The organism is Allolucifera butyrica (genome assembly GCF_900476375.1).
GTDB lineage: Bacteria > Bacillota > Negativicutes > Sporomusales > UPPP01 > Lucifera > Lucifera butyrica.
The window spans coordinates 1-46,431 of sequence record NZ_UPPP01000082.1 but is presented as its reverse complement, the minus strand read 5'-3'; the positions used below and the strand labels follow the sequence as shown (position 1 = coordinate 46,431).

At 46.2% G+C, this 46,431-nt stretch carries 59 protein-coding genes and 1 rRNA gene; 8 read left to right on the top strand and 52 right to left on the bottom strand.

Translation table 11 applies throughout. The features are described 5' to 3' along the window. The 3 genes from LUCIF_RS15615 to LUCIF_RS15600 all read right to left on the bottom strand — a co-directional run. Positions 1-326: ribosomal RNA gene (locus LUCIF_RS15615) — 16S ribosomal RNA — on the bottom strand; the annotation flags it as partial. A 541-nt stretch (positions 327-867) separates the two neighbouring features. Beyond that, on the bottom strand, positions 868-1,527 hold the full coding sequence (locus tag LUCIF_RS15610) for a phage tail protein (protein ID WP_207857825.1): 660 nt from the start codon (positions 1,525-1,527) through the stop codon (positions 868-870). A gap of 202 nt (positions 1,528-1,729) precedes the next feature. After that, a complete protein-coding gene (locus tag LUCIF_RS15600) occupies positions 1,730-2,749 on the bottom strand; it encodes a gp53-like domain-containing protein (RefSeq protein ID WP_122628817.1) in 1,020 nt (339 codons plus the stop codon). 617 nt (positions 2,750-3,366) lie between these two features. Here LUCIF_RS15600 and LUCIF_RS27335 point away from each other — a divergent pair. Further along, on the top strand, positions 3,367-3,591 hold the full coding sequence (locus tag LUCIF_RS27335; RefSeq protein WP_122628816.1) for a DUF3795 domain-containing protein: 225 nt from the start codon (positions 3,367-3,369) through the stop codon (positions 3,589-3,591). Between the two features lie 67 nt (positions 3,592-3,658). On the opposite strand, the gene LUCIF_RS15590 is transcribed toward LUCIF_RS27335, so the two are convergent. Next, entirely contained in the window at positions 3,659-4,024 is a 366-nt protein-coding gene (locus LUCIF_RS15590) for a hypothetical protein (RefSeq protein ID WP_122628815.1), read from the bottom strand. A 118-nt stretch (positions 4,025-4,142) separates the two neighbouring features. Between LUCIF_RS15590 and LUCIF_RS15585 the strand changes: the two genes are divergently transcribed. The 5 genes from LUCIF_RS15585 to LUCIF_RS26145 all read left to right on the top strand — a co-directional run bounded on the left by LUCIF_RS15585 (position 4,143) and on the right by LUCIF_RS26145 (position 5,794). Next, positions 4,143-4,436 (top strand): YciI family protein, encoded by a 294-nt coding sequence (locus tag LUCIF_RS15585; RefSeq protein WP_122628814.1) that lies wholly within the window; start codon positions 4,143-4,145, stop codon positions 4,434-4,436. A gap of 241 nt (positions 4,437-4,677) precedes the next feature. Then, positions 4,678-4,965, top strand: a complete 288-nt coding sequence (locus tag LUCIF_RS15580) for a hypothetical protein (RefSeq protein WP_122628813.1) — start codon at positions 4,678-4,680, stop codon at positions 4,963-4,965. Positions 4,966-4,969: 4 nt separating this feature from the next. After that, entirely contained in the window at positions 4,970-5,317 is a 348-nt protein-coding gene (locus tag LUCIF_RS15575; RefSeq protein WP_122628812.1) for a hypothetical protein, read from the top strand. 28 nt (positions 5,318-5,345) lie between these two features. Further along, a complete protein-coding gene (locus LUCIF_RS15570; protein WP_122628811.1) occupies positions 5,346-5,648 on the top strand; it encodes a hypothetical protein in 303 nt (100 codons plus the stop codon). 8 nt (positions 5,649-5,656) lie between these two features. Then, positions 5,657-5,794, top strand: a complete 138-nt coding sequence (locus LUCIF_RS26145; protein WP_165866022.1) for a hypothetical protein — start codon at positions 5,657-5,659, stop codon at positions 5,792-5,794. A gap of 99 nt (positions 5,795-5,893) precedes the next feature. Here the strand turns inward: LUCIF_RS26145 and sigK are convergent, their stop codons facing one another. The 44 genes from sigK to mmdA form a co-directional block, all read right to left on the bottom strand. Further along, positions 5,894-6,595, bottom strand: coding sequence for an RNA polymerase sporulation sigma factor SigK (sigK, locus tag LUCIF_RS15565; protein WP_122628810.1), 702 nt, complete (start codon positions 6,593-6,595; stop codon positions 5,894-5,896). Between the two features lie 294 nt (positions 6,596-6,889). After that, complete coding sequence (gene yyaC / locus LUCIF_RS15560; RefSeq protein WP_122628809.1) at positions 6,890-7,474, bottom strand: spore protease YyaC; 585 nt, start codon at positions 7,472-7,474, stop codon at positions 6,890-6,892. A 142-nt stretch (positions 7,475-7,616) separates the two neighbouring features. Then, positions 7,617-8,606, bottom strand: coding sequence for an LCP family protein (locus LUCIF_RS15555; protein WP_122628808.1), 990 nt, complete (start codon positions 8,604-8,606; stop codon positions 7,617-7,619). A gap of 36 nt (positions 8,607-8,642) precedes the next feature. After that, the gene (gene yqeK / locus LUCIF_RS15550; protein WP_122628807.1) at positions 8,643-9,200 is read right to left on the bottom strand and encodes a bis(5'-nucleosyl)-tetraphosphatase (symmetrical) YqeK; all 558 of its coding nucleotides are present in this window, start codon (positions 9,198-9,200) and stop codon (positions 8,643-8,645) included. An 89-nt stretch (positions 9,201-9,289) separates the two neighbouring features. Then, complete coding sequence (rbp, locus tag LUCIF_RS15545) at positions 9,290-9,565, bottom strand: RNA-binding regulator (RefSeq protein ID WP_207857816.1); 276 nt, start codon at positions 9,563-9,565, stop codon at positions 9,290-9,292. An 85-nt stretch (positions 9,566-9,650) separates the two neighbouring features. Then, positions 9,651-10,268, bottom strand: a complete 618-nt coding sequence (gene nadD / locus LUCIF_RS15540) for a nicotinate-nucleotide adenylyltransferase (RefSeq protein WP_122628806.1) — start codon at positions 10,266-10,268, stop codon at positions 9,651-9,653. 44 nt (positions 10,269-10,312) lie between these two features. Further along, positions 10,313-10,471 carry a hypothetical protein gene (locus LUCIF_RS26140; RefSeq protein WP_165866021.1) on the bottom strand — a complete coding sequence of 53 codons (159 nt, stop codon included), beginning with the start codon at positions 10,469-10,471 and terminating at the stop codon, positions 10,313-10,315. 180 nt (positions 10,472-10,651) lie between these two features. Then, the gene (locus LUCIF_RS15535) at positions 10,652-11,905 is read right to left on the bottom strand and encodes a glutamate-5-semialdehyde dehydrogenase (RefSeq protein ID WP_122628805.1); all 1,254 of its coding nucleotides are present in this window, start codon (positions 11,903-11,905) and stop codon (positions 10,652-10,654) included. Between the two features lie 12 nt (positions 11,906-11,917). Next, positions 11,918-13,045 (bottom strand): glutamate 5-kinase, encoded by a 1,128-nt coding sequence (gene proB / locus LUCIF_RS15530; protein ID WP_122628804.1) that lies wholly within the window; start codon positions 13,043-13,045, stop codon positions 11,918-11,920. Positions 13,046-13,062: 17 nt separating this feature from the next. Beyond that, on the bottom strand, positions 13,063-13,350 hold the full coding sequence (locus LUCIF_RS15525; RefSeq protein ID WP_207857829.1) for a YhbY family RNA-binding protein: 288 nt from the start codon (positions 13,348-13,350) through the stop codon (positions 13,063-13,065). Positions 13,351-13,373: 23 nt separating this feature from the next. Next, complete coding sequence (gene obgE / locus LUCIF_RS15520; RefSeq protein ID WP_122628802.1) at positions 13,374-14,645, bottom strand: GTPase ObgE; 1,272 nt, start codon at positions 14,643-14,645, stop codon at positions 13,374-13,376. A 121-nt stretch (positions 14,646-14,766) separates the two neighbouring features. Further along, positions 14,767-14,985, bottom strand: a complete 219-nt coding sequence (locus LUCIF_RS15515) for a Spo0B domain-containing protein (protein ID WP_122628801.1) — start codon at positions 14,983-14,985, stop codon at positions 14,767-14,769. Positions 14,986-15,104: 119 nt separating this feature from the next. After that, entirely contained in the window at positions 15,105-15,398 is a 294-nt protein-coding gene (gene rpmA / locus LUCIF_RS15510) for a 50S ribosomal protein L27 (RefSeq protein ID WP_122628800.1), read from the bottom strand. Between the two features lie 5 nt (positions 15,399-15,403). Beyond that, positions 15,404-15,724: a ribosomal-processing cysteine protease Prp gene (locus LUCIF_RS15505; RefSeq protein WP_122628799.1), complete on the bottom strand. Its 321-nt coding sequence runs from the start codon at positions 15,722-15,724 to the stop codon at positions 15,404-15,406. Beyond that, complete coding sequence (gene rplU, locus LUCIF_RS15500; RefSeq protein WP_122628798.1) at positions 15,724-16,035, bottom strand: 50S ribosomal protein L21; 312 nt, start codon at positions 16,033-16,035, stop codon at positions 15,724-15,726. The genes LUCIF_RS15505 and rplU overlap by 1 nt, the downstream gene beginning before the upstream one ends. Positions 16,036-16,221: 186 nt before the next feature. After that, entirely contained in the window at positions 16,222-17,664 is a 1,443-nt protein-coding gene (locus LUCIF_RS15495; RefSeq protein ID WP_122628797.1) for an Rne/Rng family ribonuclease, read from the bottom strand. A gap of 46 nt (positions 17,665-17,710) precedes the next feature. Further along, on the bottom strand, positions 17,711-18,409 hold the full coding sequence (locus LUCIF_RS15490; protein WP_122628796.1) for a TIGR03936 family radical SAM-associated protein: 699 nt from the start codon (positions 18,407-18,409) through the stop codon (positions 17,711-17,713). Then, on the bottom strand, positions 18,406-20,262 hold the full coding sequence (locus LUCIF_RS15485; protein WP_122628795.1) for a TIGR03960 family B12-binding radical SAM protein: 1,857 nt from the start codon (positions 20,260-20,262) through the stop codon (positions 18,406-18,408). The genes LUCIF_RS15490 and LUCIF_RS15485 overlap by 4 nt, the downstream gene beginning before the upstream one ends. Positions 20,263-20,373: 111 nt before the next feature. Next, a complete protein-coding gene (locus LUCIF_RS15480; RefSeq protein WP_122628794.1) occupies positions 20,374-21,246 on the bottom strand; it encodes a M50 family metallopeptidase in 873 nt (290 codons plus the stop codon). Between the two features lie 4 nt (positions 21,247-21,250). Beyond that, a complete protein-coding gene (locus LUCIF_RS15475; RefSeq protein WP_122628793.1) occupies positions 21,251-21,976 on the bottom strand; it encodes a murein hydrolase activator EnvC family protein in 726 nt (241 codons plus the stop codon). Positions 21,977-22,089: 113 nt separating this feature from the next. Beyond that, a complete protein-coding gene (rodA, locus tag LUCIF_RS15470) occupies positions 22,090-23,196 on the bottom strand; it encodes a rod shape-determining protein RodA (RefSeq protein ID WP_122628792.1) in 1,107 nt (368 codons plus the stop codon). 88 nt (positions 23,197-23,284) lie between these two features. Then, the gene (minE, locus tag LUCIF_RS15465) at positions 23,285-23,563 is read right to left on the bottom strand and encodes a cell division topological specificity factor MinE (RefSeq protein WP_122628791.1); all 279 of its coding nucleotides are present in this window, start codon (positions 23,561-23,563) and stop codon (positions 23,285-23,287) included. A 12-nt stretch (positions 23,564-23,575) separates the two neighbouring features. Further along, positions 23,576-24,367: a septum site-determining protein MinD gene (minD, locus tag LUCIF_RS15460; RefSeq protein ID WP_122628790.1), complete on the bottom strand. Its 792-nt coding sequence runs from the start codon at positions 24,365-24,367 to the stop codon at positions 23,576-23,578. Positions 24,368-24,380: 13 nt separating this feature from the next. Next, positions 24,381-25,016 carry a septum site-determining protein MinC gene (minC, locus tag LUCIF_RS15455; protein ID WP_122628789.1) on the bottom strand — a complete coding sequence of 212 codons (636 nt, stop codon included), beginning with the start codon at positions 25,014-25,016 and terminating at the stop codon, positions 24,381-24,383. Between the two features lie 152 nt (positions 25,017-25,168). Then, entirely contained in the window at positions 25,169-27,001 is a 1,833-nt protein-coding gene (gene mrdA / locus LUCIF_RS15450) for a penicillin-binding protein 2 (RefSeq protein ID WP_122628788.1), read from the bottom strand. Positions 27,002-27,095: 94 nt separating this feature from the next. Further along, complete coding sequence (gene mreD, locus LUCIF_RS15445) at positions 27,096-27,590, bottom strand: rod shape-determining protein MreD (protein ID WP_207857814.1); 495 nt, start codon at positions 27,588-27,590, stop codon at positions 27,096-27,098. After that, positions 27,587-28,477: a rod shape-determining protein MreC gene (mreC, locus tag LUCIF_RS15440; RefSeq protein WP_122628787.1), complete on the bottom strand. Its 891-nt coding sequence runs from the start codon at positions 28,475-28,477 to the stop codon at positions 27,587-27,589. Before mreC ends, mreD begins: the two co-directional genes overlap by 4 nt. Before the next feature lie 15 nt (positions 28,478-28,492). Next, positions 28,493-29,524, bottom strand: a complete 1,032-nt coding sequence (locus LUCIF_RS15435) for a rod shape-determining protein (RefSeq protein WP_122628786.1) — start codon at positions 29,522-29,524, stop codon at positions 28,493-28,495. Positions 29,525-29,578: 54 nt separating this feature from the next. Next, positions 29,579-30,277: a RadC family protein gene (gene radC, locus LUCIF_RS15430; RefSeq protein WP_122628785.1), complete on the bottom strand. Its 699-nt coding sequence runs from the start codon at positions 30,275-30,277 to the stop codon at positions 29,579-29,581. Then, positions 30,274-30,843, bottom strand: coding sequence for a Maf family protein (locus LUCIF_RS15425; RefSeq protein ID WP_122628784.1), 570 nt, complete (start codon positions 30,841-30,843; stop codon positions 30,274-30,276). The genes radC and LUCIF_RS15425 overlap by 4 nt, the downstream gene beginning before the upstream one ends. Before the next feature lie 14 nt (positions 30,844-30,857). Continuing rightward, positions 30,858-31,130: a DUF4321 domain-containing protein gene (locus LUCIF_RS15420; RefSeq protein WP_122628783.1), complete on the bottom strand. Its 273-nt coding sequence runs from the start codon at positions 31,128-31,130 to the stop codon at positions 30,858-30,860. Positions 31,131-31,250: 120 nt separating this feature from the next. Beyond that, positions 31,251-31,757: a Gx transporter family protein gene (locus tag LUCIF_RS15415; protein WP_122628782.1), complete on the bottom strand. Its 507-nt coding sequence runs from the start codon at positions 31,755-31,757 to the stop codon at positions 31,251-31,253. Positions 31,758-31,764: 7 nt separating this feature from the next. Beyond that, positions 31,765-32,145, bottom strand: coding sequence for a NusG domain II-containing protein (locus LUCIF_RS15410; protein ID WP_122628781.1), 381 nt, complete (start codon positions 32,143-32,145; stop codon positions 31,765-31,767). Positions 32,146-32,292: 147 nt separating this feature from the next. Further along, positions 32,293-33,183, bottom strand: coding sequence for an RnfABCDGE type electron transport complex subunit B (rnfB, locus tag LUCIF_RS15405; protein ID WP_122628780.1), 891 nt, complete (start codon positions 33,181-33,183; stop codon positions 32,293-32,295). A 13-nt stretch (positions 33,184-33,196) separates the two neighbouring features. Then, the gene (locus LUCIF_RS15400; protein ID WP_122628779.1) at positions 33,197-33,778 is read right to left on the bottom strand and encodes an electron transport complex protein RnfA; all 582 of its coding nucleotides are present in this window, start codon (positions 33,776-33,778) and stop codon (positions 33,197-33,199) included. Then, positions 33,778-34,443, bottom strand: coding sequence for an electron transport complex subunit RsxE (gene rsxE, locus LUCIF_RS15395; protein ID WP_122628778.1), 666 nt, complete (start codon positions 34,441-34,443; stop codon positions 33,778-33,780). Before rsxE ends, LUCIF_RS15400 begins: the two co-directional genes overlap by 1 nt. 10 nt (positions 34,444-34,453) lie before the next feature. Then, a complete protein-coding gene (locus LUCIF_RS15390) occupies positions 34,454-35,023 on the bottom strand; it encodes an RnfABCDGE type electron transport complex subunit G (protein ID WP_122628777.1) in 570 nt (189 codons plus the stop codon). Positions 35,024-35,028: 5 nt separating this feature from the next. Continuing rightward, complete coding sequence (locus LUCIF_RS15385; RefSeq protein ID WP_122628776.1) at positions 35,029-36,024, bottom strand: RnfABCDGE type electron transport complex subunit D; 996 nt, start codon at positions 36,022-36,024, stop codon at positions 35,029-35,031. 11 nt (positions 36,025-36,035) lie between these two features. Next, positions 36,036-37,355: an electron transport complex subunit RsxC gene (rsxC, locus tag LUCIF_RS15380; protein ID WP_122628775.1), complete on the bottom strand. Its 1,320-nt coding sequence runs from the start codon at positions 37,353-37,355 to the stop codon at positions 36,036-36,038. Positions 37,356-37,410: 55 nt separating this feature from the next. Continuing rightward, on the bottom strand, positions 37,411-37,827 hold the full coding sequence (locus tag LUCIF_RS15375; RefSeq protein WP_122628774.1) for a SoxR reducing system RseC family protein: 417 nt from the start codon (positions 37,825-37,827) through the stop codon (positions 37,411-37,413). 261 nt (positions 37,828-38,088) lie between these two features. Beyond that, on the bottom strand, positions 38,089-39,363 hold the full coding sequence (locus LUCIF_RS15370) for an ArsB/NhaD family transporter (protein WP_122628773.1): 1,275 nt from the start codon (positions 39,361-39,363) through the stop codon (positions 38,089-38,091). A 116-nt stretch (positions 39,364-39,479) separates the two neighbouring features. Further along, a complete protein-coding gene (locus LUCIF_RS15365; protein WP_122628772.1) occupies positions 39,480-39,863 on the bottom strand; it encodes a biotin/lipoyl-containing protein in 384 nt (127 codons plus the stop codon). A 23-nt stretch (positions 39,864-39,886) separates the two neighbouring features. Then, on the bottom strand, positions 39,887-40,084 hold the full coding sequence (locus LUCIF_RS15360; protein WP_122628771.1) for a hypothetical protein: 198 nt from the start codon (positions 40,082-40,084) through the stop codon (positions 39,887-39,889). A gap of 36 nt (positions 40,085-40,120) precedes the next feature. Further along, a complete protein-coding gene (gene mmdA / locus LUCIF_RS15355; RefSeq protein WP_122628770.1) occupies positions 40,121-41,650 on the bottom strand; it encodes a methylmalonyl-CoA decarboxylase subunit alpha in 1,530 nt (509 codons plus the stop codon). Positions 41,651-41,942: 292 nt separating this feature from the next. On the opposite strand from mmdA, the gene LUCIF_RS15350 reads away from it, so the two are divergent. Both LUCIF_RS15350 and LUCIF_RS15345 read left to right on the top strand, forming a co-directional pair. Next, on the top strand, positions 41,943-42,413 hold the full coding sequence (locus LUCIF_RS15350; protein WP_122628769.1) for a thioesterase family protein: 471 nt from the start codon (positions 41,943-41,945) through the stop codon (positions 42,411-42,413). Positions 42,414-42,585: 172 nt separating this feature from the next. After that, positions 42,586-42,864 (top strand): hypothetical protein, encoded by a 279-nt coding sequence (locus LUCIF_RS15345; RefSeq protein WP_122628768.1) that lies wholly within the window; start codon positions 42,586-42,588, stop codon positions 42,862-42,864. Between the two features lie 97 nt (positions 42,865-42,961). On the opposite strand, the gene LUCIF_RS15340 is transcribed toward LUCIF_RS15345, so the two are convergent. The 4 genes from LUCIF_RS15340 to LUCIF_RS15325 all read right to left on the bottom strand — a co-directional run. Next, a complete protein-coding gene (locus LUCIF_RS15340; protein ID WP_122628767.1) occupies positions 42,962-44,377 on the bottom strand; it encodes a GntP family permease in 1,416 nt (471 codons plus the stop codon). A 672-nt stretch (positions 44,378-45,049) separates the two neighbouring features. Further along, complete coding sequence (locus tag LUCIF_RS15335) at positions 45,050-45,448, bottom strand: biotin/lipoyl-containing protein (RefSeq protein WP_122628766.1); 399 nt, start codon at positions 45,446-45,448, stop codon at positions 45,050-45,052. Positions 45,449-45,485: 37 nt separating this feature from the next. Continuing rightward, positions 45,486-45,779: an OadG family protein gene (locus LUCIF_RS15330; RefSeq protein ID WP_122628765.1), complete on the bottom strand. Its 294-nt coding sequence runs from the start codon at positions 45,777-45,779 to the stop codon at positions 45,486-45,488. Between the two features lie 247 nt (positions 45,780-46,026). Beyond that, the coding region (locus tag LUCIF_RS15325; protein ID WP_165866020.1) for a sodium ion-translocating decarboxylase subunit beta at positions 46,027-46,431 on the bottom strand (405 nt) is incomplete at its 5' end.

Genomic DNA, 46,431 nt, shown 5'->3' with positions numbered 1-46,431 from the left:
CCAGTGTGGCCGTTCATCCTCTCAGACCGGCTACTGATCGTCGCCTTGGTGAGCTCTTACCTCACCAACCAGCTAATCAGACGCAGACCCTTCTTTTAGCGACAGCATGTTCAGAGGCCGTCTTTCCTGTCCTTGCCATGCGGCACGGACTGCTCATTCGGTATTAGCACCCCTTTCGAGGTGTTGTCCCCAACTAAAAGGCAGGTTATCTACGCGTTACTCACCCGTTCGCCACTAAGGTTCCATTGCTGAAACCTCCGTTCGACTTGCATGTGTTAGGCACGCCGCCAGCGTTCGTCCTGAGCCAGGATCAAACTCTCCAATAATGTTTTATTGAAGAACCTTGATGGCTCTTTATGAATTAAAGAATTCTTGGTTGTTTTTTTGACGGTATTACTTCCGTAATACCTGTCCGCACATCTGGCTTTTCACCTTACATTGTTTAGTTTTCAAAGAACAGCCTTTACAGTTTATCACGTTTCTTTCACCGTGTCAACTTTTTTTTCGTCGCCGTCGTTCTTGGCTGACGACCGACAAGTTCATATCTTACCAAAGCCGTGGCTGTTTGTCAACTGCTTTCGCTTTGGTATTTTTTGTCGCTGTTTTTGGCGACTTTTATATAGTACCATGATATGATTAACATGTCAAATCTAATTTAAAATGTTTATTGCTGAAATGTCGATCAGGGTGATTTCATTAACACTTTATTGTTATATGTATTTTAGGGAATATTAATAAGTCACCTTTATAGTATATATTATAACAAAAAGACCCCGCCTTTCGACGGGGTCAAATCTGCTTTATATAGGAAAAGACATAACTTCAAAGTCCTGTTCTTATCAAAGGCTTAGGAATGGACCAATTATCCTAATATTTAATGCAGACTAGTAAGGCGACATTGCGGGGACGGGTTTCCGATCCGCCACTAGCGCTGGTATCCAGGCTAGTTTTCTGTCGATGAGTTCCAGTACTGTTGCCTGGTACACCATAATCACCATCAGAAGGAATTTCTGGCGTCATGTAATAATACGGGTGCGTATGAGATGCAAAGGCATCACTCTGATTACTACCCAACACACGACTGCTATCTACACCGCGCCCATCATCAAAACCGCGGATGAACTCCCCACGTAAATCAGGTAAATTAAACGTCGTACTACCGTCACCGGTTCCGAATGCCGTCCCAACTACAGCAAAAAGATCCGCATAATCAGTTCTGGCTATAGCTGATCCATCCGCCTTTAACCAACCTTTAGGCGGTGTTGCCGCCGCAAAATGCATTACTACCCCCGCAGGAATACTTGGTTGTATTTCCGGAATAACACTTGGATCAAACTTACCGCCATAGCCAAGCATCGCAAGCTTTCCTGTATCTTCTGCACCTTTTGATACTACGATAATTTCTTCGTTACAAGTAAATGTTCTCGCCATTGTTGCACAACCTTTCAATTTTTTATTAAAACCGATATAGCAATGAACTTTTAATTGATGTGTGTTTCCCGCATATCGGCTTTCACTTATATACATTCATTCCATTATCTTATTTAAACGGCTAAATCCGCCTTTTTGCAAAAAAATTAGAATCCCGGTAGCCGAAGCCACCGGGATTTTCAAAATTTTAATATTTGATGCAATAGTTAAGCACGATATAAGGCGGCATGTTACCATGCCCATAATGCTGGTTATGCAGGCGAACACCGCCTGCATTATTATTTGGACTTGAAATCCCTTAATATCCTTTTGCTGTCCAGTAGCAAGGGTAGCCTGAGATACCATTACCACTGACGGCAGACTGCTTGGTAGCCAGGAAAAATTTAGAATTGCTTACTGGATACCCGAAAGCATTGTCTACACAAGCGCCTTGAGAATCTGCATTACTAGCTATAAAATTTAGACAAGCATTCGGAAATGCCATTGGAAAAGAAAACTGATTGTTAGTAGATGCTTGATAGCCCCACTGCTCAATCATCCCATCTGACCATTTCCGATAACCATTCGTCCCCAAGGATTCGGCAACAATATATACACCAGAAGAACCACTGCTGGCCGCCGTTACTCTCCCTTTTGCGTCTATAGTTATACTTGCATTGGTATAGTTTCCTGCTGTTACGCCTGAATCGGCAAGAGTTAACGCGGCGCTTTCATCAGCACTGCCATCGAAGGACAAAGAACCGGCGGCATCACCCGTTAAACTAATCGTCCTCGCTGTTGCTAACTGAGTCGCCGTTGCCGCATTACCGGTACAAGCTGCAGCCGTATCCGCTGACGCTGCACTCGCAACCTTGCCGTCAACTGCAATCACGACTTTCTTGTTCGCAGCATCTGCAGTTAGCGCAATATTAGTCCCTGCTGCCAACTCGATAGTATCTGTCGCACTGGCTGCTGCAATGGTTGTCCCATTTACCAGCACATTCGAAAAGGCGTTTTCTCCTTTTAATATATCAATCTGCGTCTGCAAGTCTTTGTCGGCAGCCGCCCTGGCGCTAACCTCTGCATCAATATTTGCTTGCAGCTTGGCATCGGCATTAGTCCGCGCCGTGGCTTCTGCGTCAATATTCGCTTGTAGTTGTTCGTCTGCTTCTTTCCGCGCGGCAACTTCCGCTGTAATCTGAGTTTGCAAATCATCAATTACGGGAATCACACTTGTGTCAAATTTCCCGCCATCGCCCAGCGCAACCAGTCTTCCGGTATCCTCCTTTCCCTTTGAAACAACGATAACTTCCTCCGGACAGCATACTGTTCTAGCCATAAAAAACACAACCTTCCTTCAAACAATATCTAAACCGATATCACCAAGGACCTGGTACTCTATTTTTCTCCCGTATATCGGTCTTCACTTATATACATTCATACAAGCTTCTTTTTTTAACGGCCAAATCCACATAAATTTAAAGCCCCCACCTTACGGCAGGGGCAACCTTACTTTATACAGAGAAAGACATAACTTCAAAGTCCTGGATCTTATCAAATGCCAGATAATCTTCCCGGCTCTGGAACGGCCCAAGATTTAACACCTCCTATTTAATAAATGCGTTTTTAAAGTGTTATTTACTTGTCGGATTTTGATTTTGGCCTTAGTTATTTATGTTTTACATCATTACAACATAGTTTGTTATCAATAGCTTTTAACAAAATTTAGTTGTAAAATATAATGAGATGATTATTTTCGTTTCAATAGGGATCAGTTTAAACGCCAGCAAATGTATTAACGGAGCGACTCATAAGGCCGTTAATATTTTTTGTCCCTTTCACCGAACATATATCCTGGTTGTACACATATTGCATTAGAGCAAAATGGAGGTAACGGCATGGAAGAACCAAAATTACAGAATAGCATAGCATTTTGCGGATTGGTCTGCGGCCTCTGTGACCATATTCGTGATTGTTCGTGTAAGGCTCCGATTAAATTTAGAAGATAAATGTGATAAAGAACGCTGTTACCACCGAACTTGCTGCTTAAAAAATGGGTATAACGGCTGCTGGGAGTGTCCCTCTTTCCCGTGTGATCAGGGACGTTTTGTTGATGAAAACAGAGGTCAGGCATTAGGATTCTTGCAGTATATTAAAGATTTCGGCAAGACAGTTTTATAAACAGGCTTTTGGCAAACCAGAAAAAGGGAATAAAGTATGGAATGAACGGAGCTTACAGGCTGAAAACTCAGGAAGAAATAAATCGACTTCTTCGGAATGAGAGATTCCGGTTTAACGGTAAAAAAAATAGCCCGGATTTACCGGGTATCGGCGGAGGTGGAAACGGGAACCACCTAGCATAATAGATGAGAAGCAATACTATCATAGCAACCAAGCAAGATTGGCCCGCAGCATCTACACCAATTGGATAAAACAAAGGAATAATAATTACACCGACACGTCCCATATCTTCAAGAATAGTTAGAGTAATCGGTTCTTTTCTCTCTTCTGCCGCAGGCATATTGATTAGCGGAAATAAAAGCCATAATAAATTCGGGGCAAATACAACCGCCGGAATAATTAGGCTTATCCAATAGAGCTTGATATTCTCCATGTTCTATCTTTCCTTTCACAATTCAATATCTATATTTTACCATACAGTTAACGTCCGAAAAAATTTCATTGTGTAAAACAACAAAACGTCCAATCATTCATAAATGGAGGTTATTTTCATGTTTATTGTGCTATTAAAGTATGTAAAACCCTTGGAGGAAATTGATGCTTTACTGCCGGGTCATATTAAATTCTTGGAACATCAATATAAGAAATCAAAATTTATTTTTTCTGGCCGGAGAAATCCGAGAATTGGCGGTGTAATATTGGTTAATGTTGACTCGGAGAGGGAATTACATTCTATATTAAAAGAAGATCCTTTTTATATTCATAAAGTTGCAGAGTATGAGACGATTGAATTTATTCCAACTAAATATGACCCTAATTTTAAGTGTTTTATAGATAAACATTAAAAACATTAAAAATAAATGTCCAATCCATATCGTAATTATAGAAAGAAATTTTATGGTTTGATATAATAGAATAAACTTTCATTAATGGAACGAGTATAAGGTCAGGAACTTATCTGACTATGGTCTTTTTGTGTCTTAAATTACACGAAACTACACGAATCAAATATCAATCGAACTGGTATAACAGGGAACACATATTCTAATAATTAAATATTAAATATAAATGTTAGGTTGTAATATCATGAGTGAAGAAAGATTTGACCGTCTCGAAAAAATGCTGGAACAGTTGATTCAGATGGTTGGCCATAACAATGCCGTTCGAATGGACAAACTAGAAACACGGATGGATAACCTTGAAAGCAAAGTTGACAGCGGTTTTCAGCAGTTAACCAGCATGGTCACCCTGTTAAGCGATAAAGTTGATAATATCAAAAAAACATTATCCCGTCACGCAAATATGCTTGATGTACTGGCCACCCGTACTACTCACCAAGAGGCTGAAATACAGGGGCTTAAAAGAGGAGCGTGATATTATGACCAATGAAGAATTTCAAAGACAGGTATTGGAAAAGTTTGAACAGAACGATAAGTTTCAAAAATCCGCTATGGAGCAATTATCTGCCCTGGCTCAACAACTCGTAGCGTTCCAGCAGTTTACGCTTGAACAATTTGATAAGCTTGATAAGAAGATAACCGCCGTTGACAAAAAAGTAGAATTAGTTGACCAAAAAGCTACTAAGTCATTACTCAATATTGAAAATGAACTCCGCCCCGCTATTAAGGCTTTAGCCGAAGGACAAGCCGCACAGCAAGCCCAGCTTGACCGTATCGAAGCCAAAGTCACCATTTATGATGAAATCATCTTTAAGCGGGTAAAATAGCACGACTTGGAAGTGAGAAGACCAATGAGTGAAGAAAGATGACCCTCTCGAAAAAATGATGGAGCAATTGATTCAGCTGGTTGGCCATAATAATGCCGTTACGGAAGAATTGAGCCAGCGAATGGACAACCTTGAAAACAAGGTTAATGGTGGTTTTCAGCAGCTAACCAGTATGATTACATTATCTAACGAAAAAGCGGAATCAGAAATAAATGCCTTGAAAATAAATACGGCCAGTAAAGAATTTGCCAAACGGACTGAAAAAATGATCACACTTTTAATGCCAAAGCAGCAACCAAAGAAGACTTGGCCGAAGTTCGCACTCATTTAATTGATGAAATGGATGCCATGCGTACTGAAATAAGAGAAAATATTTCTGAGTCAGAAGCAAAAATAAAAGAAGATTTGAAATCAGTATATGAAATCGCCGGTGAACATGAGGTAAAATTAAGAACTTTAATGCGTAAACCGGTATAAGCTTAAAAGCCGCAGCAAGCTGTGGCTTTATTTATGCCCATCCGGGGCGTTTACCATTATAAGTTAATAGGCGGGATTGCACCCGCCCAATTTTGTAGACTATTTAAAATCTTCCGAGGTAAAGTTTTTGCAAAGCTTGCCGATTGCCCGTTTCTCGATACGTGACACATAAGAGCGGGAGATCCCAAGCATGCGGGCGATATCCCGCTGCGTTTTGCGTCCGCCGCCCGGCATCCCGAACCGCATCTCCAATACCCACTTTTCCCGGTTATTCAGTCGATTAATTTGTTTATTCAGCCGGTCTTTTTCGCATTGATTCTCCACCGCTTCAGCCACCACATCCGGAGCCGTTCCCAAAACATCGATCAGGGTGATTTCATTTCCCTCCTTGTCAACTCCAATCGGATCATATAAACTGACCTCAGCCCGTGTGCGGCGGGTACTCCTTAAATGCATTAAGATCTCGTTTTCAATACAGCGGGCGGCATAGGTTGCTAACCGGATTTTTTTAGCCAAATCAAACGTATTGATTGCCTTAATAAGGCCGATCGTACCGATCGAAATTAAATCATCAACATCTTCACCGGTATTATCAAATTTTTTCACAATGTGTGCTACTAAACGTAGATTGCGCTCAATTAAAATATTTTTTGCGTTTTCATCACCGTTTTTTAATTTGTCTAAATACAATTGTTCTTCCTTTTCGGAAAGCGGCAATGGGAAGGTATTATTGGCTATATAGGAAACGAGCAGGGTAATTCCTTTAACTACCGACACTAACAATGTGATAAAAAAAGACACCTAGCGCTTCACCCCCCGACTAATCTGTCGCTTCATTGTATGGGGTTTAGCGTCGAAATGTGCCTGTTCAATTTTTTTACTTTTTACCCTTTGCGGTGGTAAACCTGGCGGCCATCGTTTATAATCTTTTTATAAAGAGGATCATCGCATAATAATGTTAACGAATCCATAAAACCTACAAATAAGGAGGATGATTAATTATGGGCAACTATATTGGCGACCTGGGAATTATCTTCGTTTCAGCACTGGTCCTGTTATACATGATGTGGGACCGGCTGTTCGGGGAATAACAGCCTAACCTGAACTGGTTCTTATTTCCGTTTTTCTTCGGATTATTTTTATGGCCTCAATTAATACATTCCCTATAATTTTACTAAGTTTAATCACAATAGAAAGCGGCGTGCTCTGTAAATCCAAGTATCCCAGTTGACCGCCGGCATTAACTACACCGATAACCGATATGCTGCCCACACACGGCAGCCTGTTGCCTACTGCAATTCCGGCTTCAATACCACCCTCCCACATCTCAATATTGCCAACCTCATTGGTTCTGCCCAAACACGCATCAATCGCCACAACAATGGGGTGATGATACTGATATTGAATTAAGTTGACTGTTTCCACCAAATTACCGGCATGAACGGGGCTCTCTAATGTTCCATATACAATACAATCAATATGTTCTTCCAAATAAGAGCCGATAAGAGGGCCCAGAGCGTCACCGGTATAACGGTCCGAGCCGATACATAGGATTACCATAGGTCGAATGTTGAAACCTTCCTGCCGATTCAGCAAGTATATCAAATAATCGCATAGCTTGGCCTGAATGGCTGTTTCACTAAAATGAACAGTCAGTTTTTGGTCGTTTTGTTTGCCCATTCCCTTTCTCCTCACGAATATGGTTACTTATTTTTATGCCCCTATTGTTTCCTTTATACGACCAAAAAAATTAGGCAGACAATAAATTGTTCTGCCGTTATCGATGACTGTTCTCATTTTTTATCCCATTCTCAATCTTCGTTTAATTGTTTTTTGTATGACCATGCGATATTTCACTTACTTTGGTATCTGTAATCATAAACATACTTTCCAGTAACTGTTTGGTCTCTTCTTTATTTACGACCCAATAGCTTGAGCCATTAATTGTAGCGAAATCGCCCGGTAACATTTCGGTATACAGACCGCCGCCTTTAAGGCTTTTTAAGGCAACTGCCATCTTAACCCAGGCGACAGCCGGAATGTCGGTATGTATATACTGTCTATAAGCGGAAATAAATGCAGGTACTTTGAAGAGGGTTTTCCACTGGAACAATTCGCTGCTAAATGTTTTTAAAAAACGCTGTTGACGTTGAACACGGCCAATATCTCCCAGTTCATCATGACGGAAACGGACATACTCTCCGGCTTTTAGGCCGTCGAGGTGCTGATAACCTTTTAAAAGATGGATTCTTAAGTTATCATAAGGATCTTCATAGTTCATATCGTGTTCCACATATAAATCTACGCCGCCAAGAATATTGACAATCTTAACAAAGGCTTGCCAGTCAAGCACTGCATAATAATTAATCGGAATATGAAATGACTCTTCAACCGTCCGCGCGAGCAAATCGGGGCCACCATAGGCGAAAGCATTCGCGATTTTATCAAAACCCTTTTGTCCGGGAATATCCACTTTTGTATCCCGTGGTATTGATAAAAGACGAATCGAACCATCCGCTGTGTTTATACCTGCTACAATGACCGTATCGGAATGCCGCGACGTCCCCGGGTGTTCCTTGTCGCCATTGTCGACCCCTAATAATAAGATATTAATCCGCTTATCATGTCCATTCAGATTATCGGTAAACGGCATCGCGAAAGAACCCGTAGAAGCATGAAAAATAGTAGCATAAGCATACATCCCCATGCCGGCGATACCGGCAATCAACAAAAAGAAAATAACCAAAACCAGAAACACTCTGGACCAAAGGATTCGTCGCCGACGGACTATCACTTTTTCATTTTCCGACATACTACTCCTCTCTCTCTAAACCAACCCATATTACATTCACACCAGTAAGGCATTGCGGCCTTCTACCGTTGCCGGATGGATCAAGCCGCGCCGTGCTACCAGATAATTTAATGTTTGATCATAGCCGGCCAATACGGCCTCTCTTAAATTTTTTCCGGCTAACAACCGCAATTGGTCCACTCCCGGAAACACACGGCCCGGTTCAATAAAATCGGCTAAATAAACAATCTGGTCAAGTACAGTCATCACCGGTCCGCCAACCGTATGTAGCGTAATAGCCTGCAAAATTGCAATATCATGAATTCCGTACTGCTCTTGGGCCAGTCTTGCTCCCACCGGAGCATGTAATAGCGATGGGCTATGTGACTCGACATCATTCACCACAATACCAAATTTTTCTGCCATTTGCAATAACGTTTCGCCGGGTAGCTCCCGGGCACAATCGTGCAAAATTCCGGCAACCCGTGCTTTATTGATATCTGCGCCAAATCGCTCAGCCAGTTCCACTGCACTCCGGCTAACTCCGAGAGAATGTCTGAAGCGGGACGGCGAAAGAATACGCGATAGTTTGTCAACCATTTCATCATAATTCATATTTTCTCACCTTTGGCAAATATTCGTCAAAATTTTATGATATCCTCTATAAAAAAACAAAAGCCTCCTATTTTTAGGAGGCATCTCACCTAACCCTGACGTGGTTTGGCTTCATTCACTACAATCTGGCGCCCGGCAAAATCAGTACCGTTCATAGCAGAAATCATTTTTTCGGCATCATCATCTTCAACCTCAACAAAACCAAAACCTCTGGACCGGCCGGTTTCTTTATCTGTAATAATCCTGCTTGATATCACCGCGCCATATGGACGAAACGCATCCGCGAGAGCAGTGTCTGACGTGGACCATGGCAAATTACCGACATAGAGAGTTTTTGCCATTCTGGGAATCACCTCTCTTTCCATGAATTCAAAAAAATATCTCAATCTCATTATCTGCGAATTCATGATATTTATGCCTGCCTTTATTTGGCACGGCCGCGTTAAAAAATTAATTCCGGTATAAATTTTCTTTAAGGATATAGTTTTCAACATTTTCCGGAACAATATATTTAATGGAACGTCCACTTTTGATTCTTTCCCGTATATCCGTAGATGAGATCTCCAATTCCGGCGTTGCCAAACGATGAATGCGCCGCTGTCCCGCAGCGCCAAAATATTTAATGATATCGTCTATTGTACCGACGCCTCCCGGACGGGCGGCGGCAACAAAATGGCAAAGTTCCAGCAATTTATCAATCTTGTTCCAGGTTGGCAGATCCCGTACCGTGTCAACTCCCGTAATAAAATAAAAGTCCGTATCCGTACCATATTGCTTGACTAAGGTCATTACGGTATCAATCGTGTAAGATGGACCGTCCCGTTCGATTTCAAGCGGGGAAACATGAAAATGGGGATTGGAACAGGTCGCCATTACCGTCATAATATACCGATGCCTGGCAGGAGTTACCGATAAGTTTTGTTTATGAGGCGGATTTCCTGCCGGAATAAACAAAACCTTTTCCAGTAAATATTCCAGCCGTACAGCCTCGGCAACTACAAGATGTCCAATATGTATCGGGTCAAAGGTGCCTCCCATAATCCCGATTTTGCATTTTTTTTCCGGCATTCCGTTTCTCTCCATCGCAAAAATTTAATCTACCGTGAATTGCTTCAGTGGACAAAAAAGAGTAACAATCGCCAGACTACCAGCATAACAACTCCCATAATTACCAAAGCGCGGCAATAATCTGCCAGATCATGTCTGGTCTTTTCCGTCTTTAGATAATTGTGCAGCGCATAAAGATAGCCTAGCACTTGTTTTCTGGACATATTCGCCTCAATCAAAAAAAGTTTTATTTTCGCCATAAGTTCAGGGTGAGAAATATGAGATTTATAGCGAAATACCAACCGTTTCCGTTCTTATTGTACGTGTTTCCAACCGAATAATCAAATAAAAACCAAAAACATAGCAACGGCCCCTGCATCCGCCAGGAAGCCGTTGCTTGCTTATTATCTGATTTGTCCGTTTCCGGCTACCATATATTTTATACTCGTTAATTCCCTAAGCCCCATTGGCCCCCGGGCGTGGAGTTTTTGGGTACTGATCCCGATCTCCGCGCCAAAGCCAAATTCATAACCGTCGGTAAAACGGGTGGATGCATTGACGTATACAGCTGCAGCATCCACTTCCTGTTGAAAACGGCGGGCGTTATGATAATCATTGGTAACAATTGCCTCGGAGTGCTTCGTTCCGTAACAGTCGATGTGCTCAAGGGCCTCATCTAAACTATCGACCACTTTGACCGCTAAAATAAGATCCAGATATTCACAGCTCCAATCTTCTTCCGCAGCCATTTTTACAGCCGGATGAAAGCTTCTGGTTTCCGGACAACCCCTTAGTTCGACTCCTGCGTGATGATATTTTTCCAGCATGGCCGGGAGAAAACGGCCGGCTATCGCCCTGTGCACCAGCAAGGTTTCCATAGCATTGCATACCCCCGGACGGGAAACTTTAGCATTAAAAGCAATGTTCTCCGCCATAACCAAGTCCGCCGTTTCATCCACAAAGATATGGCATACGCCGGTTCCCGTTTCAATGACTGGTACAGAACTGTTGGCCACAACGGTTTTGATCAGTCCGGCACCACCCCGGGGAATAATTACGTCGAAAAACTCGTTTAAGGAAAGCATTGCATTTACCGCTTGCCGGTCCGTAGTCTCAATAAGCTGGATTGAGCCTTGCGGTATACCCGCGGCAACCGCCGCCTCTGCAATAATTTTAGCAATAGCCCGATTGGAATGAATTGCCTCGGATCCTCCCCGTAAAACGACGGCATTTCCGGATTTAAGACACAAGCCGGCAGCGTCCACGGTGACATTCGGCCGGGCTTCGTAAATCATACCGATAACTCCCAACGGCACTCTGACCTTGCTGATCTCAAGACCATTCGGCCGGCGTATGATTTCGAGTCCTTCGCCGATGGGATCGGCAAGCGAAACAATCTGCCTCAATCCTTCCGCCATATTATGAATCCTGGTTTCGTCTAAAAGCAAACGGTCCAGTAAAGCCTTGGAAAGACCATTCGCCTTTCCGTTCTCCATATCCTGGCGATTTCCGTCCAGAATCGTTGCCCGTTCCTGTTCCAACGCGTCCGCCATGTGCAAAAGCGCCTGATTTTTAACCTGGGCAGATGCAGTTGCCAATTTGCGGGCCGCCTGCTTGGCCCGCAGTCCCTTTTCCTTTACCTCGCTTACGCAGTCCATCCAATTCCCCCCCTATATCAACAAGACCATGTTATCCCGGTGAATCACCTCATCATAAGGCTTGGAACCGAGAATATAAGTAATTTCACTGGTATGACGGCCCATAACTTTTTTCGTATCCTCGGCACTGTAATTTGCTAAGCCGCGGGCGATTTCCCGTCCTGCCAAAGTTTTAATCCGGATCGTGTTGCCTTGTTTAAAACACCCCTCCACCGCCGTAATACCGGCAGCCAGCAGACTGGAACCGTCTTCTAAGAGCGCCCGCTCGCAGCCTTTATCAATGGTAACGGCACCATAAATGCGTGATCCGAAAGCCAGCCATCGCTTGCGAAAGTGCAGACGATTTTCCTTGGGTAAAAAAATCGTACCAACTTGAGCTCCCTGCAAAATATCCCGTATGAGACCGTCTTTGGCACCGGAGGCAATCACCATAACCGTGCCGGAATTAATGGCAATTTTTCCTGCCTGAATTTTGGTATACATTCCACCGGTTCCCCGCAGGGAACCCGGCTCACCGGATAATGATTCGATTTCCGGCGTAATATCGCGTATTTCCGTAATAAGCTGCGCCTGGAAATTCTTCTGTGGATTTTCCGTATAAACCCCGTCCACATCCGACAAAATGATGAGTAAATCCGCATCAATAATACTGGCAACTATTGCCGATAAGGTATCATTGTCGCCAATTTTGAGTTCATCAACCGCAACCGCATCATTTTCGTTAATCACAGGGATAACACCCATGCGCAATAAGGTAAGCAGAGTATTGCGGGAATTGGCATACCGTTTTCGATTGACCGAATCCTCCCGCGTTAGCAATACCTGCGCAACAATCTGGCCATATTCAGCAAAAAATTTTTCGTACGTATGCATCAATATTCCCTGTCCAACCGCAGCAGCAGCCTGCTTTTCCGGTATGGTCCTCGGCTTCTCCGTCAAACCCAGCCGGTCCATTCCGGCTCCTACCGCCCCCGAGGAAACCAGTACGATCTCTTTACCCTGGTTCACCAGGTCGGACAAATCCCGGACCAGCTTTTCAATGCGCAAATAATTCAGTTTTCCTGTTCCATGGGTCAGTGTACTGGTTCCTACTTTGACTACAATCCGTTGCGCAGTTCCCAGCGTTTCTCTTGTCAGCATTCTCTCTCCCCCACCCGCTAAGGCAGTTCAAGTTTCGGCTTTTCCTGATTCCGTTTATATAGCAAGCCGTTGCGTCCAATGACTTGAACTAGTTCCGCCCCCGTACTTTCCGCCAGAAAGGCAATGGCAATTGGGGGTTCCTCAGGGCTGTTTTGTAATACTCGAACTTTAATTAATTCCCGGGCCAGCAATGCATCCTTTGCACTTTCAATGACCGGCTGGGCCACGCCGCCCTTACCGATTTGCACAATCGGTTCGATCGTGCTGCCGATAGAACGCAAATAGCGTTTTTGTTTTCCTGTCAACATATCAAACTACCTTGTCCCCTCTATAACCTGAATTCGAACTCCATATCCCGGATTCTTACCGTATCGCCTTCTTGAATGCCGCGCTCTTTTAACGCCTCATCAATTCCCAGCCGACGCCAAATCAATTGAAAGCGGCGTACACCCTCGTCATTTTCAAAGTTAATCATAGCAACCAGCTTCTCGATATCTTTTCCCTCCACCACGTAAGCACCGTCATCATCACGGCGAATGGTAAATCCGGCTTCCGGTTTGGCCTCATAGACCTTTACTTCGTCCACTGCCTCCGGCTCCTCTACATACTCCTGCAAAAGCTTAAATGCCCGCCGCATCAATTCAGGCAAGCCTTCACCAGTAGCAGCCGACACCGGATAGATCTCATGCCCCTCCTGCTTCATATAAGCGGCAATCCTGGAAAAATTGGCCTGGGAGTCAGGCAAATCCATTTTGTTGGCGGCGATAAGTTGCGGTCTCTGGGCCAGCCTTTCGTTATACAATTTTAGCTCTGCATTGATTTTATGATAATCCTCAATTGGATCACGGCCTTCAATACCGGAAATATCCAATACATGAATGATCACTCTGGTACGCTCAATATGGCGGAGAAAATCATGTCCCAACCCTACCCCTTCATGAGCGCCTTCGATCAAGCCTGGAATATCGGCTAAAACAAAATTAGAGCCTTCCTCCAAACTAACCACACCCAGAACCGGGGTTAAGGTAGTAAAGTGATAAGCGGCAATTTCCGGTTTTGCCGCCGATACGCGCGACAAAATACTGGATTTGCCCACACTGGGATAACCGACTAGTCCCACATCCGCCAGCAGTTTTAATTCCAGTAATAAGGACCGTTCACTCCCGGGCTCCCCCTTTTCGGCAAAGGTCGGTGCCCGGTGAACACTGGTTACAAAACGCGCATTACCGCGGCCTCCCCTGCCGCCGTTGCCTACAATTAATTGCTGATTCTCCCGCGTCAAGTCCCCAACGATCTCGCCGGTAAGCTCATCTTTCACCAGCGTGCCGGGAGGAACCTTAACCAAAAGATCCTCGGCCCCTTTCCCATGCATGTTGCTGCTCTGCCCATTGGCTCCGGAATCAGCAACAAACTTACGCTTGTAGCGAAAATCCATTAATGTGTTCACATTGGGATCCACAATCAAAACGACATTGCCGCCCCGTCCCCCGTCACCGCCGCTCGGTCCCCCCTTGGGGACAAATTTCTCCCGGCGAAAACTGGACATGCCGTTTCCTCCGCTGCCGCCTTTAACAAAAATCTTTGCTCTGTCAATAAACATATTTTATCCCCTTCGGTTCCATTGCTCAATTTGTAGTAATATGCTCGTTTGGGCCAAAATTTATAAGGCATAGCCGCTATATCATCCCCGGCACGTACTCCAAGAGCTGTATGACTATGTATCAAGACCCGACTTTCCGGCAGTGTTCCTGTATGGTATGCTTATCAATCACATCGGACATCAAGTCCGGGTCACGGGCTAATTCTTCGATATATTTCATGGCTCGGTCCGTTTTTCCCAGTTGAATCATGGCATGGATAACCTGCATGTGGTTAATAAAATCATGCCGCTGAATCCGGAGCAACCGAACTAATTCATCACATACATCAGTGTTTGCCATGTTTATCAATCCTTCCGAGACACCATAACATATTTATTGAGGATTTTCTGCATCGCCGTCGGTAAATCCTGTTTATTCATCAAAAAATAATGCCTGCGGCAACATACCGCAGGCACCCATTACATGGCTTCTTCCGCTACAGGGTATACACTAATCTGCCGGTCCTCACGGCCTTTACGCTCAAAAGCAACTTGCCCGGCGATCTTAGCATACAATGTATCATCTTTACCAATGCCCACATTGTGACCAGGGTAAAAATGGGTTCCTCTCTGGCGGACCAGAATACTGCCGGCTGTTACGACCTGCCCGGCGTGACGCTTTACACCAAGACGCTGGGCTGCACTGTCGCGGCCGTTACGGGTACTTCCTACTCCTTTTTTATGGGCAAACAATTGCAAATCAAAAGTAAACATCCTACTCACCTCCTGTGTTCCTTGATTTGAACACGTTTTGGGTCTATGTTAGCAATTTCCTTTAATCCTAGCAACATGGTTTCCAAGATCGCATTGGACAGATGATCCGGACTGTTTATAAGCCGCATAGCCAGATTGCCGCTCGCTACTTCCAGTTCCATATCGCGGCCTAAATATCGTTCCAGTCCCATTACTGCAGTTTGGGTAAGTGCAGCAACTCCGGCACAAATAATATCCTTCCCATGCTCGGCGGCATTGGCATGGCCATTTGCCCGGAATTCTGTAATGCCTTGGTTTTCGTTGCGAAAAATTTCTATTGTAATCACTAGGCATCAATCTTTTCAATCACAACTTTAGTAAACGGCTGACGATGACCCTGACGTTTCCGATAATTCGATTTCGCTTTATATTTAAAAACCAAAATCTTTTTATCTTTGCCATGAGTCAGGACTTTGCCGCTAACTTTGGCCCCGGTTACAACCGGTTTGCCGATTTTAACCTCACCGTCTTTAACCACAGTCAATACACGGTCAAACTCAACCGCTTCGCCTTCTGTGATTTCCAATTTTTCAATCGTAACTACATCACCTTCGGCAACGCGATATTGCTTTCCGCCTGTTTCAATAATAGCATACACTGGACATTACACCTCCCTGCACGTAGACTCGCCAGATTCGGTATGCTCCACACTGCCTTACGGCACCATGCAGTTCAATTTAGAACCTCTCTGAGCGGTTGAAGTGTACAGCCTAAAGCACGCACACCTACAGATTGAAATTTTACCATAATTGAAGCTGTTTGTCAATTAAACTGTTTACAAGCTCTAGTCCTGCTGATAGAGTACGGAAAAGGCTTCGGTATGCATAGTTGGAACCGCTTCCACGACCAGCCTCCGTGCCAGTTCCTGCTCCAAACGGGGAATTTCATCCTGACGCGAAAAAATTTCCGCCACCCGCGGATGCACCTGAATAAGTATATGTCCCCCGCCCTTGCACTCACCATTGATTTTTCGCAAATGTCTGCGGACATGAATCGCTACCGTTTCCGGTGATTGAATCCGGCCCCGGCCGGAGCAGCAGGGGCATTCGCTATATAGCAGGGAATCCAGGTTCTGCCGCGATTTCTTCCGGGTCATTTCGACCAGTCCCAGACCTGTCAGGCCAAGTACATTGGTTTTGGTACGGTCCTTTTTTAAATGATCTCCCAAAGCGGTTAAAACAGCCTCTTTATGCACGTCTTTTTCCATATCAATGAAATCAATAATAATAATGCCGCCAATGTCCCGCAACCGGATCTGTCTGGCAATTTCAGCCACAGCCTGGAGATTGGTCTGGAACACCGTATCGGCCAGATTGGTCTGTCCGACAAACTTACCCGTATTTACATCAATCACCGTTAGAGCTTCGGTATGGTCAATAACGAGATAACCGCCGCACTTCAGCCACACCTGCCGCTGGTGTAACTTTTCCATTTCCCCGTCTATGCCATAATGCACAAAGAGGTCGTCCGTTCCCTGGTAAAAGCGCACCCGGGGTACAAAATCAGGGGACGTAAAGCGCAATAAATCACATACCCGCCCATACGCTTCCCGGTTATCAATCACCATTTCGGACACATCCGCCGTCAAATAGTCTCTAACGATACGAATTACGAGATCCACATCCCGGTATAAGAGAGTAGGGGCGTGAGAGCGCTTGCTCCGGGCAGTCAGAGCATTCCATAAATTATGAAGATACGAAACATCCCGCTGTAAATCATCTTCCGTTTTTCCTTCCGCTATGGTGCGAACAATCATTCCCATTCCCGCCGGGCGTACCTTTTCCGCTACTGCTTTTAACCGCTCTCTTTCCTTATCGCACTCAATTCGCCGGGATATGCCAATATAGTCAACGGTCGGCATCAAAACCACATAGCGGCCCGGCAGGGTCAAATGAGTTGTCGCGCGGGGCCCTTTGGTGCCAATGGCATCTTTTACAATCTGAATTATAATATCCTGCCCGGCGGTTAAAACTTCATCCCCTGCGGCCAGTCGCGAGACCCTTGGAAACAGATCGCCAACATATAAAAATGAATTTTTATCACGGCCGATATCAATAAAAGCGGCCTGCATACCAGGCAAAACATTTTTTATTCTGCCCTTATAAATATTGCCGACAATATGGCCTGTTTCCGCCCGCTCAACCGCTACTTCCACCAAATCACTATTTTCCAGTAAAGCCATGCGGGTTTCTTCCGGAGTGACATTAATCAGAATTGTTTTACCCATGTCCCTCCTCCCTTCATTGAGTCTGCCTAAAGCAAACTCCTATTCGTTATAAGTCCATCGGACTTTGCCGTAAAGTACCGTCCGCAATGAATAAGCCCGTACGATGAATGGCGGCCCCATCCTGACGCACCGGCAACTTAAAGAAAGTAACCAGCGCATCCAAAACCTCTCCCGGTTTAATACTGCCGGTAGGAGTGATCCGGATGTCGAAGCTCAATTCAATTGTCTGGTCCGCTACGACAGCAGTCATGTCGCCGCCAAGAAACTGTTTTATGTTGATTTCTCTTTTTCCCTTGGGAGATATCCGGGTATAAGGAATCTCAGCCGCCGTTTTAAACTGCTCCATACTCCGTTCGATATCAGCCGGGGAAGTATTCTCTGCCACCGGAACAATAATCCGGTAATGGGCCAAATTGACAATCGCCATCAAGGCCGGAGCATGAATGTCTACATATTTTACCTGCTTAATAGCTATACCGGGTGGCATTTGTCCGGCAAGGCATTCTTGAATCGCAGCAAGATCCATTTTATCCACCAATTCGACGTCCATGTACTCTGCATCACTCGTCACTCCAACTGCCAGCGCCGAAGCAAAGGCCACTTTCATGTGGGGGTTAAAGCCTTCCGAATAGGCAACAGGAAGTTTGGCCCGGCGAAAGGCCCTTTCCAGAGCCCGTGAATAATCCAAATGGGAAATATATCTCACCGCAAGCCCCTTCGTAAGCTCCAAACGTATTCTCGTCATAATTCCTGGTTCCTCCAGTCAATAACCTCAACACCCAATCCCTGGCAAACACCGCAGCCGCTGCAGGTATCCCGCCGGCAATCCGGCGTAGCCGCTCCCTGCAGAGCCTGCTCATACTCCTGCTGCAAAAAGGATTTATCAACCCCGGAATGCAGATGATCCCAGGGGAGGCATTCATTACCCAGTCTTGTCCGGTTGGCATAGAAGGCCGGATCCATTCCCGTTTGCCGGAAAGCTTCCAGCCAGGCATCATAGTTAAAATGTTCCGACCAGCCGTCAAACTTAGCGCCCAGTTCCCAAGCCTTCAGCAACACGGCGGCAAGCCGGCGGTCGCCGCGGGCAAAAATTCCCTCTAAAAAGCTGGTTGGGGAATCGTGCCAGTGAAAAGAAATATCCCGTTCTTTTAACAGGGACTTTAAAATTTGCTGTTTGCGCTCCAATTCGGCAACCGGATTTTGACCAAACCATTGGAAGGCTGTTTGCGGTTTCGGTACGAAAGAGGAAACACTAACCGTAACCTTGCAGCCACGGCGCCCCCGCAAATTTTTATATAAACGGATCACTTTATGAGCCATTTCAGCAATACCGGCTACATCTTCATCGGTTTCGGTCGGCAACCCAATCATAAAATATAACTTGATTGTTGACCATCCGGCCCGGAAAGCGGCGGTGACCGCATCTTCCAAATCCTGCTCCGTAACCCCTTTGTTAATAACATCCCTTAGCCGCTGCGTACCGGCTTCCGGAGCAAACGTCAATCCGCTCTTCCGCACTTTTTGGACTTCCTGCGCCAATTGAATGGAAAAACTGTCAATCCGCAAGGAAGGCAACGATATACTGACGCCTTGATCCTGAAACTTTTCAAGGCATGTTTTCACCAGTTCGTGCAAACAGGAATAATCGGCCGAACTTAAAGAAACAAGTGATATCTCATTATATCCCGTGTTATCAATTAATTGCCGGGCCAATTCCACCAGTTTTTCCGGCCGCCGTTCCCGTACAGGACGGTATAAAATACCGGCCTGGCAGAACCGGCAGCCCCGGGTACAGCCGCGGAAGAGTTCCAGCATAATCCGGTCATGGACAATTTCAATATAAGGGACAACCGGTTTCGTGGGAAAATCCACCAGGTTCAAATCCCTGACAATGCGTTTTTGAATAACCGGTTTAGCCTCCGGTGAATTGGGCATAACAGCAGCCACCGTACCGTCCGGATTGTAAGTTACGTCATATAAGGAGGGTATATAAATTCCGTCCAGTAAAGCCAGCCTCTTTAACAAACCCGGCCGCCCGCCGGGTTTCCCGCTTCGTTTCCATTCAATAAAACAATCCATCACTTCCAGAATGGATTCTTCCCCTTCGCCGAGTAGAAAAAAATCAAAAAAGTCGGCTAATGGCTCCGCGTTATAAGCACAAGGTCCCCCGCCAATAATCAAAGGATCCTCTTCGGCCCTGTCTCTGGCCAGTTTCGGAATTTGGGCCAGGTCCAGCATATTGATTATATTGGTATATGTCATCTCATATTGGAGAGTAAAACCAACCATATCAAACTCGGCAAGGGGTGTAAAACTTTCTAAAGAATATAACGGAGTTTGTCTTTGCCGCATTTCGCCTTCCATGTCCACCCATGGGGCATACACCCGCTCGGCCGCGATATCGTCGCGCTGATTTAAAATATGATATAAAATTTTGAATCCCAAATAGGACATACCAACCTCATAAACATCCGGAAAAGCCAGTGCAATACTGGCCTCTACCCGGGTATGATCCTTACGGATGCTGTTCCATTCATGCCCGGTATAGCGTCCGGGCTTGTTCACCTTATTCAATATAGCAGGATCAAGTTCGATCATTCCTTACCTCCGCTGCGTAGTATAAAAACTATTATGGATAAATTACTGGTAATATATCCTAACATATATTTTTTGAAATTTCTAGTATAAGTAAAAAAAGTCCTGCCAACCTTACAAAAAATCTCCTAATCTGGCATAAACGCCGCGTAAAGGCAAACCCTCCCAAACCTCCGTCTCGGTTAATGTCCCGCATACATGAAATTTTTCATCCAATACTTCAACAATGTAATATTGCTCCGGGCTAAAAAACCGGATCACATCCCGTACCGGCGCATCCTTTAGTGCCGTAAGATGAAAAGCTGTCATAACTCCGCGCCGGGATAATTCCGCTTTCTTTTTCGCCAATACCCTCATTGTACGAAAGCCGGCAAGATCCAGCTCCGCCCGGGCCGCAACATAAAGAAACAGGGCAGCCATAATAAAAGTGATATTAATATTATTAAAGATGACAAATTCAATGCAGACTACGGCAAGTAAACCTAAGCTTACTAATTTACTGATGTTAGCAACAAATATCGTAGCCCGGACATACCCAATATGCCTGGATAGCCAACCACGGACGATGCGCCCGCCGTCAAGCGGCACCGCCGGAATCAAATTAAATAAAAAAAGCATTATATTAACATTTAAATAATAGTTCAAGGTTGCATTCCAATCAGGATACCACACCATCCCTACATATACAAAAGCCGCCAAACCCAGACTGGCCAGTGGTCCGGCGACTGCTATCATCATTTCGTGGACAGACCCCGCTTCACTCAGTCCCTCAATGCGGGCTACGCCGCCAAAGGGTAATAGTTCAATCTCCTTTACTTTATACCCCAACAGAGAAGCTATCCCTGCATGGGTTAGTTCATGCCACAAGATACAAGCAAATATGCCGGCCACTTTGCCACCGAGTCCAGCCATGGTAAATAGCAGTATTAGCAAGATAAACCAGTTATTTAGTAGTATTTGTACACCTGCTACTTTTCCGGCCCGCAAAATGTCACTTCCTTTCGGGAAGGGTAAACTCCCCTTTAATGCGGGTTAGCGGATCAATTGGCTTGCCGTTTTCCCGTACTTCGAAATACAATAGCGGACTTTTCGCCGTCCCTGCCGGTCCGACTCTGGCAATCACCTGTCCCTGACTGACCATTTCGCCTTGAGTAACCAGCACTTCGCCTAAATACCCATATATTGTCTCGATATTCTGTCCATGATCGATAACAACCGTTCTTCCCCACTGGTCACTTTCCGTAATCAGCTTTATCTTTCCCGGAGCAACGGCATGTACGCTGCTGCCGGTTTGAGCCGCTATATTAATACCTTCGAGGATACTCTGCTGTTTTTGCCCGGAACCAGCCGTCCAGCCAAACTTGCCTACTAGTTGACCGTCTACCGGTTTACTCATATAAAGTAAAGGATCCGCCGGCCGGGAAACCGCTGATTGAACCCGTTTTAACGCGGAAATATCCAAATTCGGCGGCAACCTTTTCTCAATCAATTGCGTGATATAGCCGAAATCAGTCTCATAGGTAAGTATGTATCTTACGGCCCGGTCCGTCATGTCTCCGAGAGCGGTATCGGATATATGGGACGCGTAAATCACAATAAAAATAAAAATTGCCCATCCCGTCCGCAGTAGCCAACCATAGTGACTCCTCTCCTGGCGGTATTGCCATGGATCCTTTGTCTCCCATTGGTTCCTCCAGCTATTCCAGGATTTTGCCATTCTGATTCCCCCCCTGCCAAGAGCGCTGCTTTCACTGCATGTATATGCCGGGAAGGAATAAATATAACAAAAAAAGTGCACAAGCAGTCTGTGCACTCTAGCCATAGTCCTCTTCAAAACATAATTTTTTGTCGACGCATATAGATATTTAGTAATATACCTATACTCACCATATTCGTCGTTAATGAACTGACGCCATAGCTCATAAGAGGCAGCGGAATACCCGTTACCGGCATAATTCCCGCCGTCATACCCACATTAACCAGAACATGGAATGTAAGCATCGAAGTAATTCCCACTGCCAGCAGCGTACCAAAATTGTCCCGCGCCGCTCCGGCAATTTTTATGGCCCGGTATAATAAAATAAAGTAAAGTAACAGAATAATCGCCGCGCCAATAAATCCCAGTTCTTCACCGATTACCGCAAAAATAAAGTCTGTATGATTTTCCGGTAAAAAATTCAACTGGCTTTGGGTCCCGCCAAACAAGCCCTTGCCGAACAGCATACCGGACCCAATGGCGATCTTGGATTGAATAATATGATAGCCCGATCCTAACGGGTCTACATTAGGATCTAGAAACACCGTAAGCCGTTTTTTCTGATAATCTTTCAAAAAATGCCAGAATACAGGCATAAAAGCCAGCCCGACACCAAAGATTCCCATCAGATGCTTTACCGGAATTCCCGCAATAAAAATCATACCGAAAAAAATAGCCAAAAATACCAGGGAAGTACCGAGGTCAGGCTGTTTTAGAACCAATAAAAACGGCACACCGAGATAAATAAAAATGGGAACAATATCCTTAAATGAATTCAATTTTCCATATTTCTTATCTAGCAAATTCGCTAACGAAATAATCATGATCAATTTAGAAAACTCCGACGGCTGCAAACTAATCGGACCAATCTGGATCCAGCGCTGGGCCCCCAGCGCAGAATGTCCCATAACCATAACCGCTAACAGCATAACTAAATTGATACCATAAAGTATATTGGCAACCTTGCTTAAAGATTTATAGTCAAAATGAAGCATAACAAAAATAATAAATACATTAGCCAGCGCAAACAATCCCTGGCGCTGCACATACCAGTAACGTTCCTCACTGGGTGTATTTATATGCGTCGCACTGCCGATAATCATCAAGCTAATTAGAATAATCACCGCCGTAACGACGATCGTTACACCATCCAGATTTCTCAATAGGCGCCGGTTAAGCATCCTTTACCCTGACCTTTCTCCCAAACATCATATCATATAGTATAATAATTTGTCCGCACCTCCATCCATCCCCTTTTATGACGCCAAATCACTCTGCCGGCAAAGTCCCCCGCTTCATGCGGTTAACCGGGATGTTAGCAATTAATGCCACAGAAGAATTGGTGGTGGTAAGATTTACTTCCATCTCTTTCTCATTAATTTCCATGTAATTGGAAATTACTTTAATCATATCCTCTTTTAAAATTTCCATAAACTGCGGAGAAACATTCACCCGGTCATGCACCAGAACTAACCGCAGGCGTTCTTTGGCAATATCCTTGGAACCAGTTGCTTCTTTGCCAAACATTTTCTGAATCAAATCGAACACCCTTCATCCCTCCTAAAATCCCAAAACCTTTTTAAGGCGGCTGAGAAATCCTTCATTGACGTCCATGCTCATAAGGGGCACATTTTCGCCCATTAGCCGGCGCACAATATTCTTATACGCTGTACTGGCGGAAGAAGCGGGATTGACAATCGCCGGTTCACCACGGTTCGTTGAAATTACGATATATTCGTCTTCCGGAATAATCCCCAGGAGGTCGACGGCCAGAATCTCTATAATATCGTCAATATTCATCATATCGCCCTTTTTAACCATTTGCGGCCGAATCCGGTTTACAACCAGCTTTGGATTATGTTTGCCCTCAGACTCCAGTAAACCGATAATCCGGTCGGCGTCCCGTACGGCAGATACCTCCGGCGTAGTTACAATGACCGCCCGGTCGGCGCCGGCAATTGCATTTTTAAATCCTTGTTCAATTCCTGCCGGACAATCAATGATTACATAATCGAAATCCTGGGCCAGGTCGTGGCATAACTGTTTCATTTGGTCCGGACTGACCGCATTTTTGTCCCGTGTTTGGGCTGCCGGTAAAAGATATAATTTTTCATACCGTTTATCGCGAATTAACGCTTGTTTGAGACGGCAATTGCCTTCCGTAACATCGACCAAATCATAAACAATCCGATTCTCCAGCCCCATAACCACATCCAAGTTTCTTAAGCCAATATCAGCATCTACCAATACCACTTTTTTGTCCATTAATGCAAAGCCGGTTCCCAAATTCGCCGTTGTTGTCGTTTTTCCTACGCCCCCTTTTCCGGACGTAATAACAATAACTTCACCCATTTTGCCGTACCTCCTATCGATTAGCTGGTTCAATCATAACCGTGCCGTCTATAATTCGTGCAGTTTCTACATAAGCCGGCTTATCCAGAATATCGGGCGCCCTGGCAATCAGACCGGCAATGCGGATTTGACCGGCAAGCAGCTTATTGGCGGTAATCGTTGCCTGCCGGTTGCCATACGCACCGGCATGAGCCCTGCCACGGCAGGCGCCCAAAACAATGATATCCCTGCCCGCGGTTATTTCCGCCCCGGGATTGACATCACCAATCACCACAACCGTCCCTTCGTAAATTACCTTCTGCCCGCCCCGCAATGTTTTCGTAATAATCAATGCCTGCGTTTCGCATCCCGGAACCGGCTTGGCAATTTCATCGTCCGGTGTATCCTCATATTCTTCACTGTCGTCTAACACACTTTCCTGCCAGCGCAGCCCATAATTCTCCAGCATATTTGTCAGTTTTCCCTGCTGCTCCGGAGTAAAAAAACGGGAAGCATCCGGCACATGAATCATCGTACCGGCGGTAAAAAATTCCGTGGCAGAATTGAGTTTTGCTCTTAGTTGTTCTAAGATCAAATCAAAATCCATCGATGTACTAAATGTAAGCTGTAAACCATCTCGAATCCCTTTTAGTGCAATCACTTCATTCATCTTATCTCCCATTTTTTACCATGTAATAAATGATTCCGCAACTAAAATTCGCTCTTTTTAGCAATATTCCTGCCATTTGAAAAAAAAAGAGGGCCGGAGGGACTTCCGACCTATTTTTGTGGGAGCCGAAAAACCGCTGCGCGGTTTTCCTGTTATATAGCAGCTCTTTCTTTATGTACTTTTGGCCCTTCGACCTGGGTTTGATTTATATTAAATGCGGCTTCCAATATTTTTTTGGCAATAGGCACCGCCGATGCCGCTCCATACCCGCCATGTTCCACCAGAACAACAACAGCAATCCGGGGGGCATTAAACGGTCCGTAGGCAACAAACCAACTATGGTCATCACCCTGCGAATTTTCCACCGTTCCTGTCTTACCGGCAATAGGAACCGGAAAATCACTAAATACGGAACCGGCCGTGCCGCCTTCCTGGGCGACTTCCTTCAAAGCATCGCGGATCAAATTCAACGTGCCTTCGGAAGTATTGACCATGCCAAGTTCCTCCGGAGCAAATTCTTTTACGATTTCTCCATTCGGCGCCGTAATTTTACTTACAATATAAGGCCGGTACCGGTGTCCACCGTTGGCTACTTCACTGATAAGCATGGCTAACTGAATAGGAGTTGTCAATTGAAATCCCTGTCCAATTGCTGCGTCGAAGGTCTCCGACAAATACCAGTCCTCTTTGTATACTTTTTTCTTATAGGCCCGATTGGCGACAAGACCGTCGGACTCACCCGGCAGGTTTATCCCCGTAGCAGTTCCCAAACCAAACATACGGGCATACTTTTCCAGATTATCAATTCCCACCCGGTTGCCCATTTCATAAAAATAAACATTATCCGATTTGGCTAAAGCTTGCTTAAAATCAATCCAGCCCAATGCTTCCCCATCGGCATTTCCCTTGGGAATCAGCCAATGCTTCCCGGTGTCCAGGATCTTTTCCTCCGGAGTTACTTTTCCCAGTTCCAGCGCAGCCGTACCGGTGACAATCTTAAAAGTCGACCCCGGTGGATATTCGCCGGAAATTGCCCGGTTTTCCATAGGATGAAAGGGATTGTCATTAATGGTTTTCCAGTCTTTAATGGAAATACCGCCGGCAAATAAATTCGGATTAAAAGCCGGCCGGCTAACCATAGCCAGGATTTCACCCGTTTGCGGATTCATTACCACGGCTGCTGCGGCTTTGGCCTGCACGTATCTCGTTTTTGTTTGCAAGTATTTCAGCTGCTGGTCAATCGCTTCTTCTGCCGCCTTTTGAATCCGGTAATCAATCGTAAGGCTAAGATTGTCACCGGGAACCGGTTCTTTTTTACCCAATACCTGCACCGGGCGGCCGCTGACATCCACTTCAACCTGGCCGCCGCCGTCCAGACCTCTCAATTGCAAATCATAGACTTCTTCCAAACCAAATTTGCCGACAATATCACCCGGTTTGTATCCTTCCGCCTTGCGTTTTTTCAACTCATCATCATTGATTTCACTTACATAGCCGAAAACATGAGCGGCCAGGTCATTATAAATATAATTGCGAATTGGCTGGACTTCAATAACCACCCCGGGCAATTCACTCCGCCGTTCCTCAATTTTCGTCACAATATCCGGTCCAACGTTATGTTTTATCCGTAACGGTTCAAAAGAGCCGTTATGCTGGACAATCTTTGCCCGAATATCTGCCTCAGAAATTCCCAGAATTGCCGCCAGCTTATCAATGACGTCCTGGGAAACAGGAGCCGCCAAAGTGACCAGCGAAACGGTAAATCCCGGACGGTTATTGACCAACGCAACTCCATTGCGGTCATAAAAAATACCTCTGGGCGCCATACTGGGGATTAACCGGATGCGATTGCCATCCGCCAGCCGTTCATAGTATTCTCCCTGCATTACCTGCAGATATCCCAACCGGCTAACCAGGGCAAAAAAAACCAAAAGAACAACAATCGCTAATACGTCAATCCGATGTCCGTATTGTTTAACCGGCATTCACACCCCTCCTTCTCAAAGCTGACCGTCTGCACTATGCGGGAAAGGCAGACTGTAGCAGTCTGCCTAATTGAAGCTGATGAAATAGTTAAGCCTAGTCCCGTCTTGCCAAAAACCGACTCACCCGGAAAACAAGCCGGTGTACAGGAATCGCCAATACCAGGTTGTAGCCGGCAGCCAATAACATGTTTCTGAACAAAACATTTGTTATGTCAACTTTCAATCGCAAAATAAACAAAAGCAAAATCATAAGTAAATTGTTAACAATCGTGGCTGCAAACACTCCCAGTACCGGCAACAAAATGTTTTCCTTAAAGACTTTCCGTTCCGCCATGCCGAAAAGATAACCCGTCGCCATCTTAGACAGAATATTTAACCCGAAAATATTTCCTGATGCCAAGTCCTGCAGCAACCCGGAAAAAAAACCAATTCCTACACCGTACTCTTTTCCGGACAGCAGTCCGCACGAAACCACCAAAATAAGTAGAATATCCGGCCGGACCCCCTGAATATCGAGAAGTGGAATAATAGTTGCCTGCAATATAAGAATCGCTAAAATCAGCAACAACCACACCACGATCACTATCATGGCACCGCTCCTTTCGGTTTCCCAGGGGCGGAAGAAACGGCCGGCGGTATTGTCGGAACCGGTTCCCGGGAGCGGATAATAACCATAACCTCTTCCAGTCTGTCAAAATCCACACTAGGCTTCAAAACAGCATATTTTAATAAGCCGCCTGCTTCATTAACCACATCCACAACTTCACCGATTAACAATCCTTTCGGATAAATACCACCGAAACCGGACGTGATAATTTTATCTCCTTTTAAGATATCGGCATCACGAGCGAGATTAATCATTCTGGGGGACATGGGGACGGTCCCGTTTCCTTCCACAATACCGGCCACACGCGACTCCGGGCGCTGCACCAGAGCTCCCACTGCACTGCGGGGGTCCAAAAGCAGTTGTACCTTAGCGGTATGCGCATAGACTTCCGTCACATTTCCCGCCAATCCCTGCGGCGTCACAACCGGCATATCCTTAGCAAGGCCATCGGCACTTCCCCGGTTAATTACGATTATATTTGTCCAGGTTCCCGGGTCCCGGGCGATTACGGCAGCGACAACAAAATCAAACTGCGGCGCCGCCTTTTTATAATCAAGTATGGCCCGCAGTCGTGCATTTTCCGCCATAATTTCGGTCAAATTAATATCATTCTGACGCAGCTGCTCAATTTCTGCACGAAGATTTTGATTATCCTGATAAACGGTAAATAACTGACCCGCCGAAGTCGAAAATTGCCGCAACGTATAACCGATTTTAGCAGCTATGGATTCTACCGGCGCCAAAGTAGTGGTAACAATTTGCTCCGTTATTGTAAACCGGTACTGTCCATGCGATGTAAAAATGGCCATCAAAAAGACGGTGAATACAGCGACCAACAAGATGACCGCCTTTTTGTAGAAAAAACGCACTCTTCCGGCCCCTTTCTATCCCAGTTTCTTCGGTGACATTAATACACGCTTTAACAAGTCAATACTTTCCAGAGCCCGTCCGGTGCCAATCGCAACACAGGAAAGCGCATCTTCCGCAATATGCACCGGCATTCCCGTCTCCTTGTTAAGCAAGGAATCCAGCCCGCGCAGCAAGGAACCGCCACCGGTCATGACAATGCCACGGTCCATAATGTCGGAGGCCAATTCGGGCGGAGTCTTTTCCAGCGTAACTTTGACCGCATCCATAATACCATATACAGGTTCACTCAAAGCTCTTTGAACCTCGTGGGCTTTGATTGTTAAAGTCTTCGGCAACCCGGTTACTAAATCACGGCCGCGAATATCCATTGACTCTTCCACTTTTAGACTCAGAGCGGCGCCAATGTTAATTTTTACTTCTTCCGCCGTACGTTCACCAATCATTAAATTATATGTTCTTTTAATATATTGGACAATTGCCTCGTCCATTTCGTCACCACCGATACGAATCGAACGGCTGGTTACAATTCCCCCTAAAGAGATCACTGCCACTTCGGTCGTACCGCCACCAATATCCACCACCATATTTCCGGTCGGCTCATGAACAGGCAAGCCGGCACCAATCGCTGCCGCCATGGGTTCTTCAATTAAATAGGCTTCCCGGGCTCCAGCCTGGATTGTTGCATCAATTACCGCTCGTTTTTCTACTTCCGTCACACCGGACGGTACCCCTACAACAACCCTCGGACGAATAAACGATTTACTATCCATCGCTTTACGGATAAAATATTTCAGCATGGCCTGGGTTACATCGAAATCCGCAATTACACCATCTTTCAGCGGACGGATCGCAACAATATTACCCGGTGTCCGCCCAATCATCTGCTTGGCTTCCTCGCCTACAGCCAGCACTTCCCCCGTATCCCGTTGAATCGCCACAACCGAAGGCTCCCTAAGTACAATACCTTTTCCTTTAACATGCACCAGTGTATTTGCTGTTCCCAAGTCTATACCCATATCACGCGACAATGATCCGAATAAATTCATACCCCTACTCTACCCCTTTCACATGTCTAAAACCCGAAAACTATTACAATTCCATTATAGTATTCCCTTTTCTTTAAAACTAACATACTTGCCATCGCCAATTATTACGTGATCCAGTACGGAAATACCTAACAATTCCCCGGCGTCCGCCAGTTTATGCGTCAAAGCAATATCTTCCTGGCTGGGGGTCGGATCACCACTAGGATGATTATGAATCAAAATTACCGAGGCGGCCGCATAATTGACTGCCTCCCGGAATAATTCCCGTGGATGAACGACCGAAGCATTTAAGCTGCCAATGGATATGGTAGGCGCAGCAATGATATGATTTTTGGTTGACAACAAGAGCACGATAAAATGCTCCTTCGCCTCATAGCGCAGTCTTCCCATCATAAAATGGGCGGCATCCTGCGGGGAACGAACCACAACCTTTTCACCCGGCCCCAGACTGCTTAGCCGCTTGCCAAGTTCAATTCCGGCCAGCACCGTAACTGCCTTAGCAACGCCAATTCCCGGCACCTTGCTCAGTTCCTGCGTCGTAAGACCGCCCAGCCCGTTTATACCATATTGAGCTAATAGTTCTTCTGCCAGCATTTTTACAGATACCTTTTTGGTTCCCGTACGCAATAAAATAGCTAAAAGATCCGCTTCACTCAAAGCTTGCGAGCCTTTTTGCATCATTTTCTCTCGCGGACGTTCGCTTTCCGGCAACTCCTTAATCATTAAGGAACGAACCGGATTCTTTGTAATCATAATAATTTGATTCCTGCCTTTTTGAGCAGTTCAGCCAAAGTAACCAGCGGCAAACCAACCACATTGGAATAAGACCCGCTGATATTCGCCACCAGCAAGGCACCGATTCCTTGAATGCCGTACGCTCCGGCTTTATCCATAGGCTCACCTGTAGCCAAATAATGTTCAATCTCCTCATCAGTAAGGTCACGAAGCGTAACCTTAGTACAAGCAAAATCACTCCAGGTCTGACTGTTCCCAACAACAGCCACTCCGGTAATGACACAATGTTCATGGCCGGACAATTCCGTCAGCATTCTGCGTGCGTCCGTCCGGTCAGCCGGTTTGCCGTATATCTGCCCGTTATATACTACAATGGTATCCGCGCCGATAACCACATCATTACGGCCTGCTCTTGCCGCAACATCCCTTGCCTTAGCTACGGCCTGAATTACAGCCAGTTTCTCCGGCGGCACAGCCTGTGTATTATCCTCGATTACATTACTGGTTACCACAGTAAAGTTACAACGGATTTGCGTCAGCAATTCCTGCCGCCGAGGCGAAGCAGACGCTAGAATGATGGCCATAGAAACCTCCTCAATTAAAAACGGCGGAATAGAAAAACTGCCACCAATATCCCAAAAATGCTAATCAAGTTTGGATTGAGAGCAAATCCGACTACCAATTTTACAACATATAAGTTAATTACTACAGGGGGAAGATCAAAAATCGAAAAAGTTTTCACCAAATAAGGAGCTACGCCCGACAACAATGCCGACCCGGCTATCATTTCTCCCAGTATACCGCCAAGAACTGCGCCGGTTATCATAAATAAAAGTAACATGCCGAAACCTTTATTCGTCCCGCCTTTCAATCGTACAACCTCCCACGTCTAGCGCAATGATTTCCGTATTCTTTTATTCTTCTACAATAAACAAAAGAATCCTTGCGATAACAAGGACAATGCGGGCATTTTGCAATCTTTTTCCGCACATTACGACCATTTTGGAATCCGGGTCATAAAGTGCCTGGCTGTCAGACCGGTTATTACCCCCGTCGGGACAGCAAATAAAATCAGATACGGCAAATACCACAACAAGCCTGCACTAGATATAACTACACACGCCACCAAAATTTGTGTCAAATTATGAAAAACTGCCCCGATCACACTCACGCCAACCAGTGAAAAAGTGGGATACAGGAAACGATAAGTAAGCACCATTGCCGTCGTGCTAATTAGAGCAGCGCTCAAACTCATGGCAAATGTCAGTCCTAAAAAGGTCCCGTTTAACAAAGACCCCAGCAAAACCCTTAATAGGGCGACACTAAGCGTCTCCCGCCAGCCATAAGCAACGATCACAAATAAAGATATAAAATTGGCCAGTCCCAGTTTAATGCCCGGTACCGGCAATGGCAGCGGCAGCCAGGACTCAACGACATGCAACATGATAGCCATTGTTAGAAGAAAGGCCAGTACAATCATCCGTTTGGTTGATTTCATCTTCGCCTCACCGCGCTATATCATCAATATCCGAAGGTTCCGCGGATATAATTCGTACAGCAACCCGGTTGGGAAGACAAACAATCTGTTGCGAGACCAGACTCGCCCAGCCTGTACGCACACAGATTTGGTCAGGACAATCGGCTTCCCGTATTCGTATACGGTCGCCCCGGACTTCAATCACATTATAATGTCCCTGGTTTTCGACCCGGAATTCATCATAATATCCCTGCCGGAGCGGAATCACCTTAACCACTTTTCCGTTGACACTGACTTCAGCAACCTTTTGACCGGTCGCAGCAAGCACCGGCCAGCCTGCAAGAATGCCAACCGCTGCTACCACCAGCAATATGCCGGTCAGCCATTTATCCGCCTTAGTCAGCATCATATCGTTGTCCACCCCATAGATTACTCTATCTTATTGTACAAGAATTCAACAATACATGCAAGTTTTCGCAACAAAAGACCGTAATTGCGGTCTTTCGTAAAAATGCTGAAATCAAAAGTGAAAAAAGGAGGGGAATCCCCCTCCTTTTTAACTTGCCGAAATATTTTGTTTTACATAGGTTGGACAATTTGCTGCCACGCTGGTTTGATCTTCCGTTCCCGGCATAATTCCCAGTATCGCCGGCCGTATCGCCTTGGTCGGACACTTTGCCAGGCATTTTGCATCGGAACACTGTTCAACGCAAATATGAGCATCCACAACAGCCAAATTATTTTCCATTTTTATTGCCCCGTGGGGACATTCCCGCATGCACAAGGAACAGCCAATACAAGCCGAGCTGCAGGCTTTGCGCGCGGCCTGCCCCTTATCTTTGGAATTGCAGTTAACCCGGACATGCGCCCCCAAAGGCATCATGGCAATCACTTGTTTCGGGCATACGCTTTCACAGGTACCACAGCCGGTACATTTGTCAGGATCAATGACCGGCAGTCCTTCCGGACTCATCGTCATGGCATCAAACGGACAACTCCGCACACAGGTGCCCAGTCCCAGACAGCCGTATTTGCAGGCCTTGGGCCCGCCAAACAATAAATTCGCCGCAACACAGTCGTCCACACCCGTATATTCGTAAGTTTTTACCGCTTTGCCGTCACTGCCGGCACATCTTACCTGAGCGATGCGCGGTTCTACCGCTTCGGCCACTTTGCCGGTCAATTCAGACACCACCTTCGCAACCAGTTCTTTACCCGGTATACAAAGGTTTGGCGGTACATCCGGATTCAACACCACGGCCTCGGCATAAGCCTGACAGCCGGCATATCCACAGGCCCCGCACTGGCCCTTCGGCAATACGTCTTCAACGATATGAATCAGCGGGTTGACTTCAATAGCAAACTTCTTGTTGGCAAACGCAAGAATGAAGCCGAACACTAAACCAAGACCAGTCAAAACGACCAAAATCGCGATTGATGTGCTCATAATCATTATCTCCTTATAACGGAATCATACCGGAAAAACCGAAGAAGGAAAGGGCCAGCATTCCTGCCAGGATAAAAGCGATCCCCAGACCTTGCAGCGGTTTCGGCACGTCCGCATATTGCAGTTTTTCCCGCAGACTGGCCATTAAGATGATGGCCATGGCAAAGCCTGCACCGGAACCGATGGCATTCACGACACTCATGCCAAAGTTATAGCTATTGTCGGCATTTAAAAGCGGCACCCCAAGCACAATACAGTTTGTAGCAATCAGCACGAGGTAAATACCCCACATATTATACAATGCCGGCGCATGTTTTTTGATGATCATCTCCAGCAGCTGGACAAAGCTGGCAATCAATACGACGAAAATAACCGTATTCAGGAATGTGAGGTGATAAGGAAGCAAAATATAATTATAAACAACCCACGCCAGCATCGAGCTCATAGTCATGACTGAGGTCACAGCCATACCCATACCGATGGAAGCATTGAGGTTTTTTGATACGCCAAAGAAAATACATAAGCCCAAAAAACGGGTCAATACGAAGTTATTGACAATAACCGCACTCATAAACAACAGAAAATAATCGTGCATTACGCCCTACTCCCTTCCATCGCAATATTTTGGGCCGCTTTGGCTTTTGCTGCGCGAGCCTTGCGCTGGTATTCGTCGAACAAATTAATGCCGCCAATAATTAAGCCGATTAAAACGAAACCGCCCGGTGGCAAAATGGCGACTAAAATCGGGTTATAGGAGGCGCCAAAAACACTTACACCCAAAATTGTACCATTGCCCAGAAGTTCGCGGATTACACCAACTACCAGCATAGCCAAAGCAAAACCGGCGCCCATACCCAGTCCGTCAAAAAAGGACGGGATAACGGGATTCTTGGCGGCGAAAACTTCCGCCCGCGCCAAAATAATGGCAAACACCACAATCAAGGCGAGATAAATACTTAACTCTTTGAACAAGACCGGAAAATAAGCCTGCAAGACGAGCTGGACCACCGTAACAATCGTGGCAATGGACGTAATATATACCGGCACGCGGACTTTCGGGTTAACCCAGCGCCGCGTCAGGGATACCACAGTGTTGTTGGCAGTGATAACAAACAAAACGGACAAGCCCATCGCCAGCGCATTCATAACCGTTGAGGTTACGGCCAATGCCGGACAAAGACTTAATGCCAGACGGAATATCGGGTTTTGCTCAAATAAACCCTTATAAAAAATTTGCCACAAACTTTGATTTTCGTTCATTTTTCCCACCTCACTTCTGCTGACCGGCGGCGTAGGCGGCAACTTTCTCGACGGCTTCCTTAATGCCTTTGGTAACGGCACGGGAAGTAATTGTCGCCCCCGTCATAGCCTGAATATTTTTATCGGTCGGAACCTTTACAACTTCAAGTTGTTCAGCCGTCTTCCCAATAAACTGATGACTGAACTTAGGTTGAGTGGCATTCGCCCCCAAACCGGGAGTTTCATTATGGGACAGTATTTTATAACCGAGGTCTTTACCGTCGGTTGACACAGCCGTCAGCATTTTGATTGCACCGCCATACCCTTTACTTTCGGCAGGAACAACATAAGCAATCACTTTGCCGTTCTGCAAAGCGGCATACCAGCCGGTTTTACCGTCCACCGGCTTAAAATTCTGAGCGTCGGGTACCAGGTCTTTCATTGCCTTATTTTGCTGAACAATCTGCTCTTTAGCGGCAACCGGAGCCGTAACGGCGTAAGTGCCGGCAATAATCGTCCCCGAAATCAAACAGGCAATCGTCAGGTTAATTCCAATCTTAAAAATACTGCTGGCGTTGGATTCGTGTGCTTCATGCGCCATGTGTCCTACCTCCCAGCCCCGAATTTTTTAGGTTTGGTAAACCGGTCAATAAGCGGCGTTACGGCGTTCATCAGCAAAATAGAATAACAAACGCCTTCCGGATACCCCCCGGCTATACGAATCAGAGCAGTCAACGCCCCGGCACCGGCGGCAAACACGATTTGCCCTTTTACCGTAATCGGAATGGTTACCATATCGGTAGCCATGAAAAAAGCCCCGAGGATCAGACCGCCGCTTATCATGTTGAGTAGCGGATCGCCGCTAAATAAGCCGGCATTACCGCCAAAGGCCCAGGTGAGTATTCCGGCGGTACCGATCATGACCACAGGCACCTGCCAGTTGATATAGCCGCGGTAAATCAGATAAATACCGCCGATAATCAGCAATAAGGCCGAAGTCTCTCCCATACTGCCGCTGCGCAGGCCCAAAAACAAGTCTTTATACATGGTTGCCTTGTCACCGAAAATCTCAACTAACTTTTGATATCCTTGCAGTTTCAATATTCCCAGCGGCGTAGCCGAGGTAACCCCATCCACCTTGCTGGCCATCTCCGGCCAGCTAGTCATGGCGATCGGCCAGGACGCAAGCAGAAACGCCCTGCCAACCAGGGCCGGGTTAAAAATGTTATAACCCAGACCACCCATGGTATGCTTGGCAATGGCAATTGACACCACCGCGCCAAACACCGGCATATACCAGGGTACGGTGGAAGGAATATTCATGGCCAGTAAAAGCCCGGTCAGAAATGCGCTGCCGTCATTAATAACAACGGGTTTTCCCTGCCACTTAAGAATTAAATATTCAGTAACCACAGCCGCGACAATCGACACAATCATTGTCGTCAGTGCAGGCAAACCGAAACGGTAGACCGAGAATAAAGCGGCAGGTGCCAGCGCCAGGTTTACCGTCCACATGATTTTGGCTATCGACTCGTCGCACCGGACATGCGGCGATGCCGAAACAGAAAGTTTATCCAGTTCAAATTTAGCTTCAGCGCTCATACCGCCACCTCCTATTTCTTAGCTGCCTTCGCCGCATTTTGGGCTTTCGACAGCTTAATATAGTGAACAATGTTCCGCTTGGCGGGACATACATAGACACAGGACCCGCATTCCACACAGTCCAGCAGGTTGTACTCCTCTTTTGCCACCTGATATAAGTTACGCTGCCCGAGAATACTCAACATGCTGGGCACCAGTCCCATAGGACAGGCTTCGACACACCGGCCGCAACGGATACAGGGACGTTCCGGACCAACATTTACGTCTTCCGCTGTTAATGCCAGAATTCCTGATGTACCTTTAATTATGGGTACATCCAAAGTCCGCTGGGCCATTCCCATCATCGGTCCGCCCATAATCACCTTTACCGGCTGTTCCTTGAAACCGCCGCACCATTCCACTGCCTGAGCAAACGTTGTGCCAATACGCAAAAGAAGATTTTTCGGTTCAATAATCGCGCCGCCGGTTACGGTGGTAACCCTTTCAATCAGGGGGATTCCCCGTTCGACCGCGTCGCCGATGGCTACCACGGTGCCCACATTCTGAACGACGACTCCCACATCCATGGGCAGCCCTCCCGAAGGAACTTCCCGGTCGGCTATAACCTTAATCAGCGTTTTTTCCGCTCCTTGCGGATACTTCGTCTTAAGCGGCACCACCTTAATCTCCGAACCGGCGCACACTTTTTGCAGACTCTCAATGGCATCGGGTTTATTTTCCTCAATCCCTACATATCCTTGCGTTACCCCTAAGACTTTCATCGCAATCTGCATGCCGTTTACAATCCGGCCGGCCTGCTCCAGCATGACACGGTGGTCAGCCGTCAGGTACGGCTCACATTCGGCGGCATTCAGAATAAACGTGTCAATAACCTTCTCCGGCGGGGGCGCCATTTTAACATGCGTCGGAAAAGTAGCCCCCCCCATACCGACAATGCCGGCCTGGCGGATTATTTCCTTTAATTCCTTGCTCTCCAGGGTCTTCCAGTCCCGGGTTAACGGCAAACCGTCGGCCCACTCGTCTAACCCGTCGCTCTCAATCACGATGGCACTGCACAATCCAAATACAGGATGCGGATAGTCGGAGATTTCAGTCACTTTTCCTGATGTAGAAGCATGAACCGGACTCGAGACAAAGGCCTGTGCCTCGGCAATAACCTGTCCCTTCTTAACCAAGTCACCCACTTTTACGGTGGGAGAACAGGGCGCACCGATATGCTGTCTGGTAGGAATTACTACTTTCTGCGGCAGCGGAGCAACCTCAATCGGTTTCGTTGCCGTATACCGCTTCTTGTCGTCAGGATGGACACCCCCGCGAAATGTTTTCCCCATAAATTCACCCCTCTAACTCGTTTGCGTTGCCTCATAATTTTCACAAAACAATTAGTTAATCCAATATTTTTGTGACTACCGGTTGCATAGCTGCATTTGACCTGGCACTGTGGTCAAAGTATTTAATATACAGAACAGAACAACAAAAGAATATGCCGCCACCCGCAATCTGAAACCAGAAAGGCCCGCTGCCCAGTTTGCCGGCAGTAAATCCGCCGGCCAGGGCCCCTGCCAGGATAGCCAATAAGGGTAATACGTAAACAATAAATGCCGCTTTTAACATGTTGCCCGCCGGTACTTCAACCAGTACCCGCTGACCGGGAGTCGCACCCAGAGGATTTCGGGCTTCCAAAACGATGGCCGAATTGCCGGGACAGGCGCCGCAGTTCTCACAATCGTTATGCCGGCTTGTTTTTACTTTGGCCAAGTTCCCTATAATATCGATAACCACCCCTTCTTGTTGTTTCTCCATCCTGTTACCCTCCTCTCTTTTGGTCTAATGGTCATACCAGCTTTTAACCGGACTCAAATATAAACAAAGAAGTATTCGCTCTTAAATTAAAGATTACCTGCTTTTGTAACTTTATAAAATTTCCTGTTTGACAACAAATCAGATTCCCAGGCCGGATTAAGAAAAGACCTGGTTTTTCTGTGTTATTATAACATTTTTCCGTTCAATGCGTAAATACAAAAAATATTGCAATTCTTATCCATTCAATTTCCAGCTGTCAAACTACTGCAAATATACTAAGTAAACATATAAATTGACTATAGCGATACTGATAATCATGAGAGGAAAAGCAATCCGGAAGTAATAGGCAAAAGAAATGGGACGGCCATGTGCTGCGGCGATACTGGACACAACTACATTGGCCGATGCGCCGATAATGGTGCCGTTGCCGCCCAGGCAAGCCCCCAGTGACAAGGTCCACCACAAGGAACTGACATCAATACCGCCAAGCTGCGCCATGGATTTAATCAGAGGAATCATGGTCGCCACAAAAGGAATATTGTCAATAAACGCCGAGGCAAGCGCCGATAACCACAAAATGAGAAAATTCATGAACACGATGTTGCCTTTGGTAATATCCAATCCCCACTGGGCAATCATCTTAATGATGCCTGTCACTTCCAGAGCACCGACTAAAATAAACAAACCGATGAAAAAGAAAATCGTATTCCATTCTACTTCCTGAAAAACCTCTTCCGGTTCAAAACCGCTCACCAATAATAATACTGCTGCCCCGGCCATCGCAATCGTAGCCGATTCAAGATGCAGTGTCTGATGCAAAAGGAAGCCGGCCATCACCGCGGCCAATACTGCCAGTGATTTGATCAACAGCCGGCGGTCGGTTAAAAACGCTCGCTCGTCCAATTCCAAAATTTTTAACTGCATTTCCCGGGAAACCGTTAAATCTTTTTTAAAGATTAAATAGAGCAAAAAACAATTTACAATACCTACTAAAATAATGGGTAACGTCAAATTGGCAATAAAATCAACAAAACCCAGTCCGGTTGCACCGCCGATCATAATATTAGGCGGATCCCCGATCAGGGTCGCCGTACCGCCAATATTGGAGGCAATAATTTCCGAAACCAAAAAAGGAATCGGATTCATATCGAGCACTTCCGTAATGGCAAAAGTAATACTGGTAAGCAGCAGTACCGTAGTCACATTATCTAAAAAAGCTGAGGCAATGGCGGTAATGGCAAAAAAAGCAACCAGTATTCTTGCGGGATTTCCCTGAACCAGTTTCGCCGCTTTGACCGCTATATACTGGAATACGCCGGTCCGGCGCGAAATCGTCACTAGAATCATCATGCCGATCAGCAGTCCCAGCGTATTAAAGTCAACTGCCCGCACAGCTTCTTCCTGCGGTAGGATCTTGACCAATATTACAAGAACGGCGCCGATAAGTGCAACTTTCGTACGATGTACTTTTTCCGATATAATTAGCAAATAAACCAGAATAAAAATAAGTAATGCCATGAAAGCCGGAGCTGCCATTTAAATTCCCCCATCGATTTTCCGGCATATTTTTTGTTAAATGAGGCGCCCGAAAAAGTATAATACCGGCTATGCAGGACCTGTGCCTGCATAGTTAATAAATTACACAGAGTATGTTACTGCAGATAAAACAAAGACTTTCCGGTGGTAACACTTTGCCCTGCCGTGATAAGAATTTCATTAATTATCCCGTCTTTAGGAGCTATAATGTCATTTTGCATTTTCATGGCTTCCAAAATGCATAACACATCCCCCTGTTTAACGGAATCGCCCTTTTTAACATTAACCGCTAAGATTTTCCCCGGCATGGGAGCGTTCACAACCTGTGAACCCGCCGGCGCAGCAACATCAATACCAGCCGGAGCGCTTACATTCTGCGGGGTCTGAGGACTCGCAGCTTTACTAACCGTCTTGGCAGCGGGAACCGGATTCATCGCCTGAATTTCTTCCACTTCCACAAAATAAGGATTACCATTTACCACTACTTTAAACTTTTTCACTATGAATGTCCTCCCCAGTCACATTATGAATACCTTGAACTTCGTGCATGAATTCCTTCCATCCTTGCGGTCTGACTCCAAATAGGAGATTGATCCAAACGGCGTATCAAGGAAATTTGACTTTGGTTATATCCCTGCGCCGCAAGGGCTGCAATAATTGCTGCAACGACAGCTTCCTCGCCGTGTTGTTGCATTTCAGGCGAAACCGGCTGCTTTTCCATTTCCATCACCTCATATCAACCCGTTTATGCTTCCAGTTACAAGGGAATATTGCCATGCTTCTTGGCCGGACGGGCTTCTCTTTTTGTTTTCAGCATGCGTAACGCCGAAATAATACAAGGCCGGGTTTGGCTCGGCTCAATAACCATGTCTACGAAACCCCGTTCCGCGGCCTTATAGGGAGTTGCAAACTCTTCAACATACTGAGCCGTTTTTTCCTGTACATCCGGAGCGCCGCGGAAAATAATATTTGCAGCTCCGGCCGGTCCCATAACCGCAATCTCGGCCGAAGGCCAGGCTATAACCTGATCGGCTCCCAAATCCTTCGAACACATTGCTAAATAAGACCCGCCATACGCTTTGCGGGTAATCACCGTAACTTTAGGAACAGTCGCTTCCGAGTAGGCGTACAGCATTTTTGCTCCATGCCGGATAATTCCCCCGTATTCCTGCCCTGTTCCCGGCAAGAATCCCGGTACGTCTACCAGGTTTAACAAGGGAATATTAAAAGCATCACAAAACCGAATAAACCGGGCGGACTTATCGGACGCATTAATATCGAGGCAGCCGGCCATTACGGTAGGCTGATTGGCTATAATTCCCACAGTGCTGCCATCCAGCCGGGCAAAACAGGTAATCATATTTTGCGCAAAATACTGGTGCACTTCATTAAATTCGCCACGGTCCACGATGGACCGGATTACCTCTTTCATATTATAGGGTTGATTGGAGTTATCCGGCAATAAAGTATTCAGGGCCTCGTCCATCCGCTCCGGCCGGTCCCCCGTATTCACAACAGGAGGATCTTCCAGATTATTTGCGGGCAAAAACCCAAGCAAATATTTGATTTGACTGATACAGTCCTCATCATTTTCCACTGCAAAATGAGCCACGCCCGATGTGCTATTATGAGTAACCGCACCGCCTAAAGCTTCCGCCGTCACTTCTTCCGCCGTTACCGACTTGATTACCTGCGGACCCGTAATAAACATTTGACTGGTATTTTTAACCATAAAAATAAAATCAGTTAATGCGGGGGAATACACCGCACCTCCGGCACAAGGCCCCATAATTACGGATATTTGGGGAATCACGCCGGACGCCATGGTATTACGCAGGAAAATCTTTCCGAAACCGGATAAGGCATCAACCCCCTCTTGAATCCGCGCTCCGCCGGAATCATTGAGGCCAATAAGCGGTGCTCCCATTTTCAGTGCCAGATCCTGTACTTTTACAATTTTGGCGGCATGCATTTCTCCCAGTGATCCGCCTTCAACCGTAAAATCCTGAGCAAAGGCATAAACCAAACGCCCGTTAATCGTACCATAGCCGGTAACAATCCCTTCGCCGGGAGTTTCCTTTTTATCCATCCCGAAATTTACACAGCGATGTGTCACAAATTGGTCAAGTTCCACAAAAGAACCGGTATCAAACAGTATGTCCATCCGTTCGCGGGCTGTTAGTTTTCCCCCGGCATGCTGTTTCTCAATCCGTTTAGGGCCGCCGCCCAGCATTACCTTTTCCTGCTTATTCCTTAGTTCCTGAATTTTTTCGGCAATTGTAGCCATATACCTACCTCCGAATGTTAATTTTCTACAACATTATTAGTAATACTATGTATTTTTACTATTTCCTGCCAATTTACCAGAACGTTTTTATGTACCTTCCTTTCTGAGGTAATTCAAATTATCCCGTATTGAAATATAAACCGAAGTTATATTCTGCCCGGGCAGGCATAATTTTTATAAACCCGGGCATTCTAAACCAGTCTTGTATACATACAAAATATGTTGCTTGATATTATTACCATATGATATAATTTGATTATAGTACCTGATAATATTTTGGGGAGGCATTGATATGCGGGATATTCATAATGTTCCAAGAGACAATACGGCTTTTGTTGATTTTCTCTCCTCATTTGATTTGCGAAGTATATTATGGCCCGGTCTGGATGCTACGGTGCAAAAATTAATTGATGAATCCGACACAGCGGCGCACTACGGCAGCGGTTCGTTAGGGCATCTGATTGCCACTCCGGCTTTTGTCGCTTTGATGATTAACGCTTCCGTTAACGCCGTAGAGGACCGTTTGCCGCCCGGGTTCGTCACTGTTGGGAGATCTCTGGAAATAACCCACGAAGCGCCGACTTGCCTGGGAATGGTTTTGCGAGTTAAATCGACTTTAAAACAAATCAAGGGCGACCGGCTATTTTTTGAAATTGTAGCTTCCGATGACTATAGCGAAGTCGGCTGCGGCACCCATGAACGGGCGGTAGTCCAAAAAGACAGACTCTTTCGCCGGGCCGAAGAACGTCTGAATCGGATCTAAACGGCATCAAACCTAAATTTGGTATTCCCAAAATATAAGACACCCGCTTATGCGAGGTGTTTTTTTCTAAAAACAACGTTTCCTCCCTATTTCGAAAATATTGACGCCGGTTCGCACTAAATGCTATTATTGTATAGGTTATCCAACAATTCTTAAAGTTCGGAGTGAATATATGGATTGGTTAAACGCCTTAATCTGGCCAACGGCATACTTGCTTTTGGCCGGTGCTGTTATTCTTTTTGTCTGGGCTATGCTGTTACGCAATAAAAACAAAAAAAATACCGCCTGGAAAGAAGTGCTGACGGTAGCTGTCTTTTGCCTGTTAAGTTCGGGGGTAATGCTGCTCGTACATTTCGCCGGCTTTCAATTGTCTTTTACGACCAGGCTCGGATTGGTAAGCGTTATATTGGTTCTTTATGCCTATTATAGCTACCGCCGTCAACAAAAATAAATCTGACAAGACGGACTCAAAGGGTCTTTAAGTGGAAGGAAAGTAAAGAAGCACTCCCCTGGCGGGAGTGCTTCTTTGTTTCTATCATCACTTAAATTTATGATACTCCTGTTATCATGTAGAGGAAGATGAACAGGAACGGAACCAGTACTTTCATCATCATCAGCACAAAGACATCATAATACGCTTCTTTGTGGGTCAGACCGCATACTGCCAGCAGCGTCACAAGAGCCCCATTGTGAGGCACAGTGTCCAGTCCGGCAGAAGCCAGGTCAATCATCCGGTGAAGAATTTGCGGCGACATGCCGACGGAATGCGCCCATTTCAGCCAGTCTGCGCCTAACATGCCCAGCGAAATTGTAATACCGCTGGAGGCTGAACCGGTAAAGGCAATCATAAGGTTCGTAGTAATAACTTCGGAAACCAGCGGACCGGAACCGAAATGGAGATGCAGCAATGCATTTTTAATAATTGCAAACCCCGGCAATATAGCAACAAGGCTGCCGAACGCAAACCCGGATGCCGTATTCAGCACTGCCGTTAGGGAAGAGGTAACGCCGGAGCTCAGAACACTGGCAATACGGACGCCCCGTTCGAAGATGTGCTTGCGGCCGATAATAAGACCCAGAACAATACCTACGATAAGGGCAACATCGAGAGACCAGACCGCCTGAACGTTCGCTACGGCCGGACTCATCAGCGCCAGCTTTAACGGTTTCAGCGGCTCAAGCAGATTCGAATTCCAGGAATAGGCCCAACTCCATTTAAAAGGATTGCTCATGTATAAATTAACGAGAACAACAGCTACCAGCGGCAGAATCGAAGGCAGCCAGTGCGGCAACTTAGCGGAATCCATCGGTTTCGGCTCATTCAGGGTATGATTGCCGTACCCTTCATTGCCGGATTTGCGGAAACGGTAGGTTATCCAGCCAAGGCCCAGTCCGAAATAGACGATGGCGCTTAATACGCCGGTAACCGGAGCAGCCCAGGTCGTTGTGCCGAAGAAAGAAGTGGGAATAATGTTTTGGATCTGCGGAGTACCCGGCAGAGCAATCATGGCGTAAGTGAAAATTCCCATCCATAGGGTTGCCGCCAGCAAACGCTTGGGAATATTAGCTTCCCGGAACAATACGGCCCCAAAGGGATACATAACGAAAACAGCGACGAATACGCTGATCCCGCCGTATACCAGCACGCCACAGCCCAGCATAACGGCAAGAACCGCCCGTTCTTTACCCAGGGTGCGGCTAATAGCGGCGGCTATGCCGGAAGCCATTCCGCCTTCTTCCATAATCTTGGCGAAAACCGCGCCCAGCATCATAATGGGGAAGAAGATTTTTACAAATTCCGCCGCCTTGCTCATATAGATTTCACTAAAGGTCGGCAGGATCGGAAACGGACTGGCTGCCGCCGCCAGCATAGCGCACAACGGAGCAAACAAAATCAGGGAATAGCCGCGATAAACTAGTATCATCAGTAATGCAAAACTAACTAATATGGCCAATAATTCCATAGTTGACCTCCTTGAATTAGATTCAAACTCAGTTTTTGCAATTTAAATTTCCCAGCATTATACTAAACCGACTCTGTTTTTTTCATCTCCCCTTCGGATTCCGGTATTCGGCAATCATTATTAAGTACAAATCCCCTCCTTTTATTGACGCTTGTTTGGGCCTGTCCTTAAAAACAAAAGCCCTGAAGCGTAAAAATAAAAATGACCAAGGAACAACAGGCGGAAAAAGTATAAATATTTTCCACCTGACGTACCTTGGTGCAAGACAACGTCGTTCTGTCATGGTATATGACAGTCTGTTCATCCCGTCCAGGTTGTTCAGCTTGTTTCCGGACAGACCATCCAGTCTGTCCTTCGCAAAGCCTGACTATAATCTTTTGCGAATTGTCCGGGTGAATGTTCAATAATAAACTTACTGTATATAAGTATTCGCTACGGTTCGACGAATTCCTTCTGCTATTCAGACATTTTTCACAATTCAGTAACTTAAAACGCCTAAAAAATTCTGGTAATTTACCAGTACAATACACCTTGTTATCAGCATAAACAGTCCGGTAAAAACCGGACTGTTTACTTGCATCAGGATACTTATGTGACATTTAGGTTTAAAGGTTCCCGTATTCGCAGGATACCAGAGTACAACAAATGCTGCAGTATGCGTACCGCGGTCATTTAGCCGATCAAGGCCAGGGCTTGTCCGGCCTGCACCGGGTCACCCTCTTTTACATAGATTTCTTTAACAACTCCATCGCCGGAAGCCAACACAGGATTATGCATTTTCATAGCTTCCATAACAAGTACCTCTTGTCCTTTTTTTACACTATCCCCAGTTTTAACTTTTAGTGCAATAACTTTTCCCGGCATCGGGGCTGCCACCTGGCTGCCTGCTCCGCCGGCAGCCGGAGCACTCGCTTTAGGAGCCGGCGCAGGAGCTGCAACCGGAGCTGCGGCCGGGGCCGGAGCGGGAGCGGAGGCACTGGGAGCCGCTACCCGCGGGGTTACGGCTTCTCCCTTCTTCTCGACCGTAACATCATAAGACTTGCCATTTACAGTAATTGTATACGTTGTCATTGTTCATCCTCCTCATAGTTAAATTGACCCTAACAAGTTACAGCCGTCCATGTACAAGCTCTTGGCGCGAAGTTAAGGTCCAACTCGGACTGCTGTGCGTAATCCGGAGCACTTGAAACTCCGTTGTCCCCTCGAACTCCGCAATCGCAGCCATAATAACCGCCACAAGCTCATCATTTTCATGATCCGCCTGACTTACGTGAGTCGCTGTTCCCGCCATATGCGCGGTACTCGGGGATAAATCAGCGGCCTGATTTGCCTCTTCCACAGGCTTCTTGCGCAACAGCATAAACAGAGCCACGATAATAATAATCAGGATTAGCCACATCATTCTTGGCACTCCCCCTTTCGGACTGAATACAGCTTACTACTTCGGCATATTACGCTTCCGGACCTTTTGATTACTCATCCTGGGATTTTATATTGTTTTGCTGCTTTAACCCGGTTCGCCTTTTCCGCACTGTATAAAAGTAATAACCGAGTGAAATAATCAAAGCCAATAAAAACGCCGTAATATTCATCATGTAACTTCCTTATGATCCCATTTTTCGCATTCCTCTGTCATTCGACAATACCGTTTATTTTACACCCAGCAATGCCAGCATAATGCCGCCGGAAATAGCGGTGCCGAATACACCGGCCAGATTGGGGCCCATGGCATGCATAATTAAGAAGTTATATGGATTTTCCTGCAGTCCAACGACGTGGGAAACACGGGCGGCAATCGGTACGGAAGCAATCCCGGCGGAACCCACCAGCGGATTCACCTTTCCACCGGTATACCAATTGATTATTCTGGCCCCGATAACGCCGGAAGCCGTTCCGCACATGAACGCAATCAAACCGAGGACAATAATTTCCAGTGTTTTCACTGTCAGGAATTGATCCGCAACCATGGTGGAACCAATGGCCACCGTTAAGGTAATCGTAATCACGTTCATTAAATCATTGGCTGCCGTGTTGGCCAGCCGTTCTACCAGCAG

What these genes read in the sequence shown, in the direction of transcription:
- LUCIF_RS15370 (WP_122628773.1), bottom strand. Translation starts at nt 39,363, where the DNA reads ATGGCAGCTCCGGCTTTCATGGCATTACTTATTTTTATTCTGGTTTAT.
- rpmA (WP_122628800.1), bottom strand. Translation starts at nt 15,398, where the DNA reads ATGTTTACTTTTGATTTGCAATTGTTTGCCCATAAAAAAGGAGTAGGA.
- LUCIF_RS15610 (WP_207857825.1), bottom strand. Translation starts at nt 1,527, where the DNA reads ATGTATATAAGTGAAAGCCGATATGCGGGAAACACACATCAATTAAAA.
- radC (WP_122628785.1), bottom strand. Translation starts at nt 30,277, where the DNA reads ATGATTACAAAGAATCCGGTTCGTTCCTTAATGATTAAGGAGTTGCCG.
- proB (WP_122628804.1), bottom strand. Translation starts at nt 13,045, where the DNA reads ATGCTGACAAGAGAAACGCTGGGAACTGCGCAACGGATTGTAGTCAAA.
- LUCIF_RS15475 (WP_122628793.1), bottom strand. Translation starts at nt 21,976, where the DNA reads ATGGCAAAATCCTGGAATAGCTGGAGGAACCAATGGGAGACAAAGGAT.
- rsxE (WP_122628778.1), bottom strand. Translation starts at nt 34,443, where the DNA reads ATGAACGAAAATCAAAGTTTGTGGCAAATTTTTTATAAGGGTTTATTT.
- yyaC (WP_122628809.1), bottom strand. Translation starts at nt 7,474, where the DNA reads ATGGGCAAACAAAACGACCAAAAACTGACTGTTCATTTTAGTGAAACA.
- LUCIF_RS15590 (WP_122628815.1), bottom strand. Translation starts at nt 4,024, where the DNA reads ATGGAGAATATCAAGCTCTATTGGATAAGCCTAATTATTCCGGCGGTT.
- LUCIF_RS15390 (WP_122628777.1), bottom strand. Translation starts at nt 35,023, where the DNA reads ATGGCGCATGAAGCACACGAATCCAACGCCAGCAGTATTTTTAAGATT.
- rbp (WP_207857816.1), bottom strand. Translation starts at nt 9,565, where the DNA reads ATGGAAAGAGAGGTGATTCCCAGAATGGCAAAAACTCTCTATGTCGGT.
- obgE (WP_122628802.1), bottom strand. Translation starts at nt 14,645, where the DNA reads ATGTTTATTGACAGAGCAAAGATTTTTGTTAAAGGCGGCAGCGGAGGA.
- nadD (WP_122628806.1), bottom strand. Translation starts at nt 10,268, where the DNA reads ATGCCGGAAAAAAAATGCAAAATCGGGATTATGGGAGGCACCTTTGAC.
- LUCIF_RS15585 (WP_122628814.1), top strand. Translation starts at nt 4,143, where the DNA reads ATGTTTATTGTGCTATTAAAGTATGTAAAACCCTTGGAGGAAATTGAT.
- LUCIF_RS15360 (WP_122628771.1), bottom strand. Translation starts at nt 40,084, where the DNA reads ATGGAAAAGCAGCCGGTTTCGCCTGAAATGCAACAACACGGCGAGGAA.
- LUCIF_RS15330 (WP_122628765.1), bottom strand. Translation starts at nt 45,779, where the DNA reads ATGATGTGGCTAATCCTGATTATTATTATCGTGGCTCTGTTTATGCTG.
- LUCIF_RS15385 (WP_122628776.1), bottom strand. Translation starts at nt 36,024, where the DNA reads ATGAGCGCTGAAGCTAAATTTGAACTGGATAAACTTTCTGTTTCGGCA.
- LUCIF_RS15575 (WP_122628812.1), top strand. Translation starts at nt 4,970, where the DNA reads ATGACCAATGAAGAATTTCAAAGACAGGTATTGGAAAAGTTTGAACAG.
- LUCIF_RS15515 (WP_122628801.1), bottom strand. Translation starts at nt 14,985, where the DNA reads ATGGCAAACACTGATGTATGTGATGAATTAGTTCGGTTGCTCCGGATT.
- LUCIF_RS26140 (WP_165866021.1), bottom strand. Translation starts at nt 10,471, where the DNA reads ATGTCCAGAAAACAAGTGCTAGGCTATCTTTATGCGCTGCACAATTAT.
- LUCIF_RS15350 (WP_122628769.1), top strand. Translation starts at nt 41,943, where the DNA reads ATGCGGGATATTCATAATGTTCCAAGAGACAATACGGCTTTTGTTGAT.
- LUCIF_RS15375 (WP_122628774.1), bottom strand. Translation starts at nt 37,827, where the DNA reads ATGGAGAAACAACAAGAAGGGGTGGTTATCGATATTATAGGGAACTTG.
- LUCIF_RS15580 (WP_122628813.1), top strand. Translation starts at nt 4,678, where the DNA reads ATGAGTGAAGAAAGATTTGACCGTCTCGAAAAAATGCTGGAACAGTTG.
- minD (WP_122628790.1), bottom strand. Translation starts at nt 24,367, where the DNA reads ATGGGTGAAGTTATTGTTATTACGTCCGGAAAAGGGGGCGTAGGAAAA.
- rnfB (WP_122628780.1), bottom strand. Translation starts at nt 33,183, where the DNA reads ATGAGCACATCAATCGCGATTTTGGTCGTTTTGACTGGTCTTGGTTTA.
- mreD (WP_207857814.1), bottom strand. Translation starts at nt 27,590, where the DNA reads ATGATAGTGATCGTGGTGTGGTTGTTGCTGATTTTAGCGATTCTTATA.
- LUCIF_RS15345 (WP_122628768.1), top strand. Translation starts at nt 42,586, where the DNA reads ATGGATTGGTTAAACGCCTTAATCTGGCCAACGGCATACTTGCTTTTG.
- LUCIF_RS26145 (WP_165866022.1), top strand. Translation starts at nt 5,657, where the DNA reads ATGGATGCCATGCGTACTGAAATAAGAGAAAATATTTCTGAGTCAGAA.
- LUCIF_RS15535 (WP_122628805.1), bottom strand. Translation starts at nt 11,905, where the DNA reads ATGGACTGCGTAAGCGAGGTAAAGGAAAAGGGACTGCGGGCCAAGCAG.
- LUCIF_RS15415 (WP_122628782.1), bottom strand. Translation starts at nt 31,757, where the DNA reads ATGAAATCAACCAAACGGATGATTGTACTGGCCTTTCTTCTAACAATG.
- mmdA (WP_122628770.1), bottom strand. Translation starts at nt 41,650, where the DNA reads ATGGCTACAATTGCCGAAAAAATTCAGGAACTAAGGAATAAGCAGGAA.
- LUCIF_RS15555 (WP_122628808.1), bottom strand. Translation starts at nt 8,606, where the DNA reads ATGTCGGAAAATGAAAAAGTGATAGTCCGTCGGCGACGAATCCTTTGG.
- yqeK (WP_122628807.1), bottom strand. Translation starts at nt 9,200, where the DNA reads ATGAATTATGATGAAATGGTTGACAAACTATCGCGTATTCTTTCGCCG.
- rsxC (WP_122628775.1), bottom strand. Translation starts at nt 37,355, where the DNA reads ATGGGGAAAACATTTCGCGGGGGTGTCCATCCTGACGACAAGAAGCGG.
- LUCIF_RS15435 (WP_122628786.1), bottom strand. Translation starts at nt 29,524, where the DNA reads ATGAATTTATTCGGATCATTGTCGCGTGATATGGGTATAGACTTGGGA.
- LUCIF_RS15495 (WP_122628797.1), bottom strand. Translation starts at nt 17,664, where the DNA reads ATGGGTAAAACAATTCTGATTAATGTCACTCCGGAAGAAACCCGCATG.
- LUCIF_RS15340 (WP_122628767.1), bottom strand. Translation starts at nt 44,377, where the DNA reads ATGGAATTATTGGCCATATTAGTTAGTTTTGCATTACTGATGATACTA.
- LUCIF_RS15490 (WP_122628796.1), bottom strand. Translation starts at nt 18,409, where the DNA reads ATGACGAGAATACGTTTGGAGCTTACGAAGGGGCTTGCGGTGAGATAT.
- LUCIF_RS15400 (WP_122628779.1), bottom strand. Translation starts at nt 33,778, where the DNA reads ATGCACGATTATTTTCTGTTGTTTATGAGTGCGGTTATTGTCAATAAC.
- LUCIF_RS15410 (WP_122628781.1), bottom strand. Translation starts at nt 32,145, where the DNA reads ATGATGCTGACTAAGGCGGATAAATGGCTGACCGGCATATTGCTGGTG.
- rodA (WP_122628792.1), bottom strand. Translation starts at nt 23,196, where the DNA reads ATGCTTAACCGGCGCCTATTGAGAAATCTGGATGGTGTAACGATCGTC.
- LUCIF_RS15335 (WP_122628766.1), bottom strand. Translation starts at nt 45,448, where the DNA reads ATGACAACGTATACAATTACTGTAAATGGCAAGTCTTATGATGTTACG.
- LUCIF_RS15485 (WP_122628795.1), bottom strand. Translation starts at nt 20,262, where the DNA reads ATGATCGAACTTGATCCTGCTATATTGAATAAGGTGAACAAGCCCGGA.
- LUCIF_RS15600 (WP_122628817.1), bottom strand. Translation starts at nt 2,749, where the DNA reads ATGGCTAGAACAGTATGCTGTCCGGAGGAAGTTATCGTTGTTTCAAAG.
- minC (WP_122628789.1), bottom strand. Translation starts at nt 25,016, where the DNA reads ATGAATGAAGTGATTGCACTAAAAGGGATTCGAGATGGTTTACAGCTT.
- LUCIF_RS15425 (WP_122628784.1), bottom strand. Translation starts at nt 30,843, where the DNA reads ATGGCCATCATTCTAGCGTCTGCTTCGCCTCGGCGGCAGGAATTGCTG.
- mrdA (WP_122628788.1), bottom strand. Translation starts at nt 27,001, where the DNA reads ATGCCGGTTAAACAATACGGACATCGGATTGACGTATTAGCGATTGTT.